A 56,502-nucleotide genomic window follows, 5' to 3' on the forward strand; every position below is an offset into this window, starting at 1 on the left:
GGAGGTGTTGTGCGGGCAGCCGGAGCAGTAATGCGACACGCGCGGGAACTGCGCACGTGGTAGCGCCATTTCCGCTTCCTTGGCGTCCATCCAGCGCAGCCGCTGCTGGATCGAATCGGTATTGATCGTGCTCGATGGCAGCAGGCGCAGGATGCGTCTGCCGATCACCGCCGCGATGGTGGCCGGCGTCAGTTCGCCGGTGGACGGCAGGATCCACGCGCCCTGCTCATCGTACTTGCCGACAATGCTCGGCCGCGCACCGGCGCTGGCCGGCCAGTTGTAGAACAGCTCCTTCATCTGGCGCTCGATGAAGGCCTTCTTCTCCTCCACCACCACGATGTCTTCAAGCCCCTGCGCGAACGCGCTGATCCCCACCGGCTCCAGCGGCCAGGTCATGCCGACCTTGTACACGCGGATGCCGATCTGCGCGCAGGCCTGCGCATCCAGGCCCAGGTATTCCAGCGCCTGCAGCACGTCCAGGTAGCTCTTGCCGGTGGTGACGATGCCCAAGCGTGCGTGCGGCGCATCCAGCACCACCTTGTCGATGCGGTTTGCGCGCGCAAAGGCTTGCGCGGCGGCAATCGCATAGCGATGCAAGCGCATCTCCTGGTCCACCGGCGGGTCTGGCCAGCGGATGCTCAAACCGCCCGGCGGCAGCTCGAAATCCTCCGGCAGCACGATGGTGCGGGCGAACGGGTCCACGTCCACCGAGGCGGACGATTCCACCGTTTCGGCAATCGTCTTGAAGCCGATCCAGCGCCCGGTGCAGCGGCTCATCGCCCAGCCGAGCAGGCCCATGTCCAGGATGTCCTGTACCCCGGCCGGGTTGAGGATGGGCATCATCGCGCTGACGAATTCGTCTTCCGACCCGTGCGGCAGGGTCGAGCTGCGGCAGGCATGGTCGTCGGCGGCCAGCGCCAGCACGCCGCCAAACGGCGAGGTACCGGCGGCATTGCCGTGCTTGAACACGTCGCCGCTGCGGTCCACGCCCGGCCCTTTGCCGTACCACATGCCGTAAACGCCCTGCACGTTCGCGCCGGGGAAGAGGTTGGTCTGCTGGGTGCCCCACACCATGGTGGCGGCAAGGTCCTCGTTCAGGCCTGGAGTGAAGGTGACCTTGGCCGCGTCCAGGTGCTTGCGCGCCCGCCACAGTTCCAGGTCCAGCCCGCCTAGCGGGCTGCCGCGGTAGCCGCTGATGAAGCCGGCGGTCTGCAGCCCGGCGTCGTCATCGCGCAGGCGCTGCAGCAGCGGTAGCCGCACCAGCGCCTGCACACCGGACAGGTAGATGCGCCCATCGGTGCGCGTGTACTTGTGGTCCAGCGTGTAGTCCGCATCCACCCGGCCGAGCTCCGGCGTGTTGGCAGAGTCGGGAGAAGAAAGCGCAGCGGTACTGGTCATGGCGTGCCCGGAAAGGGTGGCTGGGCCCCGGTGCATGTCATCTGAAACTATCTGACGCACCCGACGGATTCCAAAACGGCGGCGCAAAGTGTAACAGTCAGCTTTTCCGCACCTATCCCTGTGCGGATGCGCAGCCGACGCGCTGCGGGTAGGATGGGGATGGGAAGGGGTCGTTTGCTGTCAGGGGAAAACACAGTGAAAAGGAAATACGCGTGGGCCGCTCTGGCCCTGCTCGGAGGGGTGTGGTCGTTGGCGCAGGCGCAGAGCTTGCCCAAGCCCAAGGAGTTCTATTTCGACGAAGACCGCGGTACCACCAAGGCCGTGGTGGCCGTACAGGGCCAGGGCGATGCAGTCGTCGACCGGCTGGCGGCGATGGTGCAACGCGACGCCCGTGCGGCCGATCCGCGCGCGCAATTGGCGGCGCTGGCTTATGCGGGCGGGCGCACCCAGTTGGGCGATGAGTTGTATCAGGGCGCGCTGGCGCTGGTCTCCAACGGCAGCCAGCAGTACCGGGCCATCACCTGGAACTATGGGTGGGACCTGCTGCGTGCCGACCAGCCCGACAAGGCGCTGCAGCAATGGGCCAACTTGGCCAATGGCCGTCCGGCCACGCCAGAATGGCTGCCAACCACGGCTGCACTGGCGCTCTGGCGTGCCGGGCGCAAGCAGGAGGCGGTCGAGTGGTATGCCGCAGCCGTGCGCACCTGGCCGGACCGTTGGAGCAGCACCGCCAACTACGCCAGCCTGTTGCCGGAATGGCGCGAAGCCGACCGTGCCAGCCTGGCCGAGGTCTTCGCAGCCTGGCAGGCCAACCCGCCAGCGTTTCGGTAATGCCTCGCCGCGCTGCGGGAGTTCCTGCAGCGCGGGTCGTGCAGTGGATCGACGGGCTGCCGCCGTTTGCCGATAAACCAGGCGCCATCTGGTGCGCCGGCCCGCCGCTTACCTGAAACCAAGACGTCTGACCTTGATGCCGTTCGCTCGGCGAAAGGCTGATCGGGTCTGCCTGTCGCAAGCACCGGCTTGGCACCTTGGCTTGCTGACGTTGCGGGGTCGATGCGGGAGAGCAGAGCATGGGTCTGCGGCGTGGCTGCAGGGCCCTTGCCCGCCCAACCATCGCAGGACACGCCTGCAAGGACGTCCCTGTAGGCTCCGTGGGGGCCTCCATGCCGCCAAGGGTCCTGTGACGGTGAGCGCGCAAGGACCGGTTGAGGTGGTCGATGCGCAGAGTTAAAGAAACAGCCGGTCGAATGGCTGACGCTGCGTCCTTGCTCTTCAATCAAGTCACCAACGCGCTGTCTAGTGCGGTGTCCTGGCCGATTGCGGGGCCGTCGGTGGCATCGAGGCCGCCATCGAACTCCCAGGGACGGGTTCACGGCGTGTCCCGCGCGCGGTGAGCGTACCGCGCAGCCGACGCTGCGAATTTGCTGCAGGGTTTGTCCGCGCACCATCAAACACGGTGCAATGCCGTGTTTGTCCGACGCATCGTCTGGAACAGCGCAGGCGCCGCGTCTTAGCTACGCTGGCTTCGGCATAGGGAAACCATGCGGTAGTGGGAATTGCGCAGTGACCGAAGCTCGGGTGGCGTGCGCCTCGGATCAGCCAGGCCAACGCATCGTCCGATGCGCGTACCGTGCGCTATGCGATCCTGTGCATCGCATTCCAACGGACACGATCGCGCATGGCGGTAGATGCATTTGCCTTGATTCTGGCCATGTTGGGGCTGGGCCTGCTGTTCGCCCGCCTGCGGGTGTTGCCGGACAACAGTGCCGATGTGCTCAACCGCATCGTGCTGTACATCTGCCTGCCGGCATCGGTGCTGACCTATGTCCCGCGCCTGCATCTGGATGCTTCGCTCGGTGGGGTGATTGCCACGCCATGGCTGCTGACCGCCATCATCGTGCCGTTGCTGTGGGGCTGCAGCCGCCTGTTGCGCTTCGGCCGCGCCGAATACGCCGCGCTGCTGATGTGTGTGGTGTTTACCAATTCCAGCTTCATCGGCTTTCCGATGGTGCGCGCGCTGATCGGCGATCACGCACTGCCGTATGCAGTGGTCTACGACCAGTTTGGCACCTTCGTGTTGCTGTCCACGTTCGGGCTGTACGTACTGGCCCGGTACAGCGGCGATACCCCGCCGACCGCACGGCTGATCGTGATGCGCGTGCTGCAGTTCCCGCCGTTGTGGGCGCTGCTGTTCGCCTTGACCCTGATGCCCGAGCAACCGCCGGCCTGGATCGGCGCGGGCCTGAAGAACCTGGCCGATGCGATGTTGCCGCTGGTAATGCTCTCGGTGGGCTTTTCGCTGCAGTTGCGCCTGCCTGCCGACGAACTCAGGCCATTGGCAGTGGGCCTGGTGTTCAAGCTGCTGTTGATGCCGGTGCTGGCCTTGCCATTGTCCTGGGTGCTGGGCCTGCACGGGCAGATGTTGCAGACCAATGTGCTCGAATCGGCCATGCCCACCATGATCACCGCCGCCGCGCTGGCCATTTCGCACCGGCTGGCGCCACGCCTGGCTGCAGCGATGGTCGGCTACAGCATCCTGCTGTCGTTGCTGACGCTGCCTGCGTGGGCCTGGCTGCTGGCGCGGCTGGTGGCATAAGGCGGTAACGCTGGCGGCAGCCAGAGCCCACTCGTACCGCGCGTACGCACGCACGCGCTTGCGCTTGTCCGAGCCGTGGTACGCCAACAGCTGCACCATTGGCGCCATGCTGCAGTGCGACGGCGCGGCTGAGCCAGACGCGTGGACGATCCTGCGCCGTGCCAGGCTCCCATCGTTGCCACGCACAGCGGCGGCACCAGGCCTTGCGCTCATCGGCTGACGGTCTGTGCTGTCGTTGCCTGCCCCGCAGCAGTGCGTTTAACGCGTTTCGACTACTTCCTCACCTTGTCGCGGTGTACGCTGCCGGCCTGCTCCCGGAAGCGAGGCGTGCATGAAGACAGTCCTGGTGGCCGCCTCCAAAGGCGGCGTCGGCAAGACCACGATCGCCACCAACCTGGCCGCACATGCGGCGTTGCAAGGCCAGCGCACCGTGCTGGCGGATGCCGATCCGCAAGGCTCGTCCACCCGCTGGGCAGAGCGCCGCGCCAGCCTGGAAAGTGCGGTCTTGCCGATCGACGCCACCAAGCGCCGCAGCTGGCAGAGCGCTGTGCCGGACGGCACCGATACCCTGATCGTCGATGCGCCGGCCGGTGCCATGGCCGATGACTTGAGCGGATTTCTCGACCACGTCGATGCCATCGTGGTGCCGGTGTTGTCCTCGGCGCTGGATATCGAAGCGGTGGTCGGCTTTCTCAACACGCTGGCCAAGGTGCCGCGCGTGCATCAGCGCAAGCTGCCGGTGGGCCTGGTGCTCAATCGTGCCCGTCCCTGGACCCAGACCTCGCAACAGGCCGCCGACATGATCGGCAGCTGGCCGTATCCGCTGGTGACCCAACTGCGCGACACCCAGGCCTATGTGGTGATGGCCGGCCTGGGCCGCAGCTTGTTCGACTACCGCTCGGCGCAGGTGCGCGACCATCAACAGGACTGGGAGCCGCTGTTCAAGTGGCTCAAGAAGTCCTAGAACCGGAAAGTTCCCATGCGCGAATTGATCTTGTTGCGACACGCCCACGCCGAACCGGCCGACACCGGCCAGGCCGATTTCGATCGCCCGCTGTCGCCGCACGGCATCGCCGAGGCCGAAGCGGCCGGGCGTTGGCTGCGCGAGCAGCGGCTGGTGCCCGACCGGGTGCTGTGTTCCCCGGCCCGCCGCGCCCGCGAAACCCTGGAGGCGGTACTCGAGCTCACCGGCTACATCGAACAACGGCTGGACGAACGCATCTATGAGGCCACGCCCGGCACCCTGGCCAGCCTGGTGGACGAACATCGCGAGGCCGAGCGCCTGCTGCTGGTGGGCCACAACCCTGGCCTGGAACGGCTGGCAGCGCTGATGCACAGCGGCCAGACCGGCGATTACCGCGGCATGCCCACCGCCTCGATCGCGTTGCTGGCCTTGCCGCTGGACGCCACCATCGAGCCGGGCATCGCCCGCCTGACCGCCTTCTGGTGGCCTTGATCCGTGTCATCGTCGCTGCGCTGGTACGCCTGGCTCGCGCTCTGGGTCGTTTTCCCCTGCATGGCGCAGCAGAAGGTGCAGTCGATCGACCCGGCGCAATCGCGTTTCGGGTTCGAGATCAAGACACGCTTCGGGATGAAGATCGAGGGGTTCTTCCCGCGTTTTCGCGGTGACGTGGTGACGTTGGCCGATGGGCGGCAACAGGTGCGCTTCCGGCTGGACGCCACTCAGGTGGAGATCCCCGGCAAGGACCGGTACACCAGCTGGATGCGCGGGGAAGATTTTTTCGACGTTGCGCAGTACCCGGTGGTCGAATTCGAATCGCTGCCGTATGTCGAGGAAGTGGTGAAGCAGGGCGGCGACATCGTCGGCAACCTGACCATCCGCGGAATCACGCATCTGGAAACGCTGCATGTGGTGCCGGCCGAATGCACGCGGCCGGGCTATGATTGCGACGTGATCAGTCGAGGGACGGTCCTGCGTGGACGTTACGGAATGAATGCGTGGCAGATGGCCCTGGGCGACAGGGTGACGTTCATTCTGCGTGGGCGCCTGCAGGAGGCGCGGCGCCCGTGACGTATCTGTTGAGGGTTTGCGTGCTGGCAACGTTGTTGCTCGGCACCGGATGCGCCAGCCTGTCACAAACCGAACGCAACCGTGCCGCCGGTGTCGCCGCTGCGGCACGCAGCACCGTGGTCAATTGCAGCCAGGCCAATCGCTGTGCGCAACCCTCGCCGTTGCGCGCGCTGGGCGGCGAGGCGATCACCGCCTCCACACCGGCGGCGCCGCGGCATTACGCCACCATCGTCGACCACGGCGAAGAATCGCTGGTGGCCCGGCTCAACCTGATCCGCAGCGCCACCCGCAGCATCGATCTGCAAACCTACATCTTCGATAAGGACGACAGCGCCCGCATGGTGCTGGATGCACTGGTGGACGCCGCCCAGCGCGGGGTCAAGGTGCGCATCCTGATCGACCAGTTGTCGGCGATCGCCGATCTGCAGATTCTCGGCGCGCTGGCCAGCAGCCATGAAAACCTGCAGCTGCGCATCTACAACCCCACCTTCGGCAAGGTCAAACTCAATTACTTCGACTACGCCGGCAGCGTGCTGTGTTGCTTCCGCCGCTTCAACCAGCGCATGCACAACAAGCTGCTGGTGGTGGACGACGTGCTGGGCGTGGTCGGGGGGCGCAATTACCAGGACGACTATTACGACTGGGATAGCGAGTACAACTTCCGCGACCGCGACGTGATTCTGGCCGGGCCGGAAGTGCGCGCCATGGCCGCCAATTTCGATGCGTTCTGGCGCGCCCGGCGCAGCGTCCCGGCCGAACGTCTGAACGATGTCGGGCGCCTGCTGCTGGAGCAGGGCGTGCCGACGATGCCGCCGGCACAGTTCCGCCGGCCCGACCGGGTGGCGCGGGTGGACCATGAAGCGCGCGACCCGCAATTCGTGCGCGATGCCTTCGTGACCCCGGCCATGCCGGTGCAGCGTGTGCTGTACGTGGCCGATCTGCCGCAAAAACACCGCCGGGAGCATGCGGCCAAGGCGGTGTCCACCGCGCCGGAACTGGATGGCCTGATTGCCGGCGCGCAGCAGGAAGTGCTGTTGCAGACCCCGTACCTGGTGTTGTCCGACCAGGCGCAGGCGATCTTCCGCACGTTGCGCAAACACCCGCAGCCGCCGCGCATCGTGGTGTCGACCAATAGCCTGGCCGCCACCGACAACCCCATCGTGTATGCGCTGTCGTACAAGTTCAAACGCCGCAACATGCGCGAGCTGGGCTTCAACGTGTACGAGTTCAAGCCATTTCCGCTGGATGCCCCGGTGGATTACGCCAACCTGGTGCCGGACCCGCTCAACCCCGCGTCCGACGTCAATCAGGACAGCCGCGCCAATCGCCTGATCGGCGGCAGCGCAGCGGGCAATGCGATGCGCGGCAGCAGCGGCCCGGAGGGCAACGCCAGCGCGAGTGCCGGCAGCGTGCTGCGCGGCAGTGGTGGCGGCCGTGCGCCGGGCGGGAGCGAGGTCGATCGGCGCGTGTTGCGTACCGAAACGCGGCCATCGTTCCTGGGCACGCGCGCGGTCAACAAGCCGCTGCCGGTGACCCGCGCCGGTGCGCGCATGGGCTTGCATGCCAAGTCGTTGGTGGTGGATCGCCGCATCGGCGTGATCGGTACGCACAACTTCGACCCGCGCAGCGAGAACTACAACACCGAAGCGGCCGTGGTGATCGACGATGCGCGCTTTGCGCAGGCGTTGGCCGCCAGCATCGAGCGCGATATCGCCCCGGAAAATGCCTGGACGGTGGCGCCGCGCGAAAAGCCGCCGGTGTTGGGCGGGTTGAACTACAGCGTGGGCAAGGTCTCCGAAGCCTTGCCGGTGCTGGACTTCTGGCCATGGCGCTACGCCACCAACTACGAGTTCCAGCCCGGCCCGGAGTGTCCGTTCCCGCTGAAGCGGCAGGACCCGCGGTTTCGCCAGTGCTATGTGGCGGTGGGCGATTTCCCGGAGGTCAATGTCGGCCCGAAGTGGCTGCTGGTGCGCATGCTGACCGCCTTCGGCGCCGGGCTGGTGCCGATCCTCTGATCGGCTGGCGTGCCGCACGGGTGGCAGCAGCGGATGCCTGGTGATTGCACGTTGTGGCTGGATGGGCACAGTTGGCTACAGATCGACTCTAAATACACCGGAAATCGCCGAAGCGGCTGCAGTTGCCGCGGGCGGGGGGAGCGCAATGCATCGGCGCCGCCAGCGCATGCTGTCGGCCGCCAGCACTCCTGCCCAGTTGCATCGCACCCCAGGCGCCTGGATGCTCTTGCGCTTCCCGCTTCCCGCTTCCCGCTTCCCGCTTCCCGCTTCCCGCTTCCCGCTTCCCCATTCCCCATTCCCCATTCCCCATTCCCCATTCCCCATTCCCCATTCCCCATTCCCCATTCCCCATTCCCCATTCCCCGCCCATGACCTTCCGCGAACCTGTCGATCTAGCCGCCCTCAATGCCGCCAGCCGCGATACCTTGATCGCGCATCTGGGCATCGTCTTTACCGAAGCCGGTGACGACTGGCTGCGCGCCACCATGCCGGTGGATGCGCGCACCAAGCAGCCCTATGGCCTGCTGCACGGTGGCGCCTCGGTGGTGCTGGCCGAAACCCTGGGCAGCAGCGCCGGCAACCTGTGCGTGGATATGTCGACCCAGATCTGCGTGGGGCTGGAGATCAATGCCAATCACCTGCGCGCGGCCACCCAGGGGCTGGTGACCGGCACTGCGCGGGCGGTCCATGTGGGGCGCAGCACGCAGGTCTGGGACATCACCATCGAAAACCCGGCCGGCAAGCGCGTCTGTGTGTCGCGGTTGACCCTGGCGGTGATCGCGCGCAGCGATGGCTGAGTTCGCCCGGCAGCGGCATGCATGGAACAGCGTCATCCGCTGCCGGCACTGCGCGGCGGCCACGCTGCTGTCACAATGGTCGCGCCTCCTTCCCCCGTTACCGGTTCCGTTCGTCGAATGAGCGAGTCATCCCTGGACGCCACGCGCGACGCTGGCGGCGCGTTGCGTTGGTTCCGGTACCTCTACCGGGTGCCACTGTTGTTGCTGCATCTGTGCCTGGGCCTGCCGGTCACCATGCTGTGCGTGGTGGTACCGGCGCTGGCGCGGATCCGCATCGGGCACGACGACACCCTGGAGGAGCGGATGATCCGCTGGTGGCAGGGCACCTTGATGCGGGTGTTCGGCTTTCGGCTGCGCCGCTTCGGGACGCCGCTACCGGGCGCGACCCTGTTCGTGGCCAACCACGTCAGCTGGGTGGATATCTCCATCCTGCACAGCCAGCGGGTGATGGGGTTTGTGGCCAAGCGCGAAATCGCCGGCTGGCCGCTGGTGGGCTGGCTGGCGACCAAGGGCCAGACCATCTTCCACCAGCGCGGCAATACCGAATCGCTGGGCGGGGTGCTGCAGGAAATGCTGTTGCGCCTGCAAAGCGGCAAGCCGGTGGGGGTCTTTCCGGAAGGGCGTACCCGTGGCGGTACCGAAGTGGGCCCGTTCCATGCGCGCATCTTCCAGGCAGCGGTGGAAGCCGGCGTGCCGGTACAGCCGGTGGCGCTGCGTTACGGGCTGCGCGGCAATGCACAGGCGGTGGTGGCCTTCGGCGAGCGCGAGAGTTTCTTCGCCAATATCGTGCGCCTGCTGGGCGAGCCGTCGCGGCTGGCCGAAGTGCATTTTCTCGAGCCGATTCGCGCGCTGGACATCGAAGGCCGCCGTCGCATGGCCGAGACCTCGCGCCAGCGCATCGTCGCAGCGATGGAGTCCTAGCCGACGATGCGCACGCGCCTCTCCCCTGCGGCCAGCCGCAACGCCGGTGCGATGCGCGCATGAATGCCTCCGATTACTTGCCGCCGCGCTGGCTGCGCAACCCGCACGTGCAATCGGTGCTGGGCAGCAGTGCCTTGCGGCGCATCCGCAGCCGCCAGTTGCTGGCCGCCAGCGGCGCGGTCACCAGCGAACACATCCTCGATGGCGGCGACGGTGTGCGCCTGCAGGGCTGGATGAGCGTCCCGCCCGGCGATGCACCGCCACGCGGCACCGTGCTGTTGCTGCATGGCTGGGAGGGCAGCGCCGATTCCAATTACATGCGCCTGACCGCCGCGCGCCTGCTCGGTCTGGGCTACCAGGTGTTCCGGCTGAACTTCCGCGACCACGGCGGTACCCACCATCTCAATGTGGACCTGTTCCACTCCGACCGCATCGAAGAAGTGGTCAATGCCGCCGGCGATCTGTGGCGGCGTTTTCCTGCGCCGCAGTTGCTGGCTGCAGGGTATTCGCTGGGCGGGAATTTCGCGCTGCGGCTGGCGCTGCGTGCGCCCGCCGCCGGCCTGCCGCTGGCGCGCGTGGCGGCGGTGTGCCCGTTGCTGGACCCGGCCGCCACCATGACCCAGCTGGAAAAGGGCCCGCAGTTCTACGACTGGTACTTCCGCCGTAAATGGCGCGAATCGCTGCTGCGCAAGCGCAAGCTGTTCCCCGAGCAGCACGGGTACGACGACGCCACCCTGGCGCTGGACATGCGCGGGCTGATGGCCTGGCTGGCGGTGAAACATACCGGGCACGGCTCGCTGGAAGCGTATTTCGATAGCTACTCGATTGCCGGCCAACGCCTGGCCAACCTGCAGGTGCCGGTCGACATCCTGATGGCCGAAGACGACCCGGTGATTCCGTTCGCCGATTTCGCCGCTTGGCAGTTGCCGGCGCATGCGCAGCTGGAAATCGCGCGCTGGGGCGGGCATTGCGGCTTTCTGGAAAACGCCCGCGGCGACGGTTTTGCCGAACGCTGGGTGGCTGAGCGGCTGGCCGCTGCCCGGTAGCTCGGCGCCGCAGCGCGCATCGTTACAATAGCGGTTTGTCCGGGACCCGCCACCGCCATGCAAGACGCCATTCTTCAAGCCCTGCGCCGCAATGCGGCCGACGATGCGGTGGCGCTGGCCCGCGAGTGGGTCACCAACGCGCCCGATCACGCCGCCGCCCACCGCTGGCTGGCGCTTGCGCTGCAGCAGCAGGGGCAGCCGGCGCTAGCGCTGGATAGCATCGATACCGCGCTGACGCTGACGCCCGAAGATGCCGACCTGCACCTGCTGCGCGCCGGCGCCTTGCTGGCCACGCGCGATCTGTCCGCCGCCGATGCCGCGCTGTCGCGCAGTACCGCGCTGGATCCGAATCAGTTCAATGCCTACGTGATGCAGGCGCATCTGGCGGTGGCCCGCGGCGATCTGGACGAGGCCGAGCGGCTCAGCCGCACCGCCGCGCGCCTGGCGCCGGAACACCCGCAATTGCTGGCGGTCGATGGCGTGGTGGAAATGCGCCGGGGCCACAGCGACCGCGCGCTGGCGCTGCTGACCCGCGCCGCCGAGCAGCTGCCCGACGATGCACGCGTGCTGTTTTCGCTGGGCTTTGCGTATCTGCAGAAGGAGCATTTTGCGTTCGCCGAGCGTGCCTTCGAGCGCGTGATCGAGCTCAATCCCCCCGGCACCGCGCTGCGCGCCTTCATTGCGCAACTGGCCCAACGCCAGGGCCGCCTGGACGATGCACTGGCGGCGATGCAGGGCGTGCTCGAGCAGCCCGGCGGCGATCTGCCGGCCATGCGCCGGCTGGCCGGCGAGATGGAGCTGCAGGCCGGGCGTCCCGACCAGGCCGCCGCGCACCTGCGCCTGGCGCTGGCGCACTGGCCGGCCGACCGCCGCACGTTGCACGCGCTGCTCACCGCCTGGGAGCGGCTGGGCGCGGTGGACGATGCGCGCGACACCCTGGATGCGGCACTGGCCACCTCGGCCACTGCGCACGACCTGTGGCTGGCCCGCCTGGCGGTCGAGCCGGTCGGTGGGCCGCAGGCGCAGGCCGTGATCGAGCGCTGGCTGCTGGCCATGCCCGAACACCTGCCGGCCCTGGAAGCGCTGATGCGCGTGCACGACATGCAGGGCCAGGCCGACGCAGCGGAGATGGTGGCGCGTCAGATCGTGGCGGTGGAGCCGGGCCGCATCAGCGGCGAGCAGCGCATTGTCGAAGCCTTGCTGCAACGCGACCCACCGGCGGCGATCGCCTGCGTCGAATCGTTGATCGAATCGCTGCCTGCACCGCAGCAGACCGTGCTGCGGCCATGGTTGGGCAATGTGCAGGACCGCGCCGGCCAGCCCGATGCCGCCGTGGGTACCTGGATGCAGTTCCACCGCGAACAGGCCCAGCATCGGTTGCCGTTGCCGCCGCAGGCAGCCAAGCAGCCCACGCAGTGGCCTGCGCTGGGCAGCATTCCCGACACCGTCACCGCACGCCCGCTGTTCGTGTGGGGCACGCCCGGCTCGCATGTCGAACGCCTGGTCGCGGTGATGGGCGCGGCCACCCCGCTGGTGCGCGGCGACCGCTATGGCACCACGCCGCCGTCGGATGCGCTGCAGAGCTACCGCACCCTCGAACAGCTGGCCTCCGGCGAACTGGCACCGACGGCGCTGGTGGAAGGCTGGAAGGCGCAACTGCCGCGCCGCGGCATCGACGATGGCAATGTCATCGACTGGTTGCTGTGGTGGGACAACACCTTGCTGACCGCGCTGCGCCCGCACCTGCCCGAGGGCCGGCTGGCGATTGCGCTGCGTGACCCGCGCGACATGTTGCTGGACTGGCTCTCGGCCGGTGCGTCGGCGCCCCTGGCGCTGCAATCGCCGCAGCAGGCCACCGACTGGTTGCTGATCGCACTGGAACAGCTGGCCACGCTGCACGAGCGCGACCTGTACCCCCACCGCATCATTCGGCTGGACGGGATCGAAAACGACCCGCAAGGTATTTCGACGGCCCTGGAACAGGCGTTCGGGCTGAGCTTCCCACTGGTCGAACCGCGTGGCCCGGCGCGGTTGGCCTCCGGCCGCTGGCGCGATTACCGCGGCGTGCTCGGCGCGCAGTTCGATCTGCTCACCCTGATCGCGGTGCGCTTCGGCTACCCGCAGGACTGAGGCGCCATCAACGCGGTCGCGCCCACGGCAGGTGGGCGTGGCCGCAGTCGCGTCGTCGCATCGTGTGCAGGCGCGGCACGTACGCGGCGGTAAACCCGGCCGAGCGCATCAGAAGGTTCCATGGCGGCGTCTTCCGCTGTGGCGCAGACCCAGGCACCCTGATCCGTATCGCTTCCCTCGGAGATCCGCCATGCGTCTGACCAGCAACAGCATCGAAAACGGCAAGCCCATCGCGGTGGAATTTGCCGCCGGCACGCCGGAGGGCTTTGCGCCCAACCGCAATCCGCACCTGGCCTGGAGCGAGGCGCCGGCAGGTACGCAGTCGTTTGCGCTGCTGTGCCTGGACCCGGACGTGCCGACCGTGCCCGACACCGTCGGCCGCGACGACCTGCAGATTCCCGTCGAGCAGCCACGCACCGATTTCGTGCATTGGGCCATGGCCGATATCCCCGCCGATGTGCATGAGATTGCGGCAGGCAGCTGCAGCGACGGCTTCGTGGTCAAGGGCAAGCAGCAGCCAGCCGGCCCGGCCGGTGCCCGGCAGGGCCTGAATTCCTACACCCGGTGGTTCGCCGGCAATGCCGACATGGCCGGCGACTACCGCGGCTACGACGGCCCGTACCCGCCGTTCAACGACCTGCGCGTGCACCGGTATTTCTTCCGCGTGTTCGCGCTGGACGTGGCCCAGCTCAGCCTGCCCAACAGCTTCACCGCCGCCGACGTGCTGTCGGCGATGCAGGGGCATGTGCTGGCCGAAGCGGCGTTGCACGGCACCTACACCTTGAACCCGTCGCTGCGCTGAGTGATCGCGCCGATGGCGGCGCTCGCTCCATCCCCCATGACGCCAGCCACGTTCGGCCGGCGTCGCAGCACAGGCAATCCCCCTTGAACGCATTCCAGATTGGCAATCAAACCGGCCTCGAGAGCCTGGTTGCGGTCGAGATGCCCGAACCAGTTGCAGGGGCTGGTGAGGTCATCGTCGCTCCGCGACTGGTGGGCTTGATCAACCGCGACCTGCAGATCCTGAAGGGCACCTACGGCGGCAAGCTTGCGCCCGCGCGCGTTCCGGTTGCCGAGGGTGTGGGCATCGTGACCTGCGTCGGCGCAGGCGTCAGCCAGGTCGCGCCAGGCGACCGTGTCGTCTGTGGGCACTTTCCCACCTGGCTGGATGGCAGGTTCCGCGCCGAGATGTTCGCCCACGACCTGGGCGTGACCCACGACGGCTGGCTGGCCGAAAAGGTGTCGCTGCCCGCCAGTGCCCTGATCAAGGTGCCTGCGTCGCTGGAGGACGAGGATGTCGCTGCGCTGGCATCGGCCGCGGTGACCGCCTGGCACGCCCTGGTGGAAGTGGCCAGGATCAAGGCCGGCGACCTGGTGCTGTGCCTGGGAACCGGTGGCGTCTCGATGGCTGCGCTCCAACTGGCCAAGCTCCACGGTGCCCGCGTCGCCATCACCTCGTCCAGCGACGACAAGCTCGAGCTCGCACGCCGCCTGGGCGCCGACATCACCGTCAACTACCGCACCCACCCCGACTGGGCCGAGGCGGTGATGCAGCTGTCCGGCGGCGGCGCGGACGTCGTCATCGAGACGGGCGGGCAGGACACCTTGGGCCAGTCGATCAAGGTGGCGGCCGCGAATGCGACCATCGTGGTGATCGGCGTGACCCCCGGCGCGGCCTCGCCGATTCCCGACTACGTGGCGTTGATCCGCAAGAACGTGACCATTCGCGGGATCGCCAACGGAAGCCGGGCGATGTTCGTGGACCTGCTGCAGGCGATCGAGCAGCACCGCATCAAAACCCTGCACAGCAAGACGTTCCGGTTCGACCAGGCGCCCCAGGCCTTGGACTATTTCGCCAAGGCGCAACACGTGGGCAAGGTCCTCATCCGGTTCTGATGCGGGTAGCGGCGTCGCAGGGTGCGCGGCCCAATGCTGCAGCCGCGCTAGCTGCCGGCCTCGATCATCTGGTCGAGCACGTACACCGGTTTGGTACCAGGCTCGCTGCCGGCCGGGTAGCGGGTCACGCGTAGCAGGGTGCGTATGCCGTCTTCATGGTCGAAACCCTCGATCGTGCCCTCGTAGGGCTACCATGATGTTGCGGCCTGTACGGTGGCAGGTGCGTCCGGGTCGTGCTCGCGCACTTGCAGGCAGCGCCGCGCGGGGTCGGAAACGCAGGGCATGGTCTCTGCGGCGACTTCGATCAACAGCGTCTGCCCCGGCCCGCCATAACCGGTGTCCGCAGTGGGCGTGCCGCCGAAGATCAGCACGGTGCCGTCGCTGCGGGTCAGGGTCAGGCGGGGCGCGGCTGCTGCGTTGTCCATGATCACTGCGAAGCGCCCGGACAACAGGTCGCTGGCCGCGCGCTCCTGCGCCATCCGGCGTGCATCGGCGCACATTCGCTTGCTCGAGACCACCCGGCCAATCTGCACGTGCGCCTCGGCCACGCGGTAGGTGGCGCCCAGCGCGTTGCAGGTCTGGCTGACCTGGATGCGCTGATCGCTGAAATCCAGTTGCACTGGCGGCACGCCGTCGACGAACAGGCTGCGCAAGGCCGTGCCATGCGCATCGCTGGCCGCTGCAGGTGCCAGTGCTGCGCGCGCAGGGCGGCGCGTAACGGGACATTGTCCGTGTCAGAGGGAGCGGCGACCGGCGCCCGCGCAGCAGCGTGGCTGGAGCCGGGCGGCTCCGGCGATGCACCCGACCCGCAGGCCGTCACGCCCGCCGCCAGCAATGCTGGGGCCAAGAACACGGCACGCATGCGCAGCTCCCGGTGATCGATGCGTCAGTGATACCGCCAGCGTGCGCCCGCGGCAATGACCGGCGTCACGACGTGGACGCCCCGGAGCGCCAACCAACGACCGCGCGCACTGCCAGGCGGGCGCGGGCGCTGCCCGGAATCGGCTGCTGTCGCCGGTCCGCTGCAGTGCCCAGCGTGCCGTCCACAATCTCTCGGGGGCGGCGCTTTGCGTTCCTGGCGCCTGGCCCGCATGGCGCAACCATCGCGACCTGCAGGCCAGGTAGGGGCGGTCGGGTGTCAGCCCGCAGCCGCCGGCAGCCACAGCAGCAGGGCGGCGCCCAGCAGCATGCGGTACACCGCAAACACCGTGAACCGGTGCTTCTTGATATAGCCCAGCAGCCACTTGACCACCACAAAGCCGGTGATGGTCGCCGCCACGAAGGCCACCGCCACGTCAGTCCAGTTTTCGGTGCCGAAACCGCCTTCCTTGTACATCTCCAGCAGCGCGTAACCGCTGGCCGCAAACATGGTCGGAATGCCCACCATGAACACGAAATCCGCCGCTGCCGAGCGCTTGCTCAGGCCCAGCAGCATGGCGATGAAGATTGTCGAGGCCGAGCGCGACGTACCGGGAAAGACACCGGCCACGACCTGCGCCAGGCCCACTGCAATGGCCACCTTCCAGGTCACCACATCGCGCTCGGGCAGCTTGCCGGCGAAGTGTTCGGCCACCAGCATCCATACCCCGCCGATCAACAATGCCCAGGCGACCGGTTGGAGCGTTTCGGGCAATTGCCAGCCGGCCTTGCGCACGACCAGTCCGACCACCGCGGTGACCAGGAAGGCCACGCCGACCTTGAGCACGTAGTCGCGGTTGGCGCGCTCGCCCAGGCCGGTGGCCAGGCCCCACAGGCGCTGCCGCAGCGCCAGGCAGATGGCCAGGATCGCGCCGGCCTGGATGACGATATTGAAGAAGTCAGAACGGCGTCCGAGCCATTGTTCGGCAATCAGCAGGTGGCCGGTGCTGGAGATCGGCAGAAATTCGGTGAGGCCTTCGAGAATGCCCAACAACAGGGCGGAAATCAGATCGGACATCGGACTGGGCAGGGGTGAGGGAGGCGCCAGGATAGTGCATTGCGGCATGCACCACATTGGTGCGTTCGGTTTTGCGTTTTGCACTTAGATGGTGCGGTACAGGTGCTACGGTCGCGAGCGATGTCAGCAAAATCAAGGGCTTGTGAAGCGCGATCGCTTGGCACGGTCCCTGCTGTAGTACCGCCCACGAGCCACTTAACTCCTGCTGAGGTTTCTTCCGATGTCCGTGGAAAATGTTGAAAAGCTGATCAAGGACAACAAGGTCGAGTTCGTCGACCTGCGCTTCGTCGATATGCGTGGTGTACAGCAGCACATCACCTTCCCGGTCAATATCATCGAGCCGGCGCTGTTTGAAGAAGGCAAGATGTTCGACGGCAGTTCGATCGCGGGCTGGAAGGGCATCAACGAGTCGGACATGGTGTTGCTGCCGGACGCGGGCACCGCGTACCTGGATCCGTTCTTCGCCGATCCGACCCTCGTGCTGACCTGCGACATCCTCGACCCGGCCACCATGCAGAGCTATGAGCGCGATCCGCGCGGCATCGCCAAGCGCGCCGAGGCCTATCTGAAATCCTCCGGCACCGCCGACCAGGCGTTCTTCGGCCCGGAGCCGGAATTCTTCATCTTCGATTCGGTGCGCTTTGCCAACGACATGGGCCACACCTTCTTCCAGGTGGGTTCGGAAGAGGCGGCCTGGAACACCGGCGAAAAATACGACGGCGGCAACAGCGGTTACCGCCCGGGCGTGAAGGGCGGCTACTTCCCGGTCCCGCCGACCGACAGCCTGCACGACCTGCGCGCGGAAATGATCAAGACGCTGGAGCAGGTCGGCATCGAAACCGAAGTGCACCACCACGAAGTGGCCACCGCCGGCCAGTGCGAGATCGGCACCAAGTTCAGCTCGCTGGTGCAGAAGGCCGACGAACTGCTGACGATGAAGTACATCATCAAGAACGTCGCCTACCGCAACGGCAAGACCGCCACCTTCATGCCCAAGCCCATCGTGGGCGACAACGGCTCGGGCATGCACGTGCACCAGTCGCTGGCCAAGGGCGGCGTCAACCTGTTCACCGGCGACGGCTACGGCGGCCTGTCGCAGCTGGCGCTGTGGTACATCGGCGGCATCTTCAAGCATGCCCGCGCGATCAACGCCTTCGCCAACTCCGGCACCAACAGCTACAAGCGCCTGGTCCCGGGCTTCGAGGCGCCGGTGATGCTGGCCTATTCGGCGCGTAACCGTTCGGCCTCGTGCCGCATTCCGTGGGTCACCAACCCGAAGGCGCGCCGTATCGAAATGCGTTTCCCCGATCCGTTGCAGTCCGGCTACCTGACCTTCACCGCGCTGATGATGGCCGGCCTGGACGGCATCAAGAACCAGATCGACCCGGGCGCCCCGAGCGACAAGGACCTGTACGACCTGCCGCCGGAAGAAGAGAAGCTGATCCCGCAGGTGTGCTCCAGCCTGGACCAGGCCCTGGAAGCGCTGGACAAGGACCGCGAGTTCCTCAAGGCCGGCGGCGTGATGAGCGACGACTTCATCGACGGCTATATCGCGCTGAAGATGCAGGAAGTCACCAAGTTCCGCGCTGCGACCCACCCGTTGGAGTACCAGCTGTACTACGGCAACTGAGTTCCACCGCGGTGATGGCGGAGGCCCCCCTCCCACCTCCGCCATCGCCGCACATGTTCGATCGATCCAGGGCTCCGGCCGTGGATCGCAGGGGTAACGAGAGAACACATCGTTCGCGGCGCGCGGGCCTGACCTCTCCCACGAGGCGGATGCATGGCATCTGCTGGGGTCCGCGCAATCGCGAACGATCGGATGCCGGGGTAGGCATCCAGGTGACTGACACCGCCGGGCGGCGCAATGCCGGCCGGTTCTTTCCACCATTCGGGGTATGCGCATGAAATTGATCACCGCCATCATCCGGCCGTTCAAGCTCGACGAGGTCCGCGAGGCCTTGTCTGCAGCTGGCGTGTCGGGCATCACCGTGACCGAGGTCAAGGGCTTCGGGCGCCAGAAAGGCCACACCGAGCTGTACCGCGGCGCCGAGTACGTCGTCGACTTCCTGCCCAAGATCAAGATCGAAACGGTGGTCACCGACGACCGTCTGGACGCGGTGGTCGAAGCGATCCAGAACGCCGCCGGCACCGGCAAGATCGGCGACGGCAAGATCTTCGTCACCGCGATCGAGCAGGTGGTGCGCATCCGCACCGGCGAGATCGGCGCCGATGCGCTCTGACCCCACCAGCCCCGGAGTTCGTATGAAGACAGCTCTTTTTGCCGGGTGGAAAGCCCGGTTCTACAGCGTGTGCATGCTGATGCTGTTCAGCGCGCTGATGGTGGGCGGCATGGGCAGTGCGCATGCGCAGTCCACCCCGCAGGTCACCCCGCTGCCGACCGAGCCGGTCACCACCGAACCGCTGCCGTCGGCGCAGCCGGCCACCCCGCCGGCCGCCGCCGCCGAAGCCGCACCGGTGGTGGAAAAGGGCGATGTCGCCTGGATGCTGACCTCCACCCTGCTGGTGCTGATGATGGTGGTGCCGGGCCTGGCGCTGTTCTACGGCGGCATGGTGCGCGCCAAGAACGTGTTGTCGGTGCTGATCCAGGTCGCCACAGTCTTTTCGCTGCTGACCATCCTGTGGGTGTTGTATGGCTATAGCCTGGCGTTCTCCGGCGAAGGCGCGTGGATCGGCAACCTGGACAAGGCGCTGCTCAAGGGCGTCACCATCGAAACCCTGGCGGCCACCTTCACCAAGGGCGTGAGCCTGCCGGAATACGTGTTCGTCGCGTTCCAGGCGACCTTCGCCGGCATCACCGGTGCGCTGATCGTGGGCGCCTTTGCCGAACGCGCCAAGTTCGCCGCGGTACTGCTGTTCTCGGTGATCTGGTTCACCTTCGGCTACCTGCCGCTGGCGCACATGGTCTGGGCCACCGGCGGGTACCTGTTCGGACTGGGCGCGCTGGATTTTGCCGGCGGCACCGTGGTGCATATCAATGCCGGTGTTGCCGGCCTGGTCGGCGCCTATTTCGTCGGCAAGCGCGCCGGGTTGGGGCGTGAGGCGATCAAGCCGCACAACGTGACCCTGACCTTCGTCGGCGCCTCGCTGCTGTGGGTGGGCTGGTTCGGCTTCAACGCCGGTTCCAACCTGGAAGCCAATGCCGGTGCGGCGCTGGCCTTCCTCAACACCTTGCTGGCCACCGCCGCCGCCATCCTGGGCTGGTCGCTGACCGAGAAGATCATCAAGGGCAAGTCGTCCGCGCTGGGCGTGGCCTCGGGCATGGTCGCCGGCCTGGTCGGTATCACTCCGGCCTGCGGCACCGTGGGTCCGTTCGGTGCGATCGTGATTGGTCTTGCCGCCGGCGTGCTGTGCGTGTGGGGCGTCACCGGTCTGAAGCGCCTGCTCGGTGCCGACGACAGCCTGGACGTGTTCGGCGTGCATGGCCTGGGCGGCATCATCGGCGCCATCCTCACTGGCGTGTTCTCGGCGGCCTCGTTGGGCGGCCAGAAGGGCGGCGATTACGACATCGTCCACCAGGTCGGCATCCAGGCGCTGGGCGTCGGGATCACGGTCGGCTGGATCGGCGTGGTGTCGGTGGTGGGCTTTCTGGTCGCCAAGCTGGTGTTCGGCCTGCGCGTCAGCGAAGAAGCCGAGCGCGAGGGCCTGGACATCACCTCGCACGGCGAAGCCGCGTACGAGTCCTGAGCATGCACACCCGCGGCCGCGCTGCCGCGGGTGGCGCCACGACCCGGCCGGGATCGCCCAGCCGGGTCCGTTTTTTCCCGCCGCCCGTTGGGCGCGGAACCACTGCCGAGGTGCCTGCATGACCAGCCCCACGCCCATGACTGCCGGCGCGGATGCACGCTGGATCGGTGCGACCCGCCTCCGTCCGGCCTACATGGTGTCTCCGTACGCTTCGCTTTGCGCGACATCGATGCATGGCGCTGCCGTTTGCACTAAATTGATGCAATGGTGACGTCCTCTTCCATGCCATCGCTGGACAGCCTGGGCACACCGGTCGCCTGGGCCGACCGCGAGGGCCGCGTGCTGGGGGTTAACCCGGCGTTTGCCCGCTGGCTCGGGGTCAGCGCACGGCGGTTGGTCGAACAGCCCCTGGCCGCGCTGGAAGTGCAGGGCGACGCGCTGGCGCGCTTTCTGCTCAACGACGAGCGCGACGTCTTGCGTCTGCACCGGCTGGCGCTGGGCCTGCCCAACGACGCGCCGCGCTTTGCCGAGGGCTGGCTGTCGCGGCTGGACGATGGCGGCTGGCTGCTGGAAACCCACCCGGTCGACGAATTCCCCGCGCTCGATCCCACCCACGCCCTGCCCAACGCCTTGAGCGCTGCGCTCAAGGGGCTGGCGCACGAGCTGCGTAACCCGCTGGCCGGGCTCAAGGGCGCCGCGCAGTTGCTGGCGCGCCGCGCGGCCGGGCGCGATGAAGACGAACGCGAACTGATCGAGCTGATCGGCACCGAGATCGAGCGCCTCAACACCCTGCTCGAACGGCTGCTCTCGCCCACTCCGGCGCGCCCGCACGATCGCCTCAACATTCATGTGGTGCTCGAACGGGTGTTACGCCTGGCCGAAGCCGAAGGCGGCTGGTCGGTGCAGGTGCAGCGCGATTACGACCCCAGCATTCCGGACATTCTGGGCGATGGCGACCGTTTGACCCAGGCGGTCTGGAACCTGGTGCGCAACGCCTTCCAGGCCGGCGCCACGCGCGTGACGCTGCGCACCCGCGTGGAGCACGGCCAGCGCATCCGCGACCGCGTGCATGCGATGTCGCTGCGGCTGGAGATCATCGACGACGGCGGCGGCGTGCCGGAAGAACTGGCCGAGCACCTGTTTCTGCCATTGGTCAGCGGCCGTGCCGAAGGCAGCGGGCTGGGCCTGGCGCTGGCCCAGCAGGTCTCGCGCGAACACCACGGCACGCTGACCTATCGCTCGCGTCCGGGCCATACCGTTTTCACCCTGCTGCTGCCCGAGCTGGCCGGCGATCACGACAAGGAGCATCCACATGGCTGAGGCCGCCGGCGTATCCCACATCTGGGTGGTCGACGACGACCGGTCGGTCCGGTTCGTGCTGTCCACCGCCTTGCGCGATGCAGGCTACGCCGTGGACGGCTTCGACAGCGCCGCGGCCGCGCTGCAGGCGCTGGCCATGCGGCCCACGCCGGATCTGCTGTTCACCGACGTGCGCATGCCCGGCGAAGACGGCCTGACCCTGCTCGACAAACTCAAATCCAAGCACCCGCAGTTGCCGGTGATCGTGATGTCGGCCTACACCGATGTTGCCAGCACCGCTGGCGCCTTTCGCGGCGGCGCGCACGAGTTCCTGTCCAAGCCGTTCGACCTGGACGATGCGGTGGCACTGGCCGCGCGCGCATTGCCGGACGCCGATGCCGGCGTCGAAGAGATCCTCGCCACGCGGCTGGCCGAAGGCTCGGCCTCGTTGATCGGCGACACGCCCGCGATGCAGGCCTTGTTCCGCGCGATCGGCCGCCTGGCGCAGGCGCCGCTGTCGGTGCTGATCAATGGCGAAACCGGTACCGGCAAGGAGTTGGTGGCGCGCGCGCTGCACAACGAATCCCCGCGTGCGCGCAAACCCTTCGTCGCGCTCAACACCGCCGCCATCCCGGCCGAATTGCTGGAAAGCGAGTTGTTCGGCCACGAAACCGGCGCGTTTACCGGGGCGACCAAACGGCATATCGGCCGCTTCGAACAGGCCGATGGCGGCACGCTGTTTCTGGACGAAATCGGCGACATGCCATTGCCGCTGCAGACCCGGCTGCTGCGCGTGTTGGCAGAGAACGAATTCTTCCGCGTCGGTGGGCGCGAATTGATCCGCGTCGATGTGCGCGTGATCGCCGCCACCCACCAGGACCTGGAAGCGCTGGTCGAACAAGGCCGCTTCCGCGCCGATCTGCTGCACCGCCTGGATGTGGTGCGCCTGCAATTGCCGCCGCTGCGCGAACGGCGCGGCGACATCGCGCAACTGGCCGAAAATTTCCTGGCCATGGCCGGGCGCAAGCTCGACATGCTGCCCAAGCGGCTCTCGTCGGCCGCGCTGGAAGACCTGCGCCAGTACGACTGGCCGGGCAATGTGCGCGAACTGGAAAACGTGTGCTGGCGCCTGGCGGCGCTGGCGACGTCGGACATCATCGACGTGGTCGACGTGGACGCCGCACTGGCGCGCGGCGGCCGTCGTCACCGCAGCGGTCGCAGCGACGGGCAGTGGGACGACATGCTTTCCAGCTGGGCCGCGCAACGCCTGAGCGAAGGTGCCCAGGGCCTGCACGCCGAAGCGCGCGAGCGCCTGGACAGAACCTTGCTGGAAGCGGCGCTGCAACTCACCCAGGGCCGCCGTGCCGAAGCCGCCGCCCGCCTGGGACTGGGCCGCAACACCGTCACCCGCAAGCTGGGGCCGGGCCGCAAGCGCCGCTGATCAGCCCGCACGCGGAGGTGAGCCCTCTCCCACCTGCGTGAGAGGGCGTGAGGGGCACCTGCAAAAAGCCGGACTACGCGCAGGTGTTTGAGCCACACAGCGAAACAGGCGAGCTTGACGAGCATCGCGGCACGCGTGCATGAACTCTTCGTTGTTTGCTCGCACGCGCCACTGCCTCGAGTCAGGCGGCGCGCGACGCCGCCATCCGTCCTTCGAGCAGCTTCCCTCGCACGCGGGAGAAGGCAAGACGGTCGGGCAGGGCGGGCATCGCGCTTTGCAGTCGAGTTCCTCTCCCGGCTGCGGGACAGGGGCGGTGCGAGCACGTTTGCGCATCTCCGGCCAGCGACACCTAGCCCGTAAACTCGTGGGCTGTCCCAAGTGCATTTCATGACACGTGAACATGCACCCGCATAGGTTTCCAGCCTGATCAGGAGAACTGCTCGATGCGTTACCGGTCGCCCACGATCGTTGCCCTCACCGCGCTGGCGCTGGCCGCCTGCAGCAGCACGCCGCCGCCGCCCAAGGCGCCTCCGCCGCCAGCAGCGCGGGTAGTGCCTGCGCGCCCGGTGCAGCAAGCCGAGGCGGCGCTGGCATCTGCCTCGGGCAGCCTGGTCAGCGGTCGGGTAGTGCTGGTGCCGGCGCTGCAAGGCATTCGCCTCACCGGCACCATCGGCGGCTTGCGTCCGGGCGCCGTGTCCGGATTCCATGTGCACGAACGCGGCGATTGCAGCGCAGCCGACGCCAGCAGCGCCGGCGCGCATTTCAACCCGGCCGGTTCGCCGCACGGGCGTGCCGGTGGCGGCGCGCATCATCTGGGCGACATGGACAATCTGCGTGCAGACGCCGAAGGCGTGGCGCATCTGGACATGATTCTGTCCGGCATCAGTCTGGGCGATGGCGCCCCGACCGACGTGATCGGCAAGTCGCTGATCGTGCATGCCGACCCCGACGACTATCGCAGCCAGCCCAGCGGCAATGCCGGTGCGCGCCTGGCCTGTGGCGTCATTCGCGTCACCCAATGGGGCACGCCCCCTTCGCAGCCCTGAGTCGGGGCATCAACGGCTGCAGTTGCGGCCTTTCTTCAGGAGTACTCCATGCGCATTGTTCCGACCACCTTGTTTCTGGCCACCGCCCTGGTGCTGACTGCGTGCAAGCGCGATGAACCAGCGCCGGCCGAGCCGGCACCCGCACCGCAGGCCAGCACGCCGGCCGCAGCGGCGCACGGTGGCGAACACGCCGCCTCCATGGTCACCGAAGCGGCAGCCACCACCACCGCGACCGCCGAGCTCAAGCCGACCAAGGGCAATGACGTCAAAGGCACGGTGACGTTCAAGACCGTCGACGGCGCGCTGCGCGTCACCGGCCAGCTCAGCGGCCTCAAGCCCAATACCGAGCATGGCTTCCATATCCACGAAAAGGGCGATTGCAGCGCACCGGACGGCAGCAGCGCCGGCGGCCATTTCAACCCGTCCCAGTCCGATCACGGCAATATCAGCGCCGACCCGCACCACGGCGGCGACATGCCCAACATCACCGCCGACGCGCAGGGTAACGCCACCATCGACGGCCCGGTCTCCAGCAACGTCAATCTGGGCAAGGCCGACCAGTTCGATATCGCCGGCCACGCGGTGATCGTGCATGCCGACGCAGACGACTACAAAACCCAGCCCACCGGCAACGCGGGCGGCCGCCTGGCCTGCGGCGTGATCACCACCGACAACGCGCAGGCGGCGACCAAGTAAGCGCGCTGCGTTGCGCCATGGTCCAGGCTGCGGCGCAACGCTTCAATCGCAGATCAAATTTGTTGAATGCTCACCCGGCGCTGAGTCACGTCAGCGCGATGAGGTAAGGCAGGGGGGCGATTAACTCGCCCTAGGGAAGGTCTGAACAACGCGATCGGAGGATGTGGTAAGCCATATCGGTCGCGGTGACCGCGCTCAGATCCTCGGTTTTTCGCCGTTTTTGGCGCTTTTTCGGGGTATCGTCCCGATTACGGGCGCACCTACCCCGCGGCGGTAATGAACTCTTTGCGCTTCAGCCACAGATTCGACAGCGCAAACAGCATCAGCATCTGTGCGGTGTTCTTCGCCAAACCGCGATAGCGCACCTGACGTAGCCAAACTGGCGCTTGATCACCCGAAACGGGTGTTCCACCTTTGCACGCAGGCTGGCTTTTGTGTGCTCCCAGCGCTTGGCCAACTTCAGTTCGCGCTTGTTCTTAATCTGCTTCAGCTTCGAGGGCTTCTCCGCGATCAGGTAGCGCAGTTTGCGCTTGCGCTTCATCTCCTCGCGTTTCTCAAGCCCGGTGTAGCCGCTGTCCGCGCACAGCGTGTCCTCCTTGCCGTGCAGCAGCTTGTGCGCTTGTGTGATATCGGCCACGTTGGCCGCCGTGCACTCCACGTGGTGCACCAGCCCGGAGTCATCGTCCACCCCGATGTGCGCCTTCATCCCGAAGTAGTACTGGTTGCCCTTCTTGGTTTGGTGCATCTCCGGATCGCGCTCGCCATCCTTGTTCTTGGTCGAGCTGGGCGCAGCGATGATCGTGGCGTCCACGATCGTCCCGCCGCGCAAGCTCTGCCCCTTGCGCGACAGGTGCGCGTTGACCCGATTGAACAGCTTGCGCGCCAAATCGTGCTGCTCCAACAGATGGCGGAAGTTGAGAATCGTCGTCTCGTCCGGCACCTCATCCAGCCCGCCGATCTTGGCGAAACGGCGCATCGACACCGTGTCGTACAGCGCTTCTTCCGCCGATGGATCGCTCAGTGCATACCACTGCTGCAAAAAGTGGATGCGCAGCATGGTCTCCAGCCGATACGGCTGTCGCCCCGGCTGCCCCGACTTCGGGTAGTGCGGCTCGATCAGCGCCAGCAGGTCCTTCCACGGCACGACCTGGTCCATCTCGGCCAAGAACACCTCACGCCGCGTCCGCTTGCGCTTGCCGTTGTACTCCGCGTCGCCGAAGGTCAGCTGCATCGAAATCGTCTACTCGGGTCGTTGATCGATTGTGGCAGATCACGATGGATTGTTCAGAGTTTCCCTAAGTTTCTTTAGCTCGGCGATTTCCTGGCGCAGCACCTTGATGGTTGATGAACTTGGAGCTGCCTTTTTTGCCTTTAGAACTGCCATGCGAATCGCAGGGTACTGACAGCCGTCGTAACCAATAAGGGTGCGGCTTACTCCCGCTTCGAGTGCGACATTGGCGATGGAGACTAAGTTGTAAGTTTTACCGGCACCAAGCTTCGAATCTAGACTTGCGCGAAGTTTTGGGTGGGCTGGCTCACCCTCGCGCAGCCTCTTCAGGGCATCTTCTAATTGCCGTTGAGTTGAATCTTTCATCGACCGCTCCGCTTTCCAGAAACGCTGTCCCAGGATGATCTAGACCGAGTTCGGCTACGGCCCCGTCATTCGTCGTGTCGAAGAACATGGACCGGTACTGGTCATAGGCGATCGCCCAAGGCGCAACCGCCACGTCGGACCGCGTCCCTTGAGCGAGCCTTGGGCGGTCTCGGAAACGGCCCGTGATCGCCCATATCGGTAAAGCAGCGAACAGTGCGTACGGATGGCCTGAGACCAACGCTTTTTTTTTAACGCTCCCATCTGTATCCCAAAGCTTTCATCGTTCGAGCCATCTGAAGGATAAGTAATCAAAATGTGTCAGTGACCTCCTCCCTGCATTAGATACTAACAGAACTGAAAAATTCGGTTTTTGGTGGGCAGGTAAATCGGGCGGCAAACTCGGCCGGCGGGACATTGCCAACCAAGCAGTGCGTCCGAATCAGCCTTCCCGCCGCAACAGCACGAATATCCACCAAAAGTCATAGCGTACTAGCACGGCAGCGATCTCCTCGATCCGCCAAAGCAGTGGCGCATCCCCATTGTCCCGAGGCTGGTTGTATCACCCCGGTCGGTTTTAGTTGATGAAGGTACAATCCCAGCGAATTCCGACGCGATAACGATCGACCAGGTTGCCCACGAGCATCTTTCGCTGCGTGGGCCTGAGAAATTTTTGACAGCACGTCCTGTAACATCACCTTTTCCAGGCTCAAATCGCCGATCAGCTGCTTGAGCTTCTGGTCATCTTTGGGGGCCCTTTCCCAGTTGGGCGATGCCGGCTTGGAAGTTCGAATACGAAAGCAAGACGCTAAACCTTGATCCCAAGGGACAACTTGTCGTTGGACTGGGAGGCGCGGCGGACTTGCTGATTGATGCAGCACTGGCGGGACTAGGGATTGTCTACCTCTTTGAGGACTAGTTAAAAGCATGTCTGACCAGCGAGAGCTCGAAGGCATTCTCGATCCTTGGTGGCAGAGTTTTCCAGGACCGCTCCTGTACTATTCTGGCCGATCCTTCATGCCCACTCCGCTGAAAGTGTTCATCGAATTCATCCGGTCCACGGAGGTATCTGCGCCAATACACCTAGCTTGAAAGCCCCTTTTGAAGCCAGCTTTATCGCTTATAGCAGTTAGGGAAACTCTGAACAATCCATCGTGATCTGCCACAATCGATCAACGACCCGAGTAGACGATTTCGATGCAGCTGACCTTCGGCGACGCGGAGTACAACGGCAAGCGCAAGCGGACGCGGCGTGAGGTGTTCTTGGCCGAGATGGACCAGGTCGTGCCGTGGAAGGACCTGCTGGCGCTGATCGAGCCGCACTACCCGAAGTCGGGGCAGCCGGGGCGACAGCCGTATCGGCTGGAGACCATGCTGCGCATCCACTTTTTGCAGCAGTGGTATGCACTGAGCGATCCATCGGCGGAAGAAGCGCTGTACGACACGGTGTCGATGCGCCGTTTCGCCAAGATCGGCGGGCTGGATGAGGTGCCGGACGAGACGACGATTCTCAACTTCCGCCATCTGTTGGAGCAGCACGATTTGGCGCGCAAGCTGTTCAATCGGGTCAACGCGCACCTGTCGCGCAAGGGGCAGAGCTTGCGCGGCGGGACGATCGTGGACGCCACGATCATCGCTGCGCCCAGCTCGACCAAGAACAAGGATGGCGAGCGCGATCCGGAGATGCACCAAACCAAGAAGGGCAACCAGTACTACTTCGGGATGAAGGCGCACATCGGGGTGGACGATGACTCCGGGCTGGTGCACCACGTGGAGTGCACGGCGGCCAACGTGGCCGATATCACACAAGCGCACAAGCTGCTGCACGGCAAGGAGGACACGCTGTGCGCGGACAGCGGCTACACCGGGCTTGAGAAACGCGAGGAGATGAAGCGCAAGCGCAAACTGCGCTACCTGATCGCGGAGAAGCCCTCGAAGCTGAAGCAGATTAAGAACAAGCGCGAACTGAAGTTGGCCAAGCGCTGGGAGCACACAAAAGCCAGCCTGCGTGCAAAGGTGGAACACCCGTTTCGGGTGATCAAGCGCCAGTTTGGCTACGTCAAGGTGCGCTATCGCGGTTTGGCGAAGAACACCGCACAGATGCTGATGCTGTTTGCGCTGTCGAATCTGTGGCTGAAGCGCAAAGAGTTCATTACCGCCGCGGGGTAGGTGCGCCCGTAATCGGGACGATACCCCGAAAAAGCGCCAAAAACGGCGAAAAACCGAGGATCTGAGCGCGGTCACCGCGACCGATATGGCTTACCACATCCTCCGATCGCGTTGTTCAGACCTTCCTTAGGCATTGATAGTGTGCATTGATGGAAAATTGTTTCGCAATATAGAATCGTGCCTGTGCATAAATTCGACTCAACGAATGCGTGGCTCTTTTCAGCTCTATTTCGCGCCGTGCAAGATTCTCATCAAGCTGCGCTTTCTCATAAAGCGGGATTACAGTCATCTTGATCGTTATTAGGGTTGTTATTAGAAGCATCGGTTGAGTGATTAAGCTTATTCTTTGAAGCCAGAGGTCGAATCTAGAGGCCCCGGAGGATGATTCCAGTGGACGGCGGGAACGTACGAGTGATGTGCGACGGCTCATATCGGCTCTTGCTAGAAATTGCAGGCATTCTTCCACGGGACGACCTCTATGAAATTCGGCACAGAGGCACAGCGAAGAAAACGGGGTCAGGTTGAAGAAAACGGGTCGAAGACGGGGGGCAGGTTCACTTACGAGGTTCCTCTGCACTTCGGAAACTGGCTGCAACCTAGAAAGTTCTCGCCGGTGCGCCGGTTTCTTCTCTGCACAAGCGTGCTGCCGCAACGTGGGCAGCTTGGAACGACAACGGCCGCGGGGGCAGTGGAATCAGCTGGAGTAAAGACAGGCTCGATGCGCGCGGGTGTCACCGCCGGCTGCGCTGTGGCTTGCTGCTGCACCGCTTGGATCATGTCCAACAACTGTTCGCCGCCGATCAATTCGATCGGCTTGCCTTCGGCAAAGCGCTCAGCGTCTTTCGTATAACTACCGATGCAAGCGATCTTCACCGCGTGGGCCTGGTGATGAGCGAGCAGGCCATACATTTCGCGCACGACACTGACGCCGACCTGCTGGCGCTTCCATTGCTTGCATTGCACCAGCGTGCGGCGGCCGTCCTTGCGCAGGATCAGGTCGATGCCGCCGTCTGGGCCGCCCAGGCCGGTTTCTTCGACGTGGTAGCCCTGGCGGCGGAAGGCGTCGGCGACCAATTGTTCGAACTGGCGCCAGCCGCGTGCTGCCAGGCTTTCCAGAGTGGTACGGGTGTCGAGGAAGCGGCGGCGGCGGCGAGCGCCGAGGTAGGAGACCAGCGCGGCGAGCCAGCAAACGCCGAGCAACATACAGGCCAGCGGGGCGAACAGCGCGTCTGATTGCTGGGCGAAGCCCTGCGCGAGTAGTCCGCCATGCTGCGATAGCCACCAGGCGATGCCATAGCGCACCGTGAGATAGCCAACGAGGCCGACGACGAGCGCCAGTGGCCACGGCAATGCGGCCAGTGCGTCGAATGTGCTGCCTCTGTGTCTGCGTCCCATGCAAGAACCCCCGTTCCAGTCCCGACCATAGCCGCTGGCAGCGGGTTTGTCAGCAGCACATGCGCGCGCTTGCGAACCAGGTCGCATCGCGTGCGTCCTTCACTGCTATGCAATAGGTCAGTGTCGAAAGATTGAGTTCGCTTGCCCCGCGCAGAGTGCACGTGCGTGGGACTGCGATGGGATCGACGGGCATCAATCCGTTTCGATCTAGCGGGCATCGCCGTGGAGAGGCTGCACCGTCTGGTTGGCACCCGGTCTTCGGATGGTGTCGCGATCGTCGCGATGCTCGGCATGTGCCGCACGAAAAGAGCGCAGCCTAGCGCGCCATCTAACCGGCATCCTGTGCCCGAGAGATTCCTGGCTCAGCGGACGACGATCGACGCCGGCCCTGCACCGTGATGCGACGAGCCTTTGATCGCGCGACCGAGCGACATCGCCCGCCCGGTCACGCGGCGCGTCCTCGTCAGAGGGCAAGGACGCGCGAGCAAGGCTTACTTGATTTCCACCGCCCCCGCATCGCACACCGCGGTATCACGCGCAACACCACGCTGGTCGATAGTGCGGCAGTTGCTGCCGAGATTGCGTACCGGGCGGCCGCCGGCAATTGGGTCAGCGTGGGGCCGCCGTTGGCGGCCGGTGCGCCCAGCAGCGGGTCGGCGGCGCGTGCCAGGCCGGCGGTGAGGCAGCTGTAGAACAGGCCGCCCGCAGCCGAGTACTCGATCAGGTTGTTGCCGGTGCTGCTCTGGTCGCTGCAGAAAGTGCGCTCGGTTTTGGAGTAGAAGATGCTGTTGCGGATGTCGAAGCCGCTGCCGAACAACGTCGACCCTGGCGTGTTCTCGGCAAAGGTGACGTTGTTGAAGCGCACCGTGGTCTTGCCCTGGTCGCCATTGGACGGCTGCCAGCCCACATGCTGGATCGCCGCGCCCACGCCCTTGGCGTAGTTGCCGTAGAAGGTGCTGTTGCTGACATTGCAGGACGGGCCGTAGCAGTCCATGTACAAGGCGCCGGCATTGCTCTTTTCGGCGCGGTTGGAGATGAAGCTGGTCTCTTCGACGTTGATGATGCCCGGCGTGGTGATGGTGGTGCCGGAATGGGTGGTATCGCCGAAGCCCAGGCTGATGCGCGCACCGCCGGCCGGGCCGCCATAGGCGATGTTGTTGGCGAAGGTGGAGTAGCGCACGTCGATGGTGTCGGGCGCATACGCCCACAACGTGGCGCCGCCGCCGCTATTGGCCGCGGTGTTGTTGCGCACCACCGTGCCGCACACCGAAAGCGTGGCGCCACCGGCAGCGGCATTGAGGTAGCCGGCAAGCGAGGCGCCGTCGGTGTCGATCGCGCCGCTGTTGCCGAACTGGTCGGCATCCGGGAAGCCGGCCGGCGCATTGATGGCCTGGTTGCCGACAAACTCGGAATTGACGATGGTCAGACGGCTGAGCTGCGTGTAGAGCGCGCCACCCAGCCAGGAGGTGTTCTTGGAGAACGCGCTCTTGACGATGGTCACGTCGGTATCGCTGCCGGCGAAAATGGCACCACCGCCGATGCTGCTGCGGTTGCTCAGGAACTGGCTGTTGATCACTTCCAGCTTGCCGCGGTAGCTGACCTTGATGGCGCCGCCGCCCCAGGTGCCGGGCGCGTACTGGGTGTTGGATGCCGGCTGCACGGAGCTGCCGTTCTGCAGTTTGAGATTGCGCACCGACAGCGCATTGCCGTTCTGTACCTGGAAGATGCGCGCGGCCTGTCGGCCATCCAGGGTGATCTTGCCCTGGCCGTCGATCACCGTGGGCGTGCTGGCAGTGATGTTGATGGTCTGGTTGATGGCGATGCTGGCCGCACGCGTGCCGCAGTTGAAGGTGACATAGCCACCTTGCGCCACGGCGGTAGCGAGTGCGCTGGCGGTACAACTGGCGGCCGTGCCGTTGCCGACCACCGCGCCGACATTGGCGTGCGCCCACGGCTGCGGCGTGGTGCATTGCGCCACCGATGGCACGGCGGCGATAGCGCCACTGGCGGTGACCAGCGCAAGAAGCCCCGCCGTCACGACGGTGGCGTGAGGTGTTGAACGTATGGTGATGTTCCTGCTTGAGAAAGGGGTCGAAGGAAGCGCAGAGCCAGTTGCACGTACGCAACGTCAACGGAATCGATGACAGGTGTATTGCAAGCCGCAGCGTCGCGATCGAGGCGTGGCATGGGTGCGATCACACGCATCGTGATTCCAACCTAAGTTCCAGAGCGCCACGCGTCGATGCGGCGCCATCGCGCGGGCGCACATCGCTTCGCGCATGCGGAAGCTGGCGACTGCAGCGATCGACCGATGTTGCAGCGCTGCATGCAATCGCTACATGCAATCGCTGCATGCAGTGCGCCGCCGCATCGCGCGTTACCATGCTGCACTCTCGATCCTGCTGGTATCTCGGCAATGCCCGATGCACCCCGCACCCACAACGGCACGCCGGCCAGCCGCTTCCAGCTGCCTGCCGGCCCGTGGGAGTCGGTCTTCGAGGCGCTGTGCGCGTGTTTTCCGTCGATTAGGGCCGAGCGTTGGCGCGATCGCTTCGCACGCGGCCTGGTGCGCGATGCCAATGACCAGGCCTTGGCGCTGTCAGCGCCGTATCGCCTGGGTGCGGAGATCCGCTATTTCCGTGAGGTCGCCGATGAGCCGGTGATTCCGTACGTCGAGACAGTGGTGCACGCCGACGCGCAGTTGGTGGTGGCCTGCAAGCCGCACTTCTTGCCGGTCGCACCGGCCGGCGCTTACGTGCGCGAGACGTTGCTGACGCGACTGGTGCAGCGGCTGGACAATCCGGCGCTGGAGCCGTTGCACCGCATCGATCGCGAGACCGCGGGGCTGGTGCTGTTCTCGGCCAACCCTGCCACGCGCGGGGTCTACCAGGCGCTGTTTCGTGAGCGACGCATCCGCAAGCATTATCTGGCGGTGGCACCACCGCTGCCTGGGCTGACGTTTCCGTCCTGCACGACCGGTTTTATCCCGAGCTGGAAGACCAGCGGCCCGATGATCCGGAGCGGCCGCTGCAACTCTTCGCACAGACGCTGGCATTCGATGATCCGATGACCGGTGAGCCAAGGCACTTCACCGCCACGGTGGGGCCGATGCACTCTAAGGCGGGCTGACCGAAGGAGCCGGGCATGCAAGTTGATCCGATGCGCGATGGTGTTGCGGTCTCTCGTGACCGGCGGTCGGTCAGCGTGCTGCGGGCCCTGCTCTGGCTTGCGCTGGCCGTATTCGCCGGTGAGTTCGTGCACCATGTGTATCTGAAATATGCCGCGCTGGATTCGCCGGCATATGGCATGTTCCTGACACGCCGCGGTTGGTTGTGGTGTCACCTCGGCGGCGGTGCGGTGGGCATTGCGCTTGGCACGTTGCAGTTCGCCACGCAACGCTTGCGCAATCAGCTATGGGTGCATCGCTGGGTTGGGCGGGCGTATGTCGCCGGCATGCTGGTGGCAATGATCGGCGCAACCGTACTGATTGCCACTTCGCCCGCGCCGACGGTGATTCGCGTTGCCTTCGCGGCGACGGAAGTGGCATGGGTGGGGGTGGCATGTGCCGGCCTGCTGGCCATCGGCCGCGGGCAGCTCGACCGGCATAGGCGCTGGATGGTGCGGGCCTACTTGGTGACCCTGGCGCCGGTGGTGTTCCGCATCGCGCTCTACGCAGCGGTCGGGGCTGGGGTCGTGCCTTCGCCCGGCACGATCGCCGCGCTGCTCTGGGCGAGCTGGGCAGTGCCGGTGCTGATCCACGTGGCCGCCACCAGCGTGGCACGGACCAGGCCCTGGCGCAGGCGCATCGCTGCGCCCCGCCAGGTGCCGCGCTCGTCATCGACGCGCGGCTGAAACGCGCTCGGTATGCCTCAACGCACCTTGTACAACACCGCCGCACCCGGCCGGGGCTCGAACATCGGCACGGTCTGCTGCTTGAGCGCGGTGCCCTTGGCGTCCCACACCAGGGTCTCGGTGGGGTATTCGTCCTTGCGGGTCATGCTGTCGATCTGTTTGGCGATGACGGTGGATCCGGCTTTCACTTCCGGGTTCCAGGCGAACACGCCCAGGCGGCCGTAGAACACGGCCGGTGCTGCGGCGTCCAGGCGACGGTCGGGGCACATCACCAGGCCGCGTTCCAGCATCACGCGCAGCGCGCCGACCGGGACGGCCTTGACGGTGGGCGTGGTGCGTTCGGTGCTGTGGCCGGGGCAGACATTGGCCGAGCGGGTGAGCATGTCTTCGACCACCTGACGGTCGGACTGCGCCAGCGCCGGCAGCGCAGCGGTGGACAAGGCAAGCATGGCAAGGGCGGATTTCCAGGGCATCTGACAACTCCTCATGAGATGAGACTCCAACACGGCAGCCCATGCACGCGCGGGCTGCTGCCAATGACACGCCCGGATGCTAGCAACCGCTGCGTTAAGCACTGCGAAGGCAGGCAGCGGGGGCGACGCCGTGCAGGCAATACGCTGGCCCTGCGCGTGTTCCATGCCGGGCGGCCGCGCCGCGCTGCAGAACGCAACGGCCGCTGACGCGCCTGGCGGCTGTCAGGAGTCTCCCGATTGAGCGGCAGCAGCGGCCCGGGTAGCGTGCGCGCACGTACTCAGACGGACACCCCATGGAACGCGCCGACCTTATCGCAGCAGTGCTGACCGGCATGCGGCGCGCCGAAGATTTTCGCGCGCAGGGCGCGCTCTACAGCACCGCGCACAGTGAGCAGATGCAGGTGGACCACGGCAAGGCGGCCGACGCCGAGCTGGTGCTGTCGATGTTTGCGTTCACCCCCGAACACCTGAAGTTGCTTGGCACCGCCGGCATCGAAAACCTGGGCGAAATCGTCTGCCACGCATGGGCCTTGAACGGTGGCAACAACGAGGCGCTGATCCGCTGGTTTCGCCAGCCCGTGAATGCCCTCGATGGCCAGACGCCTGCGGCAATGGTGCGCGACGGGCGCATCCAGGTGCTGTTGCTGGTGCTGCGCCAGCAGGTGGAATGGGAATTGCCGCGCTCAGCCTGATGCCCGATGGACACCACCGCGCATGCGATGTGGCAGGCGCGGTGCGGTTGCATCAGGCGGTGCACGCGCGCAGCGCTGCGTGCACCGCAGTGATCTCAGCCGCTCACCGCCTTGGTCGCGCCACTGCGTACATTTCTGCGGCGATCTTCTTCATCAGCGCGTCGTTGTCGTCGCCCTCGGCGTAGAGATCGAAGTGGGTGCGGCCTTCCAGATAGCGGAAATCGCTCTTGGCGCCCAGGCCATCCAGCACCGCCTGGAATTTACGCGCCGCGCCATCCAGATAGAACGTGTCGGCGGTGCCGACGATCAGGTGAATCTTGCCGTCCAGGTCGGGCTTGAGCGTGGGCCACTGCGCGGCCACGCGCGCGGAAATGTCGTAGTGGGTACGCCAATAGGCCACCACGGCCGGGTCCACCTTGCCGGTGTCGCGGTCGAACAGCGGCAGCGGCCGGCCGTCGGCGCCGCGCGGCGAAAAGACCCACTCGAACGAGGTGAGCTGGCCGCCGTACGGACCGAGCACGCGTTCGAGCTTGGCGAAGGTTTCCAGATCGGCCAGCACCTTGCCGTGATCGCGGATCAGCGGGAACTGGCTGCCATCGGCGCGGCGGTAGACGTTGGCGTTGGGCGCGTACAAATCCGGACCGGTGAAGTCGCGGAAATCGCTGGAATCCGGCGAGGTGGACCAGGTGCCGCCGAAGAGTTTGGGGTAGCGCGTCTGCAACCACAGCGTGGCCCAGCCGCCGGACGAATGCCCGTTCAAGAAGCGGCCACTGGCCTTGCCGTCCATCTTGTACTGGCGCTCGAGCGCGGGAATCAACTCTTCGGTGAGCGCGGTGCCCCACGGGCCGTTGTTGACCGAATCGGCGAACTCGTGGGTGCCGGTGGGCGTGGACTGATCCAGGAAGACCCAGATCATCGGCGGTATCTGATTGGCCGCCATCAGGCGCCAGGTGGAGGCAATGCTGCCGGCGAAGCGGTTGTAGTTACCGCTGAAGCCATGCGTGACATACACGGTGGGATAGCGCGTGGCGGCCTTGGCGTTGTAGCCGGGCGGCGTCAGCACACGGGCGCGCAGCGACACCGGCCGGCCCCAGAACGCGCTGAGCGATGGGCTCACCATCGAGGCATCGGCGCTATGCAGCCTGGCTTCGGGCACGGCGTCGCGTACCGCCTGCGGCGCGCGCGGCGAGACCTGCCACGGATCGTCCGAAACCGGCACCTGCTTGCTCAAGGTCAGCGCCGGCAGCGGCTTGCCCTGGGCAAGGGTCACGGCGGTGACCTCGCTCAGCAGGTCGCCGCCATCGCGGCCGCTGTAGCCGTAGCTGTGGTCCGGGTCCAGCACGGCCTGGAACAGATAATCGCCGGCCGGCAGCGCAGAAAAGCCACGCGGGAAGGCGATGTTGTCCAGATCGATCTGCACGCTGCCGCCCGGCGCAAGCGCGGTGACATCCTGCGCGGCCACCGCGGTGGCGGTGGGACGGAACGGGTTGGTATCCACGTCTTCGACCTTGCCGTCCTTGGCCTGCGCCTGCGCGTCCTTGGCCAGGGTGGCGAACACCAGCAGGCGCCCGGACGTGGCCTGGTCGGTCGCCCCGCCCAGGGTGACGCGCAGCAGGCGATGCGCCGCCAGCGGCTCGGCGGCGTGTACGGCATAGGCACACAACAGGCCGACGGCCAGGCCCAGGCGTGGGGCAAGACGATGCAGGGACATGCAGATCCTTTGAGACGCAGATGGATGGAGTGGGCGCAATGGCCCTGCGCAAACTGTAGCCAGTTCCAGGCTGGACGCGTACTGCAATCGCGAGGTCTGGTCTCCGTATCCGACCTGCATGGCGTGGAGGGCTCCTCAGGCGGAGCGAGCAACGGGAGTGGTCGCGAATCAGCAAGTCCGGTGCGGGGTGGGCATCCAGAGCTGCCGACACCGGCCGCCACGCAGCCCAAATGAGCAACGCCGACGCGCCAAACAGCCTGGACCTATGGCTGGACGCGTACGGCGTCTGTGAGCTACGGGAGCAAGGCCATACAATTGCTCCCCCACCTGCTGCTCACCGCATTCCAAGCGCGCCATGACTTGGTTGATCCACTGCGCGCGATGCCTCTTGCGTAGAGGCCTGCACGACCCGCTGATTTGCAACGTCGGGTTTCTGCAGGCTTTCGGCCAAGGGGTGCTCGACGGCCTCGGCTTTGTCACATGTGTGCGCAATACATCCAGGTCGTTCCCGGGGTTTTTGTACGCCGCAAAAACATTGCCGTTCGTTTGACTGGGAATGATGTCCTGGATCTCGGGTAGAAGTGGGCGATTGAATTTGGCCTGGACCGCGAGGGCACCGGCAATGCGTTGCTTGTCTTGCTGGTTGGTGTAGACGCCCGCCTCCGGGCCGAGCTTGTCGAGCCCCGCCAATGCGTGCTTGAACAATGGGTCATCGCGCAGCCGCGCTTCCTGCTGCGGATCAAGGGGATTCCACCTGCGCTCTACAACTCCTGATGGGTGATCAATAGCTGAGCTGGATCGTCAGGGCTGCCCTGGCGAGATTGATTCTTCGCCACATTCAAATACGCGCATCGGGATATTCCTGCAATCCAAGCCTCTCCAATGGGCCATCAAACTTCACTGGAATCACCGGCAATTGCAGGCCCCCAAGCGCTTCAAGTAGTGCGTCGACTGAGGTTCGATGTGAGCATCGCCGTATTCGCGTCCAAACTCCACACTGCATCACGCAACGACGTCGTTGAGACGATTTGCCGGGTTTGCGATGGGATGGTCTTCAACGATGACTACACCAGCGACGTGGCGAGCTGGTGGCGTAAGTGTGGTGTTCCCGCACACACGCATGTCGTCATCGAACGCAATCGATCATCTGCCGCGTGGCGTTATGCACAGGTGCCGTTGCGACTGTCCATCCAAGGCGCAAGCGGCAGCCGGCGAACGGCCGCTGTCGGTCCCTTGCATCACACATGAAGGAGCGATCGAAATGACACACAAAACCAACTCTCGCGGTGCCTTTGCGGCAGGCGGCCTCTCCCTCGTGGTGGCCGCGTTGTGTATGGATGCTGCCATCGCAGCACCGGTCATCGGGAAGGAAACGGTCACGCTGAACCATGTCTTTGCCACCTTGCAGACCGGCCAGGAAGACAGGAAACCCGAAGACATTGCGGCGTGTCGCAAGCAGGTTGCGGCAGCCAGTTCCAGATATCTGGGAATCGCGGTCACCAGCAAATACTCCATCGACGCACAAACGCTGATCATGAGCGCCTCGTCGTCGCTTCCCTCACCCGTCGCGACACAGCCGCTGATGTTGACGGTGCCGTTGTCCCCGTTGGGTTTGTCTGGCGAGTATGCCTTCGGTGCATTTCGACCGAGCGTTTTGCCGAATACGTATGTGCTGTTTTCGGTCGGGCTGAATTTCAAGGGCCCCAAGTCTTCGGTGCTCGTCCTCAACAGCGACAAACCCTATAACTGCCTGGTCACCAGCGATCCGGCACCTTTCAATGGAACACTGAGCACGCAGCTGGGCAAAGACCAAGGGCGCTGATCTCTGCCAGATGCCGATTGCCGCCGAACGCGCTGGTTAAATAGTCGACGCGTTCGGTGGCGGTGCGCGCGATGGGCAAGGTGACAGCGATTTTCGGTAATGGTTTCTGCAGGACAGCCGGATTACTTGCAGTGCTGTGTGGCAGACACAGATCCACGCATCAGCGATACGGCCCCGGCCCACGCCAGACCGGTTCGCCCTGGCGGTAGACCTCCATCATGTTGATGACTTCGCGCGCGTCGCCGATGGACTTCAGTTCCGGCGAATCCGGGGGCAGCAGGCGGCATTTGCTGGAGCCGCGTTTGAGCGCGACATCCAGCGGGCAGATCATGCGTTGCTGGGTGCCGGGCAGGATGATGGCGATCTCCTGCATGCCTTGTTCTTTCCAGGCGCGCAGCTGGGTTTCGCTGCGCACGTCGTAATAGACCTGGAATCCGCCGATGTCCAGGCTGGGCTGGGCGTTGTTGCGGTCGTTGCGGCGGCCCTGGCTGATGGTGGGGGTATTGGCCATGCCGTCTTCGGCGCCGTCGGCGGGTTCGTCGAGCATGCCTGGCGGGCGGCCGGTCCAGGTGTCCGGGCGGCGCTGGGCAGATGCCGCCGGCGGTGCGGGCGGTTGCGGCGGGGTGGGCCGTTGCTGGCGACGCGGCTGGCGGCGTTCGACCAGGCTGCCCTGTGCGGTATCGCCCTGCGGCGGCACCGGATTTTTGGCTTGCTGCACCAGCGTGGACTGCACCGGCGAGGCCGCCGGTGGCGGCTGCACGGGCGTGGCTGTCGGAGGGACCGGGGTGGGCGAGGGCACCGGCTGATCGGGCTGGGAGGTGTCGCCGACAAAATCCACCTTGATGCGTCCGCCGCTGGCCGAGCCCTGCGGTGGCGTCATGGTGGGGGTGGAGGCCGACAGCAGGATCAGCAACATCAGCACGTGCAGCAGCGCGCTGATCAGCGCGGCAATCCACGGTTCGATGCGTTCGATCAGCGGTTCGGTGCGGGGCAGCCAGTCGCTGGCATCCAGATGGACGTGCAGCACCTGCAGGGCGCCGTCGCGTACGCGGTAGACCAGCACGTACGGGGTTTGCTTGACCACCCATTCGCGGGTGCCGGGCACGCGGCCAGCGCGACCACGGCCCGGTTGCTCGGCCAGGGTGCGCGTGGCGTCCAGCACCTGTCGCGCCATTGCGGCAGCGACGGTCGGGTTGAGCGCGTGGTAGTGATCCTGGGCGTGTGCAAGCTGCGTGGCGGCCGGGACGGTCCAGTCACGCCGTAACATCAACGCCCCATCTGGCGAACAGTGCGCTCACCTGTGCCGGAGCCGTCAACGCGCCCTGATCTGCAGCGGCAATGCCGTCCTGCACCGCGGCCTGGAAGCTGGCATCGGCCACGACGCGGACCACGTCACTCCATCCAGCCGTCTCGGGCAGCGTGTCGATCAGCATGTGGGCGTCTTGCTTGATGGCGGACATGGCACGGCGATGGGGGAGCACTGCGCAAGTCTACCCGGGCCGCTCCTGTTCGCGTGTGGCAGGCGCAGGCGCCGGCGTGCGGCGTTCACCGGCCAGGCGGCAAGCGCCTGCGCGGCAGCGGCCTGGGTGACGTACAGCCGTTACCGCAGGCTCGGTGCCAGGCGACCGGCGGGGCCGCCGCCTGCAGAAAGTGACACTTGGCACCTTGTTCGTGCCCGCGGCGGGTTTCATTCTGCGTGGGTCGCTTCACTCATCCGCAAAGGACTCGCCATGCCCGCCGCTGCCATCGCACCCCTGACGCCGTATCTCTCGATGGCCGCCATCGGCTACCTCTACTACCGCCGCATCCGGCGCAGCTTCGGCCGGCAGCAATGGAAGCCGGTGGCCACGGCGGTGCGCAGCGCGGTGCTGCTGATCGCACTGGCAGCACTGGCGTTCGCGGTGTACGGGTTGCCGCAGGTGCGGCTCGGCATTGCCGCAGGCGCGCTGGTGGGCATCGGCCTGGGTGCGCTGTCGCTGCGCTACACGCATGCCGAATGGGTGGAAGGCCAAGGCTGGTACACGCCCAATCCCTGGATCGGCGGCGGTTTGACGCTGGTGCTGCTGGGGCGCCTGGCCTGGCGCTGGGCCGATGGCGCGTTCACTGCCGGTGCGGCGGCGGCCGGTTCGCAGGCCAGCCCGCTGACCCTGGGAATTGCCGCCGCACTGGTGCTGTATTCGCTGGTGCACGTCAGCGGGCTGTGGTGGCGGCTGCGGCAGCTGCGCACTCGTGCAGTCCTGGCAAGGCCGGCGCTCTAGGCGCGGCCACCGGCACGCGCGCTCACACCTGCGAGCGGAACGGGAATACCAGTTTCTCGCCAAGCTTCTGCCGCAACGGCCGCGCGCGCCAGCGCTCCAGCGAATACTGCTCGGCACGTTGCAGATCGCGTTCGAACACCTCGGTCATGCGTGCGGCCAGCGTGCGGTCGTAGACGTTCAGGCTGGCCTCGTCGTTGAGGCGGAACGAGCGGATGTCGAAGTTGGTCGAGCCCACCGACACCAGCAGGCCGTCGATGATCAACAGCTTGGTGTGCAGCATGGTGGGCTGGTATTCGTGGATTTCGATGCCGGCCTGCAGCAGCGGCTCCCAGCTGGCCTTGGATGCCAACCGCACCGACACCGCATCGATATGCTTGCCGGGCAGCAGCACGCGAATGTGCACGCCGCGTGTGCGTGCTTGGAGCAGCGAGCGGGTGATCAGGGCGTCGGGTACGAAATACGCTGCCGCCAGGTCGATGGTGCTGCGTGCGGCGGCGATGGCGATCAGATACATCAGGTGCATGCTTTCGCTGCCGCCGGCCGGCGAGGCCACGAACAATTGCGCATCGCTGTCGCCGGCAGACTCCAGCGCCGGGTAATACTGCGCGCCGTTGACCACACGGCCGGTGGTCTTGATCCAGTTGTCGTTGAAGGCGGTCTGCACCTGCGCCACCACCGGGCCCTCAATGCGGTAATGGGTGTCGCGCCAATGGTCCGGGTCCTGCGCATCGCCCATCCACTGGTCGGCCACGCCGACCCCGCCGGTGAAGCCGATGCGGCCATCGATCACCAGCAACTTGCGGTGGGTGCGGTTATTGACGCGGTGCAGGTTGTACCAGGCCAGGGGGCGGTAGCGATGCACCTCCACACCGGCCTCGGTCATGGTGTCCACCAACGCATGGTCCATCTTCAGGCTGCCGCCCCAGTCGATGGTGACCCGCACCTCCACGCCCGCACGCGCGCGCTCGGACAAGGCGTCGCTGAACTCGCGGCCGATCTCGCCCGACCAATAGATATAGGTTTCGAAGGTGATGGTGTGCTGCGCGCTGCGGATGGCCTCGAGCATGGCCGGAAAGATCTCGCGGCCGTTATTGAGCACGTCGATCCTGTTGCCGGGCAGGATGGCCGGTCCCAGCAACACCGACATCTCGCGTTTGAACTGCGGATCGGCAACGTCGTACAGGTGCTTGGGGATGTGCTCGAGCTTTTTCTCCGGCGTGGCGAAGTTGAGCAGCAGCAGCCCTACCAGCAAGGTGACCGCCACGGCGGCCACGATGATCCATGTCATGCATCCCACTCCGAAGTCCCGCCACTGCGGGCGCAAGCGGCCGGCATTTTGGCAAGGCCGGTGGCATGGGGTTTGTGAAGGGGCAGCAGTGCAGCAGCTGGCGTGTACGCGATCTGCTGCTTGTCACTCCACCACATGCAAATAGGTAGGCGGTACATGCGGCGTCAGCCAGACGCCGTTGTCGGCCTGGTAAAACACCCAGCCGTCTTCGTGCATCTGCAGGCTGTGCACACACAGCACAGTGGGTACGCCATGACGTGCGCCGACCGTGGTGGCGGTCTTGGGATCAGCGGACAGATGCACATGATGGCGTTGCCCGGGCTGCAGGCCTTGGGCAAGGATCGCCTCGAGAAAGCGGGTCGCGGTGCCGTGGTACAGCATTGACGGCGGTGTGCGCGCCACATGCGTCAGGGCGACGGCCGCAGTGGAGTGGCCTTGGACTGCGCGGATTTGCCGACCATCGGCAGACAGCGCAAAGCGCTGCTTGTCGCTGCTGGAGACCACTGCACGGATCAGGCCTGCATCCAGCGCCGTCCCAGCGGCAGTGGCGGCAGTGATCAGGGCATCGATGTCGGCCCATCCTTCGCGATCCAGTGCCAGCCCGATGGACTGCGGCGCATGGCGAAGGACATAGCTGAGGAACTTGCTGGTTTCGGTGTGCAGCGAACGCATATGCAGTGCTGGGGTATGGTGCGTGGATGCGAGTCTACTGCCGCGCGCTGCGGCAGGGCGCACTCGCTGCACGATGCGCGACATGCGACATGCGACACGTGGCTGCGGGCGGCGCCCGCGCAGGCGCACATCCTCATCCACTTCCGCGTCTGCCGCATCACGGTGGCGGGCTGTCGGTCGACAGGGCAATGCCGCGTTGCGCCTCGAGTTCGGCCAAGCGGGCGCCCAGGGCCTGCCGGATGGAATGGTAGGCGCTGGCACCCATCACCAGGCGCCGCGGTGGCGGGGCGTGTTCGGTGCTGGCGATCATCGCGTCGACCATGCGTTGCGGGTCGCCCGCAATGACCCAGCTGCCATCGTCCAGTGCGCGGCTGAGCGCCCCGACCGGCGTGTCGGCGTAGTTGGCAGGGATGTCGGTACGCACCAAGGCGGCACCGAAATTGGTGCGGGCCGGGCCGGGCCGGGTTCGGCCAGGGTGAAGTGGATACCGAAGCCGGCCACTTCCTGCTGCACAGCCTCGACGAAGCCTTCGATGCCCCACTTGCTGGCGTGGTACAGGCTGAAGCCGGGATAGGCGATCTGCCCACCTTCCGATGACACCTGCACCACGTGCCCGCCGCCCTGCTGGCGCAGCCGCGGCAACACTGCCTGGATCAATGCGATGGAGCCGATGAGGTTGGTGTCGATGATCGCGCGGACCTGCGCCTCGGTGGCGGCCTCGGCCGCGCCCAACGTGCCGTATCCTGCATTGCTGACCACCACATCGATGCGGCCCAGTGCTGCGAATGCCTGCGCCATCGCTGCGTGCACGGCTGCAAAGTCGCGTACGTCCAGCTGCAGCACCGTCGCTGCATCGCCATACCGGGCCTGCAGATCGGCCAGCGCCTGTGGTGTGCGGACGGTGGCAACGATCCGATCGCCGCGCGCCAGCACGGTCTCTGCCAGCAGGCGGCCGAAGCCGGACGATGCGCCGGTGATGAGCCAGGTCTTGGACATGGGAGTGGCCTTGTTCGCTGAAGGAAGGCGCACTCTAGGAAACGGGCATTGCTGGGTCTATGCCATAAAATTCGAATGACTTGATGCGGTTTTGCCACCAATGTCCAAGCCCAGCTTCAACGATCTGGTCGCCTTCACTGCGGTGGCCACGCACCGCAGCTTTCGGCGCGCCGCCGCCGAGGTGGGCTTGGCGCCGTCCTCGCTCAGCCATGTGATCAGCGCACTGGAGCGCAATCTCGGCGTGCGCCTGTTGCACCGAACCACCCGCAGCGTGTCGTTGACCGAAGCCGGCGAGCGCCTGTACGCAAGGCTGGTGCCGGCGCTGCAGGAGATGGACCACGCGTTGCTGGCGCTGGACGATTTCCGTGGCGGGCCCACCGGCACGGTACGCATCAACGCACCGGAAGTGGTGGTGCAGGTATTGCTGCAGCAGGTGGTGCCGCACGTGCTGGCGCGCCACCCGGCGCTATCGGTGGATCTGGTGAGCGAAGGCCGGCTGGTGGATATCGTGGCTGCAGGATGCGATGCCGGCATTCGCTTCAGCGAGTCGGTGCCGCAGGACATGGTGGCGGTACCGTTCGGTGGGCCCACGCGTTTCCTCGCCGTCGCGGCGCCGGCCTATCTCGCGCGCGCCGGGATTCCACCAACGCCCGATGCCTTGCACCGGCATGCCTGTATCCGCCATCGCATGCCCAGCGGCAGGCTGTACCACTGGGAGTTCGAGCGCCGTGGCGAGGAAGTGGTGATCGATGTGCCCGGGCGGCTCACCCTGGACCAGATCGCGCCGATGCGCGAGGCGGCCGAAGCCGGTCTGGGCATCGCCTACGTGCCCGAGTATGCGGTCAGCGTGGCCCTGCAACGCGGCACGTTGGTGCCTGTGCTGGAAGCATGGTGTCCGACCATTCCGGGGCTGGTGCTGTACTACCCGGGGCATCGGCATCTTCCGCCGGGTCTGCGCGCCTTTATCGAGACGCTCAAGGAGCTGCTGCCGCAGCACGGCTGAAGCGCACGGCACGGCTTACGACCATGGCGCTGCCTGCGCTACCTGCGCGATCACGCGTGCGCCAACGCGCGGCAGCCAACGGCAGAGCGCGGGTGTGTGCAGTGCTATGGTTCGCGCATGCGTGCGGCCGCCGCCATCCGGTTCACTGCCACCTTGCTGCAACCGGCAACCCCGGCCGATGCCACCTGGCTGTTTCTGCTACTGCCTGCAGCAGCGAGCGACGCGTTGCCCACGCGCAGCATGGCGAGCGTCACCGGCACGCTGGCCGGGCACCCACTGCAGGCGACGCTGCAGCCGGACGGGCGGGGCGGGCACTGGCTGACGATCGAACGTGCCCTGCAGCAGGCAGCCGGTGTTGCCGCCGGCCAGACGGTGGCGCTCGTGTTGACGCCGGTTGCCGAAGAGCCCGAGCCGGTCGTGCCGGACGATCTGCACGCAGCGCTAGCCGCGCATCCGGCCGCGCGTGCGACCTGGAACGACATCACCGCGGTGGCGCGGCGCGATTGGATCTTCTGGGTCGTGTCCGGCAAACAGGCCCAGACGCGGGGCAAGCGCATCGCCACCGCTTGCGCCATGCTGGCTTCGGGCAAGCGACGTGCGTGCTGTTTCGATCGCTCCGGCAAGTACAGCCACGCGCTGGCGGCACCCACGCCAAAAGCGGGCTGAAGCAGGCGGTCAGGTGGGCGATTTGCCGCCACCCATAAGCCAAAATGCTTACATGCGTCACACAAGCGCGCACCTATACTCCGGGGCTGTCCCACCGAAGAGGTTCTGACCGCATGAGCGCACCCCCATCGTCTCCGATCGCTGCCGGTTCTGGCACGGCTGCCGGCAGCCTTCGCCGCTCGGTGTCCAACACGCTCAAGGGCTCGGCCGGCAACCTCGTCGAGTGGTACGACGTCTACGTCTATTCGGTGTTCGCCACCTACTTCGAGTCGCAGTTCTTTTCCAAGGAAGACAAGAACGCCACCATGTTCGTGTGGGCGATCTTTGCGATGACGTTCTTGATGCGCCCGATTGGCGCCTGGTATTTCGGCCGCTTCGCCGACCGTTATGGCCGCCGGCTGGCATTGACCATTTCGGTGTCGGTGATGGCGCTGTGCTCGTTCGTCATTGCGATCACGCCCACGGTGGCCACGATCGGCATCGCTGCGCCGATCATCTTGTTGGTGGCGCGCCTGCTGCAGGGCTTTGCGACCGGTGGCGAATACGGCACCAGCGCCACGTACATGTCCGAGGCGGCGATTCCCGGCCGGCGCGGCTTCCTGTCGTCGTTCCATTACGTGACGCTGGTGGGCGGGCACGTGCTGGCACAGACCACCTTGCTGATCATGTTGCATTTCTTCGATGCCTCGCAGGTCTCCGAATGGGGCTGGCGCGTGGCGTTCGGGCTGGGTGGCATCGGCGCGTTGGTGGTGTTCTGGCTGCGCCGCACGATGGACGAGTCGCTGAGCTCCGAATCCATCGCCGATTCGCGGACCGGCAAGGCCAAGGCTTCCGGTTCGATGCGCGAATTGTTCGTCAATCAGTGGCGCCCGCTGCTGTTGTGCTTCCTGATCACCGCCGGCGGTACGATCGCGTTCTACACCTATTCGGTCACCGGGCCGAAGATGATCCAGACCGCGTTCGCCGGTGGCGACGTGATGGCCGGCACCATCATCAACCTGGTGGCCCTGACCGTGCTGATGCTGATGCAGCCGGTCGGCGGCTGGTTGTCGGACATCGTCGGGCGCAAGACCTTGCTGGTGTTCTTCGGCATCGGCGGCGTGCTCTACACCTGGTTCCTGGTGATGGAACTGCCCAAGCAGACCGATTGGCTGACCGCGTTCGCGATCCTCACCGTGGGCTTTGTGATCCTGACCGGCTACACCTCGATCAATGCAGTGGTGAAGGCGGAATTGTTCCCCACCCACGTGCGCGCGCTGGGTGTCGGCCTTGGCTACGCGTTGGCCAATTCGGCCTTCGGCGGAACCGCGCCGTTGCTGTACCAGGCCTCGTTGAAGACCAACCATGTGACCGAGTTCGTGATCTATGCGACGGCGGTGATCGCGGTGTCGTTGGTGGTCTACATGTTCTTCCTGACCAACAAGGGCAGCAACTGGCTGGACGACGAAGCAGCGATGCATCAGCGCAAGCGGTGATGCGTGCGCGCGGGCAGAGCCCTTCCCTTCTCCCTGCGGGACATTGTCCCCCTTCATGGGGGAGAAGGTGCCCCGAAGGGGCGGATGAGGGGCGCCTCAGGTGATTGGCATACCGAGCGTGGTAAACGCGTCGCCACGCGCCGCCAAAGTGAAGCATCGATGCTGCGGTCGTGCATTGGTAGCCAAACCCTCAGCTCAACCCCCGCTCCGCGCCCCGGTCCGCACTAGCAGCGCGGGCGCTGCAAGACACGCGCGCCAATGGCGCGCAAGCAGTGCCTTATCGTCCCGGCGGGAGAGGGGCTAACGCGGGCGGCTGTTCTGCGCCGTCCTGATGCTGCGCTGTTGTCTTCGCAAACATGCTGTAACGCAGCCCAACCAACCCCAACAACGCTTCATCGCGATGCGCGCCTGCCGGCACCTTGCCCACGCGCGTCAGTGATGCATCCAGACGGTCACGCAAAGAGTCGGGACCCGGCAACGGACGCTTCCGTGCAACCTGCTGCCGGTAGTACGCGGCCACATCGCGCAAAATCGCGTCCACCGCATCGCGACTGGACGCCGGCAAGCCATGCCGTGCACGGCGCAGCTGCAGGATGTTCAAGCCCACGCGCACTTCGTTGAGCATATCCACCGAAGCCAGGTCGCTACCTTCCGGCGTCAACGCCAGCCGTGGCGCAAGCAGACCAAGCAGATCCAGCATGCGTGCGGCAAAGTGCTGGCGATCCTGCGCACCGTGTCCGTCGGCGGCATCGGCCAGCGTGCGCCAGCCCTGGCGCACCAGCCGGCGCGCGCTCCATTCGGCACCGACCGAACGAAACAGACGCGTGAGCACCACGGCAAACCCGATCCCCAGCACCATCGCCACTGCCGCATTGACAAAGCTCTGCAGGTTGGCGCTGTAGGTGTTCTGCAGGCTCAGCAGCGCGGTGAGGTTCACCACCAGCGGCAAGGCGATCAGCATGCTCCTGGGGCGATGCAGCAGCGCCCCCAATGGCAGGAACACCGCCGCCAGCACCAACACCAGCATCGAAAAATCGTGGATGGCCGGGAAGATGCCGAACTGATAGATGCCGGCAACCACGCTGGCCACCACCGCCCAGGTCAGGAACGACAGCATGCTCGGCGCGGGGTCGTCTTGCGCGGCGAAAAACGCAGCAGTGACTGCGGCCATCATCGCGCCGTTGCCGCCACCTTCCCAGCCGATGCCGATCCACAGCACGCAATACGCCATCAGCGCGAAGCCGGCGCTCAGCGCGGAAAACGCGGCCATGCCGAAATCGATGTGGCGCGTGGCGTGTGCCGCAACCGGAGTGTCAGCAATCTCTGCAGACGGCTGGCCCGATGGTTGCGTCGATGCCCCAGGCGTTGACGAGGGCAACGCGCCGGCGTGCGGCGCCGCGTCGTCCCGCGCGGGCAAGGCCTGCTGCGCAGCGCGACGGCGCGAGAAGCCCAGGCGCTGCAGCAACGCGCCGGGCGTTGCCGAGTGCGCCGTGGCATCACGCGCTGCAGCGTCGGTTGGCATGGATGCAGCAGGCGCTGCAGCAGACAGCGTACGCAGCGCGCCGGGCGCGGTGCCTTGCACCAGCGCCTGCTGCAACGCGCGGCAGTCCTGCCACAGGTCGAGCAGCTCCTTGAGGCGCAGCAGCAGGCTGTCCAGCAGCAGGCGATCGATGTCCTGATCCACCACTGGGCGCACTGCCTCGATGCGCGCACGCAGTGCCTCAGCCTGACGGGCGGCATCGGCATCGGCACTGCCGGTGCCAGCGACATGATCCACCCACGCAGCGACATCCTCCAGCAATGTCGCTACCTCCGAGCCGGGCGCAGCATCGCCGCGCCGCAGGGCGTCCAGGCGGTCGGCAATCGACGACAGCACCGGCAACAGCATCAGCATGCGTGCGCGCAACTGTTCCAGCGCAGGCGCGGCGCCGGCATGGCGTGGGTCGTCGTGGCGCACGAAGGCAATCAAGGCCTCGAACTGCACCAGATCGGCCGCCAGCCGATTGCGCGGCGCCTGCGACGGGCCGCGCTGCAGCACCTGGCGGCACCACTGGGCCGCATCCTGCATCCAGTTGCCGATCCGCGCGGTCACCATCGGTTTGACCGAGGCCGGGAACAGCAGCGACGCGAACAGCACCGCCATCACCGTGCCCAGGATGATCTCTTCGCTGCGGGCCACCACGGTGTCGAAGATGCCTTCCGGCGAGGTGACCGCCGGGAAGCCGATGAAGGCGGTGGTGTAGCCGGCCAGCAGGAATGCATAGCCGCGCGGGCCGCGATTGAGCAGCGCCAGGAACAGGCAGGCCGAGAGCCACAGTGCCATCGCCGCGCTCAGCAGCAACGGCGTTTCCACCAGATTCGGCAGCATCACCAAGGTGGCCACACCGGCCAGCAAGGTGCCGAGCACGCGGTACACGCCCTTGGCACGGGTGGGGCCGAGCAGCGGTTGCGAAACGATGTAGACCGTGGCCATTGCCCAGTACGGTCGCGACAGATTGCCGGCAAGCGCGACATACAGCGCCGCGATCGAGGCGGCAAAGGTCTTGGCCGAAAACAGCCAGGCCTGGCGATCGCGCAACAACGGGCTCATCGTGCAGCGGTCGCGTCGGTGCGCCCGGCGTCGGCCTCCCAACCGCCGCCCAGCGCCAGAAACAGCTGGATCTGGTCCTGCGACACCTGGGCCTGTGCGTTGGCCAGGGTCATGTCGGCGCTGGCCAGGGTGCGCTCGGCGTCCAGGCTGGACAGGTACGGCGTGCGTCCGCCCTGATACAGGCGCCGGTTTTGCGAGGACGCCAGCTCGGCCTGTTGCTGCGCCTGTTCCAGCAGATGCAGGCGGTCCAGATCCTGCGCATAGCGCGACAAGGTGGTCTGCACTTCGCGCAGGGCCTGCAGCACGGTGTTGTCGAACTGCGCCAGCGCCGCGTCGGCACCGGCTTCGGTGGCGCGCACCCGCGCACGCGCACCGCTGGAGGGCAGCGTCCAGGAAATCAGCGGACCCAACGACCACGCGTGCGTGGCCGGCTCGCCGAAATCCGCCAGCAGGCCGGTGGCGCCGATCGAACCACCCAGGCGGATGTCCGGGTACAACTCGGCAGTGGCCACGCCGATGCGTGCGGTGGCAGCGGCGAGCCGGCGCTCGGCCTGGCGCACATCCGGACGGCGCGCCAGCAGCGCGCGGCCATCGCCGATCGGGATCGGCTGCTGCACTGCCGGCGCGTGCGCGCAGCTGTCCACGCCGGCCGGCACCTGGCCGGGCGTCTTGCCGAGCAGCGCGGCCAGTTGGTAACCGGCGGCCTGGCGGCGCGCGCGTAGCGGCGGCAGCGCCGCTTCCAGCATCGCGACCTGTGCGGTGGCGCGCGCCAGGTCCGGTGGCGTACCGCGACCGGCCGCGATCAGGCGCTGGGTGATCTGGCGGCTGTGTTGCTGCAACTGCAGCGAATGCTCGGCCACCTGCAGCTCATGGTTGGCGTGGCAAATCTCCACGTAGCTGCCGGCCACCTGCGCGGCCACGCTGACGCGCGCCAGATCGATCGCCGCTTGCGCCACTTGGGTATCGGCATGTGCGGCTTCGGCGCCGCGTTGCAGCTTGCCGAACAGATCGAACTGGTACGACACGCCGAACTTGCCATCGGCCAGGTTGAACACCGGCAGCTTTTCTTCCTGCAAAAACGCCTCAGCCGACACCTGCGCGCGGCTGACGCCGGCTTCCACCTCGTAATCGAAACCGCCGGCATCCATGGCCTGTTCGTAGAGCGCAGCGGCGCGGCGCAGATTGGCACCGGCGACCTTGAGCTCGATGTTGTCGCGCAGGGCCTGCTCGATCAGGCCATCCAGCACCGGGTCCTGATACAGCGCCCACCAGCGCGCCGGCAACGCGGCGCCGGGTCGTACCTGGTCGTTGCCGGTATCGAGAAATGCGGCATTGGCGGCCGGCCGCCGGTACGCCGCATCGTCGGGCACGGCGTAGTTCGGGCCGACCGTGCTGCAGGCACCGAGCATGCTCAGCAGTGCGGCCAATCCCAGCGGACGCAACATCGCGCGGTTCATGGCGCCGCCTTGGCCTGCACACGGGCAGGCGCGGTCACCGGGGTTGCGTGCGTTGTGTCGGGCAGGATGCTCACCGTGGCAGTGCGCCCTGCGATCAACTGCACATGCGCAGGCACGTGGTCCAGCACGATGCGCACCGGAATGCGCTGCGCCAGCCGCACCCAGTCGAACGCAGGCGTGACATTGGGCAATGCGCCGGCGCTGCCGCTGCGGTAACGGTCTTCGATACCGGCGGCGATGCTCTGCACATGCCCATGCAGCGTGAGCGGCTCGCCCATCAGCTGCACGTCCACGCGCTGGCCGGGGTGCACGCCCTGCAGGCGGGTTTCTTCGAAGTAGCCATCGACACGGAACGAGCCGGTGTCCAGCACCGCCACCACCGGGCACCCGGCGGTGACGTAGTCGCCCACGCGCACGGTGCGGTCGCTGACGCGGCCCTCGGCCGGGCTGCGCACCTGGGTGCGGTCCAGGTTGAGCTGGGCCAGATCAACCGCCGATTGCGCGGTGGCCACTGCGGCCTGCGCCTTTTGTACGTTGGAGCGGCGCACTTCGGCATCTTCGGCGGCGACCAGATCCTGCAGGCTGCGGTCACGCGCGATCTCGCGGCGCAGCTGGGTCAGCGTGGCCTGGCGTTCGGCCAGTGCGGCGCGCGCCTGTTCCAGGGCGATTTCGTAGCGCGCGCGGTCCACCACCAACAGCAATTGCCCGCGCCTGACCGGCTGGTTGTCTGCCACGGCCACCGATTCCACCAGCCCGGAGACATCCGGCGCCACCTGCACCACATCGGCGCCCACGTGCGCATCGCGCGTCCACGGCGCCTGCATGTAATAACGCCACAGGTGCTGCAACACCAACGCGGCCACCATCACCATCGCCAGGGTCAGCAGTGCCGGCCCCGCGGTCTTGATTAGCTTTTTCACGATTGCATCCAACGGGTAAGGAAGAACAGGCCGCCCAGCAGTGCGATGTACAGCGCCAGGTTGAACAGCGCCGGGTGCCAGATGTAGCGGTAGGCGCCGGCGCGGGTCAGCAGCGCGGCGATGCCGCTGTTGAGCAGGTAGGCCAGCGTCATCAACGCCAGCAAGGTGGGTACGAACACACCGTAGAGACTGAATTCGCCGTACATCGGGCACATCCTGGAGAAGGAACCACAACGCCCGGCGCAGCGCGCAGAGCATCGGAAAAGGCACAACGGGCGTCGCGCGCGACGCCGGCAGCCGACTCAGTCGGCCTGGCTCAGCCGCGCATGCGCCTGCGCGATCTGCTCCCACAAGGTCAGCACCACCTGCACGTCGGCGTCGCTGAGTGCGCCGAATACCTGCGCACGCAGTGCATCCAGGCGGATCTCGATCTGGCCGACCAGCGCCTGGCCTGCATCGGTGAGCCAGAGCTGGTTGGCGCGGCGGTCGCTGCTGTCCGCCTGGCGGCGCAGCAGGCCCTGCGCGGCCAACTTGTCCAGCAAGCGCACCAGCGAGGGGCCTTCCATGCCCAGTTGCTGGGCCAGCGCCACCTGGCGGATGCCGCCGCCGGAGCGCCCGATCATCAGCAATGGTCCGGTGCAGGCGCTGGACAGGTCGAACTCGGCGAACGCCTGATCGGCCAGGCGTTGCCACTGACGGGCAGCCACCAACAGGCCGGAACTGAGCCGGGCGCGTGGAGAAAGAACAGGCTTCATAATAGATAGGATGCTATCAATTCATAAATGAATCAATAGTCACTGAATATTTGCAAGCTGGCGCAACCGCCACTGGGGCGGCCGGGCCGTCCTCAGGTACCATGCTCGCCCCTTTTGGGTGCATCCGCGCATGAGCCAGTCCAACCAGCCCGATTCCTCCGTCACCCAGACCCAGGCCGAAGAGGCCGTGCGCACCCTGTTGCGCTGGGCGGGCGAAGATCCCACGCGTGAGGGTCTGCTGGACACCCCGCGCCGGGTGGCCGAAGCCTACGGCGACTGGTTCAGCGGCTATCGCGAAGAACCGCGCGAATACCTGGAACGCACCTTCGAGGAAGTGGCCGGCTACGATGAGTTGATCGTGCTGCGCGACATTTCCTATGAAAGCCATTGCGAGCACCACATGGCGCCGATCATCGGCAAGGTGCACGTGGGCTATCTGCCGCGTGGCAAGGTCGTCGGCATCAGCAAGCTGGCGCGCGTGGTGGAAAGCTACGCGCGCCGCTTCCAGGTGCAGGAAAAGATGACCGCGCAGATCGCCCAATGCATCCAGGACGTGCTGCAGCCGCTTGGCGTGGGCGTGGTGGTGGAAGGCGCGCACGAGTGCATGACAACCCGCGGCATCCACAAGCGCGGCGTCAGCATGGTGACCTCCAAGATGCTGGGCAGCTTCCGCGAAGACGCGCGCACCCGCGCCGAATTCCTGCAGTTCATCGCCGTGGGCGGCAAGCGTTGAGGCAGTCGCGGCAGCGCCCATGAAGCACCAGGCACGTATCTCCGGCTACCGGCAACTGCGCGAGCAGCCGGTATGGAAACTGCTCGCCGCCGACCACGCCCCCGAACTGATCGGCCTGCTGCAGACGGTGCTGATGGATGGCGAACGCCGCCTGCCGTCGGCCGTGTTGCACGAGCGTTTGCAGCGCCAGCTCGACGCCTTGCGCGCCGACGAGCTGTCGCGCGAACTGCCGCGCACCGCACAGGCGTATCTGGCGCATTGGCTGGCACAGGGCTGGCTGGAACGCCGCCTGCCCGAAGGCGCAACCGAAGAAGAATACGAACTCTCGCGTGCCACGACCCAGGCCATCCGCTTCATCGCCGGCCTGCGCGAAAGCAGCAGCAGCGCCACCGAAAGCCGCCTGTCGTTAGTGATCCAGCAACTGGTGCAGCTGGCCGGGCAGACCGAAGCCGATCCGGAGCTCCGGCTGGCCGCGCTGCGCGACGAACGCGCGCGCATCGATGCCGAGATCGAACGCGTGGCTTCCGGCCGCGTGGCCGCGCTGGACGGCAAACGCGCGCTGGAACGCGCGCGCGACCTGATCCATCTCTCCGACGAGCTGGCCGAAGATTTCCATCGCGTGCGCGACGACTTCGAGCAGCTCAACCGCCAATTCCGCGAGCGCATCATCGACGACGAAGGCGCGCGCGGCGACGTGCTCGAACAATTGTTCGACGGCGTGGATGTGATTGCAGACAGCGAGGCCGGGCGCACCTTCGAGGCGTTCTGGAGTCTGCTCAACGACACCCAGCAAAGCAGCCAGCTCGACCAGGCGCTGGATGCGCTGCTTGCCCGTGGCTTTGCCCGCAAGCTCGATCGCCGCGAACGCGCCTTCCTGCGCGGGCTGACCGGCACGCTGCTGGAGCGCGGCGGCGAGGTGCACACGGTGATGCAGCATTTCGCGCGCAGCCTGCGCGGTTTCGTGCAAAGCCGTGGGTATCTGGAACAGCGCCGGCTCAATCAATTGCTCAAGCAGGCGCAGGGCGAAGCCCTGCAATTGCGCGAGAGCCTGCACGCCACCACCGCCACCGGCTATACGCAGGCGCTCAGCAGCAGCCGTCTGCGTTCGTTGTCGCAATGGCGGCTGCACGACCCGCGGCTTACCCAGGTCGATGGACGCGTACAGGCCGCCGATGCGGCCGAGATCTCGCTGGACAGCGTGGGCGACCTGGTCGCGCAGTCGGAGATCGATGTGCGCAGCCTGCGCCGCGACCTGCATGATCTGCTCGGCCAACGCCCGCGGCTGACGATCGGCGACGCCCTGCAACAACGCCCGGCCGTGCAGGGCCTGGGCAGCGTGATCGGCTACCTGTCGCTGGGCACGCGCCACGGCATGGTGATCGAAGGACAGATGGAAACGGTGCAATGGGAAGGCAGCGACGGCGCCGTGCGGCGCGCGCGCATTCCCTTGGTGTGGTTTACCCGGGAGAAACGCAATGAACTGGTCTGAGGACACCGGCCTGGACGCCGACGAGAGCACCGGGGCGGCGTCCATCGACGAGCGCATGCCGATGACCCACATCTCCAGTGCCGAGCCGCGCGGCGAACTGTTCTTGGGCGATACCGGCACGCTGCCGTTCGACGCGCGGCGCGCACTGTGCCAGTTGCTGGCAGGGCCCAGCATCGACGCGCAACGGCACGGCGCGCTGTGGCCGGCGTTATTGCGCAACGAGGTGGCGATCCGCCAGGTGCTGTGCGAGCTGTTTCTGGAGTTGGTGCTCGACCGCGAGGGCGGGGTGGCCTTCACCCGCCAGGCCGACACCGCCGAGCTGGAATCGCCCACCTTGCTACGCAGCGCGCCGCTGACGTTTATCGAGTCGGTGTTGCTGCTGTTCCTGCGCCAGCAACTGGCCGAGGCCGATACGCGCGGCGAGCGCGCGGTGGTGGACGAGGCGCAGTTGGTGGAGGCGTTGTCGGTCTACGAGAAGAACGTGTCCACCGATCGGGCGGGCTTCGCGCGGCGGGTGATGACGGCCATCGGCAAGATGCGCGACAACCAGTTGCTGTCGCGCTTGCGCGGCAGCGAGGAGCGCTATGAAGTGTCGCCGGTGTTGAAGCTGTTGTTCTCGGCAGAGGATGTGCAGGCGTTGGTGGTGGCGTATCGGGAGCTGCGTGAGGGGGAGGTTGCGTTGGATTGATGTCTCTTGCATCTCCCTTCTCCCCTCGGGACATTGTCCTCCTTCATGGGGGAGAAGGTGCCCGAAGGGCGGATGAGGGTGCGGTGTCAGGCGGTGTGTGGTGCGTGCTGAGTGATCTGGGTTTGCTTGGTCGCGGGGTAGAGCTTTCACGCCCTGTCGGGCGCGAGTCACTTTTCTTTGCTTGTGCAAAGAAAAGTAACCAAAAGAAAGCACACCCCGTCCTCGCGCCCTACGCGCCTTCGGCGCTGCGGGTGCGCAAGTCCGGCAGAAATTTTTGTAAGGGACATCCCTGTCCCTTACAAAAACGTCGCGCATCCATGCGCGCCGCCCTGCGGGTTGTATCTGCCGGCCTTGCCGCTGCGGTATGGGGCCGCGAAGTGCAAACTGCTTACGCAACAGCAACAGCAACAGCAACAGCAACAGCAACAGCAACAGCAACAGCAACAGCAACAGCAACAGCAACAGCAACAGCAACAGCAACAGCAACAGCAACAGCAACAGCAACAGCAACAACAACAACAGCAGCAACAACAGCAGCAACAGCAACAGCAACAGCAACAGCAACAGCAACAGCAACAGCAACAGCAACAGCAACAGCAACAGCAACAGCAAGGGTCTGCATCAGCAACACGATGTTGAAAGCAGCAAAGCAGCAAAGCAGCAAAGCAGCAAAGCAGCAAAGCAGCAAAGCAGCAAAGCAGCAAAGCAGCAAAGCAGCAAAGCAGGGATGTCGTGATGCAGTGACTAGGAAGGAGTGATGGTGGTCGTGATCGGCCGATGTGGACAGGGTTAGTGCTGCAGGTGCTCGAAAACCCGTAGCTTTCGTCGCACTGGTGCGACCTCCACGCCA

General features: G+C 65.9%; 48 protein-coding genes and 4 pseudogenes (2 of these 52 running past the window's edge). 31 read left to right on the forward strand and 21 right to left on the reverse strand.

The annotated features are described in order from the left end of the window. Window positions 1-1,434, reverse strand: the beginning of a protein-coding gene (locus ACCQ03_RS00445) for an indolepyruvate ferredoxin oxidoreductase family protein (RefSeq protein WP_209227439.1). 2,310 nt of this gene lie to the left of the window's left edge; 1,434 of the gene's 3,744 nt are visible here — the first part of the coding sequence; its start codon is at window positions 1,432-1,434; its stop codon lies beyond the left edge, outside the window. 159 nt (window positions 1,435-1,593) lie between these two features. On the opposite strand from ACCQ03_RS00445, the gene ACCQ03_RS00450 reads away from it, so the two are divergent. The 12 genes from ACCQ03_RS00450 to ACCQ03_RS00505 all read left to right on the forward strand — a co-directional run bounded on the left by ACCQ03_RS00450 (window position 1,594) and on the right by ACCQ03_RS00505 (window position 14,831). Further along, on the forward strand, window positions 1,594-2,229 hold the full coding sequence (locus ACCQ03_RS00450) for a hypothetical protein (protein ID WP_039584125.1): 636 nt from the start codon (window positions 1,594-1,596) through the stop codon (window positions 2,227-2,229). Between the two features lie 847 nt (window positions 2,230-3,076). After that, window positions 3,077-3,994 carry an AEC family transporter gene (locus ACCQ03_RS00455; protein ID WP_017157356.1) on the forward strand — a complete coding sequence of 306 codons (918 nt, stop codon included), beginning with the start codon at window positions 3,077-3,079 and terminating at the stop codon, window positions 3,992-3,994. Window positions 3,995-4,325: 331 nt separating this feature from the next. Continuing rightward, entirely contained in the window at window positions 4,326-4,958 is a 633-nt protein-coding gene (locus ACCQ03_RS00460) for a ParA family protein (protein WP_017159611.1), read from the forward strand. Window positions 4,959-4,973: 15 nt separating this feature from the next. Beyond that, complete coding sequence (locus tag ACCQ03_RS00465) at window positions 4,974-5,450, forward strand: SixA phosphatase family protein (RefSeq protein ID WP_003488452.1); 477 nt, start codon at window positions 4,974-4,976, stop codon at window positions 5,448-5,450. 3 nt (window positions 5,451-5,453) lie between these two features. Then, window positions 5,454-6,026 carry a YceI family protein gene (locus ACCQ03_RS00470; protein WP_017159612.1) on the forward strand — a complete coding sequence of 191 codons (573 nt, stop codon included), beginning with the start codon at window positions 5,454-5,456 and terminating at the stop codon, window positions 6,024-6,026. Beyond that, complete coding sequence (locus ACCQ03_RS00475; RefSeq protein WP_209227440.1) at window positions 6,023-8,041, forward strand: phospholipase D family protein; 2,019 nt, start codon at window positions 6,023-6,025, stop codon at window positions 8,039-8,041. The genes ACCQ03_RS00470 and ACCQ03_RS00475 overlap by 4 nt, the downstream gene beginning before the upstream one ends. 368 nt (window positions 8,042-8,409) lie before the next feature. Next, window positions 8,410-8,838 (forward strand): hotdog fold thioesterase, encoded by a 429-nt coding sequence (locus ACCQ03_RS00480; RefSeq protein ID WP_017157352.1) that lies wholly within the window; start codon window positions 8,410-8,412, stop codon window positions 8,836-8,838. 21 nt (window positions 8,839-8,859) lie between these two features. Beyond that, window positions 8,860-9,759 carry a lysophospholipid acyltransferase family protein gene (locus ACCQ03_RS00485; protein WP_007968095.1) on the forward strand — a complete coding sequence of 300 codons (900 nt, stop codon included), beginning with the start codon at window positions 8,860-8,862 and terminating at the stop codon, window positions 9,757-9,759. A 59-nt stretch (window positions 9,760-9,818) separates the two neighbouring features. Further along, complete coding sequence (locus tag ACCQ03_RS00490) at window positions 9,819-10,805, forward strand: YheT family hydrolase (RefSeq protein WP_017157351.1); 987 nt, start codon at window positions 9,819-9,821, stop codon at window positions 10,803-10,805. Between the two features lie 57 nt (window positions 10,806-10,862). Continuing rightward, window positions 10,863-12,935, forward strand: coding sequence for a tetratricopeptide repeat protein (locus ACCQ03_RS00495; RefSeq protein ID WP_057680069.1), 2,073 nt, complete (start codon window positions 10,863-10,865; stop codon window positions 12,933-12,935). Window positions 12,936-13,125: 190 nt separating this feature from the next. Continuing rightward, window positions 13,126-13,737, forward strand: coding sequence for a YbhB/YbcL family Raf kinase inhibitor-like protein (locus ACCQ03_RS00500; RefSeq protein ID WP_057680070.1), 612 nt, complete (start codon window positions 13,126-13,128; stop codon window positions 13,735-13,737). An 83-nt stretch (window positions 13,738-13,820) separates the two neighbouring features. Beyond that, the gene (locus ACCQ03_RS00505; protein WP_057687044.1) at window positions 13,821-14,831 is read left to right on the forward strand and encodes a zinc-dependent alcohol dehydrogenase family protein; all 1,011 of its coding nucleotides are present in this window, start codon (window positions 13,821-13,823) and stop codon (window positions 14,829-14,831) included. A gap of 47 nt (window positions 14,832-14,878) precedes the next feature. On the opposite strand, the pseudogene ACCQ03_RS00510 reads toward ACCQ03_RS00505, so the two are convergent. Both ACCQ03_RS00510 and ACCQ03_RS00515 read right to left on the reverse strand, forming a co-directional pair. Further along, window positions 14,879-15,693 (reverse strand): annotated as a pseudogene (locus ACCQ03_RS00510) (META domain-containing protein). 276 nt (window positions 15,694-15,969) lie between these two features. Next, window positions 15,970-16,767 carry an undecaprenyl-diphosphate phosphatase gene (locus tag ACCQ03_RS00515; protein WP_017157346.1) on the reverse strand — a complete coding sequence of 266 codons (798 nt, stop codon included), beginning with the start codon at window positions 16,765-16,767 and terminating at the stop codon, window positions 15,970-15,972. 220 nt (window positions 16,768-16,987) lie between these two features. Here ACCQ03_RS00515 and glnA point away from each other — a divergent pair, with 220 nt between their 5' ends. The 7 genes from glnA to ACCQ03_RS00550 all read left to right on the forward strand — a co-directional run bounded on the left by glnA (window position 16,988) and on the right by ACCQ03_RS00550 (window position 24,957). Continuing rightward, window positions 16,988-18,397 (forward strand): type I glutamate--ammonia ligase, encoded by a 1,410-nt coding sequence (gene glnA, locus ACCQ03_RS00520; protein ID WP_017157345.1) that lies wholly within the window; start codon window positions 16,988-16,990, stop codon window positions 18,395-18,397. A 274-nt stretch (window positions 18,398-18,671) separates the two neighbouring features. Beyond that, window positions 18,672-19,010 carry a P-II family nitrogen regulator gene (locus tag ACCQ03_RS00525; RefSeq protein WP_002808480.1) on the forward strand — a complete coding sequence of 113 codons (339 nt, stop codon included), beginning with the start codon at window positions 18,672-18,674 and terminating at the stop codon, window positions 19,008-19,010. A gap of 22 nt (window positions 19,011-19,032) precedes the next feature. Next, window positions 19,033-20,475 carry an ammonium transporter gene (locus tag ACCQ03_RS00530; protein WP_017157344.1) on the forward strand — a complete coding sequence of 481 codons (1,443 nt, stop codon included), beginning with the start codon at window positions 19,033-19,035 and terminating at the stop codon, window positions 20,473-20,475. A gap of 264 nt (window positions 20,476-20,739) precedes the next feature. Continuing rightward, window positions 20,740-21,795, forward strand: coding sequence for a two-component system sensor histidine kinase NtrB (locus ACCQ03_RS00535; protein WP_016850649.1), 1,056 nt, complete (start codon window positions 20,740-20,742; stop codon window positions 21,793-21,795). Then, window positions 21,788-23,215 carry a nitrogen regulation protein NR(I) gene (gene ntrC / locus ACCQ03_RS00540; protein WP_017157343.1) on the forward strand — a complete coding sequence of 476 codons (1,428 nt, stop codon included), beginning with the start codon at window positions 21,788-21,790 and terminating at the stop codon, window positions 23,213-23,215. Before ACCQ03_RS00535 ends, ntrC begins: the two co-directional genes overlap by 8 nt. A 443-nt stretch (window positions 23,216-23,658) precedes the next feature. Further along, on the forward strand, window positions 23,659-24,261 hold the full coding sequence (locus ACCQ03_RS00545; RefSeq protein ID WP_057659326.1) for a superoxide dismutase family protein: 603 nt from the start codon (window positions 23,659-23,661) through the stop codon (window positions 24,259-24,261). Between the two features lie 48 nt (window positions 24,262-24,309). Further along, entirely contained in the window at window positions 24,310-24,957 is a 648-nt protein-coding gene (locus ACCQ03_RS00550; RefSeq protein ID WP_057659324.1) for a superoxide dismutase family protein, read from the forward strand. A 260-nt stretch (window positions 24,958-25,217) separates the two neighbouring features. Here the strand turns inward: ACCQ03_RS00550 and ACCQ03_RS00555 are convergent. Both ACCQ03_RS00555 and ACCQ03_RS00560 read right to left on the reverse strand, forming a co-directional pair. Further along, window positions 25,218-26,188 (reverse strand): IS5 family transposase gene (locus tag ACCQ03_RS00555; RefSeq protein ID WP_412566710.1). Its coding sequence is split into 2 segments (ribosomal slippage): window positions 25,218-25,327 and window positions 25,327-26,188, totalling 972 coding nucleotides; the frame shifts between segments, so codons are not numbered across the junction. Window positions 26,189-26,227: 39 nt separating this feature from the next. After that, window positions 26,228-26,551, reverse strand: a complete 324-nt coding sequence (locus ACCQ03_RS00560) for a hypothetical protein (protein ID WP_209228007.1) — start codon at window positions 26,549-26,551, stop codon at window positions 26,228-26,230. 1,194 nt (window positions 26,552-27,745) lie between these two features. Here ACCQ03_RS00560 and ACCQ03_RS00565 point away from each other — a divergent pair. Continuing rightward, a complete protein-coding gene (locus ACCQ03_RS00565; RefSeq protein ID WP_150147813.1) occupies window positions 27,746-28,717 on the forward strand; it encodes an IS5 family transposase in 972 nt (323 codons plus the stop codon). Between the two features lie 558 nt (window positions 28,718-29,275). On the opposite strand, the gene ACCQ03_RS00570 is transcribed toward ACCQ03_RS00565, so the two are convergent. Continuing rightward, window positions 29,276-30,112, reverse strand: coding sequence for a restriction endonuclease (locus ACCQ03_RS00570; RefSeq protein WP_150147271.1), 837 nt, complete (start codon window positions 30,110-30,112; stop codon window positions 29,276-29,278). Window positions 30,113-30,603: 491 nt separating this feature from the next. Then, window positions 30,604-32,150 (reverse strand): annotated as a pseudogene (locus tag ACCQ03_RS00575) (choice-of-anchor Q domain-containing protein). Window positions 32,151-32,528: 378 nt separating this feature from the next. Here ACCQ03_RS00575 and ACCQ03_RS00580 point away from each other — a divergent pair. Together ACCQ03_RS00580 and ACCQ03_RS00585 are read left to right on the forward strand one after the other, a co-directional pair. Next, window positions 32,529-33,241: pseudogene (locus ACCQ03_RS00580) on the forward strand (pseudouridine synthase). A gap of 30 nt (window positions 33,242-33,271) precedes the next feature. After that, window positions 33,272-33,964: a DUF2306 domain-containing protein gene (locus ACCQ03_RS00585; RefSeq protein ID WP_057678993.1), complete on the forward strand. Its 693-nt coding sequence runs from the start codon at window positions 33,272-33,274 to the stop codon at window positions 33,962-33,964. Window positions 33,965-33,981: 17 nt separating this feature from the next. Here ACCQ03_RS00585 and ACCQ03_RS00590 read toward each other — a convergent pair whose 3' ends face one another. Continuing rightward, window positions 33,982-34,413 carry a hypothetical protein gene (locus ACCQ03_RS00590; RefSeq protein ID WP_170922289.1) on the reverse strand — a complete coding sequence of 144 codons (432 nt, stop codon included), beginning with the start codon at window positions 34,411-34,413 and terminating at the stop codon, window positions 33,982-33,984. A gap of 317 nt (window positions 34,414-34,730) precedes the next feature. Here ACCQ03_RS00590 and ACCQ03_RS00595 point away from each other — a divergent pair, with 317 nt between their 5' ends. Then, window positions 34,731-35,129: an antitoxin Xre/MbcA/ParS toxin-binding domain-containing protein gene (locus ACCQ03_RS00595; RefSeq protein WP_017154772.1), complete on the forward strand. Its 399-nt coding sequence runs from the start codon at window positions 34,731-34,733 to the stop codon at window positions 35,127-35,129. 103 nt (window positions 35,130-35,232) lie between these two features. Here ACCQ03_RS00595 and ACCQ03_RS00600 read toward each other — a convergent pair whose 3' ends face one another. Continuing rightward, window positions 35,233-36,840, reverse strand: a complete 1,608-nt coding sequence (locus ACCQ03_RS00600; RefSeq protein WP_209227419.1) for an alpha/beta hydrolase — start codon at window positions 36,838-36,840, stop codon at window positions 35,233-35,235. A 168-nt stretch (window positions 36,841-37,008) separates the two neighbouring features. Further along, window positions 37,009-37,545: an XVIPCD domain-containing protein gene (locus ACCQ03_RS00605; protein ID WP_342343463.1), complete on the reverse strand. Its 537-nt coding sequence runs from the start codon at window positions 37,543-37,545 to the stop codon at window positions 37,009-37,011. Window positions 37,546-38,101: 556 nt separating this feature from the next. Here ACCQ03_RS00605 and ACCQ03_RS00610 point away from each other — a divergent pair. After that, window positions 38,102-38,662: a hypothetical protein gene (locus ACCQ03_RS00610; protein WP_237377040.1), complete on the forward strand. Its 561-nt coding sequence runs from the start codon at window positions 38,102-38,104 to the stop codon at window positions 38,660-38,662. Between the two features lie 160 nt (window positions 38,663-38,822). Here the strand turns inward: ACCQ03_RS00610 and ACCQ03_RS00615 are convergent, their stop codons facing one another. Together ACCQ03_RS00615 and ACCQ03_RS00620 are read right to left on the reverse strand one after the other, a co-directional pair. Beyond that, the gene (locus ACCQ03_RS00615; RefSeq protein WP_209227421.1) at window positions 38,823-39,929 is read right to left on the reverse strand and encodes a type II toxin-antitoxin system RelE/ParE family toxin; all 1,107 of its coding nucleotides are present in this window, start codon (window positions 39,927-39,929) and stop codon (window positions 38,823-38,825) included. Further along, complete coding sequence (locus ACCQ03_RS00620; protein WP_029820588.1) at window positions 39,916-40,122, reverse strand: hypothetical protein; 207 nt, start codon at window positions 40,120-40,122, stop codon at window positions 39,916-39,918. The genes ACCQ03_RS00615 and ACCQ03_RS00620 overlap by 14 nt, the downstream gene beginning before the upstream one ends. Window positions 40,123-40,392: 270 nt before the next feature. On the opposite strand from ACCQ03_RS00620, the gene ACCQ03_RS00625 reads away from it, so the two are divergent. Further along, window positions 40,393-40,920 (forward strand): CcdC protein domain-containing protein, encoded by a 528-nt coding sequence (locus ACCQ03_RS00625; RefSeq protein WP_041019583.1) that lies wholly within the window; start codon window positions 40,393-40,395, stop codon window positions 40,918-40,920. Window positions 40,921-40,942: 22 nt separating this feature from the next. Here the strand turns inward: ACCQ03_RS00625 and ACCQ03_RS00630 are convergent, their stop codons facing one another. The 3 genes and pseudogenes from ACCQ03_RS00630 to ACCQ03_RS00640 form a co-directional block, all read right to left on the reverse strand. Further along, window positions 40,943-42,208: a phospholipase D-like domain-containing protein gene (locus ACCQ03_RS00630; RefSeq protein WP_057678985.1), complete on the reverse strand. Its 1,266-nt coding sequence runs from the start codon at window positions 42,206-42,208 to the stop codon at window positions 40,943-40,945. A gap of 123 nt (window positions 42,209-42,331) precedes the next feature. Next, entirely contained in the window at window positions 42,332-42,880 is a 549-nt protein-coding gene (locus ACCQ03_RS00635) for an RNA 2'-phosphotransferase (RefSeq protein WP_057678986.1), read from the reverse strand. 157 nt (window positions 42,881-43,037) lie between these two features. Continuing rightward, a pseudogene (locus ACCQ03_RS00640) lies at window positions 43,038-43,876 on the reverse strand (SDR family oxidoreductase). A 100-nt stretch (window positions 43,877-43,976) separates the two neighbouring features. Here ACCQ03_RS00640 and ACCQ03_RS00645 point away from each other — a divergent pair. The 3 genes from ACCQ03_RS00645 to ACCQ03_RS00655 all read left to right on the forward strand — a co-directional run bounded on the left by ACCQ03_RS00645 (window position 43,977) and on the right by ACCQ03_RS00655 (window position 47,020). Then, complete coding sequence (locus tag ACCQ03_RS00645) at window positions 43,977-44,879, forward strand: LysR family transcriptional regulator (protein WP_057678988.1); 903 nt, start codon at window positions 43,977-43,979, stop codon at window positions 44,877-44,879. A gap of 117 nt (window positions 44,880-44,996) precedes the next feature. Further along, window positions 44,997-45,545: a YdeI/OmpD-associated family protein gene (locus ACCQ03_RS00650; RefSeq protein ID WP_057678995.1), complete on the forward strand. Its 549-nt coding sequence runs from the start codon at window positions 44,997-44,999 to the stop codon at window positions 45,543-45,545. Between the two features lie 113 nt (window positions 45,546-45,658). Further along, entirely contained in the window at window positions 45,659-47,020 is a 1,362-nt protein-coding gene (locus tag ACCQ03_RS00655) for an MFS transporter (protein ID WP_011349150.1), read from the forward strand. Window positions 47,021-47,297: 277 nt separating this feature from the next. On the opposite strand, the gene ACCQ03_RS00660 is transcribed toward ACCQ03_RS00655, so the two are convergent. The 5 genes from ACCQ03_RS00660 to ACCQ03_RS00680 all read right to left on the reverse strand — a co-directional run bounded on the left by ACCQ03_RS00660 (window position 47,298) and on the right by ACCQ03_RS00680 (window position 52,742). After that, the gene (locus tag ACCQ03_RS00660; RefSeq protein WP_150147259.1) at window positions 47,298-49,610 is read right to left on the reverse strand and encodes an FUSC family protein; all 2,313 of its coding nucleotides are present in this window, start codon (window positions 49,608-49,610) and stop codon (window positions 47,298-47,300) included. Next, window positions 49,607-51,067, reverse strand: a complete 1,461-nt coding sequence (locus tag ACCQ03_RS00665; RefSeq protein ID WP_057678990.1) for an efflux transporter outer membrane subunit — start codon at window positions 51,065-51,067, stop codon at window positions 49,607-49,609. The genes ACCQ03_RS00660 and ACCQ03_RS00665 overlap by 4 nt, the downstream gene beginning before the upstream one ends. Further along, window positions 51,064-51,987: an efflux RND transporter periplasmic adaptor subunit gene (locus ACCQ03_RS00670; protein ID WP_057678991.1), complete on the reverse strand. Its 924-nt coding sequence runs from the start codon at window positions 51,985-51,987 to the stop codon at window positions 51,064-51,066. The genes ACCQ03_RS00665 and ACCQ03_RS00670 overlap by 4 nt, the downstream gene beginning before the upstream one ends. Then, window positions 51,984-52,202 carry a DUF1656 domain-containing protein gene (locus ACCQ03_RS00675; protein WP_016850515.1) on the reverse strand — a complete coding sequence of 73 codons (219 nt, stop codon included), beginning with the start codon at window positions 52,200-52,202 and terminating at the stop codon, window positions 51,984-51,986. Before ACCQ03_RS00675 ends, ACCQ03_RS00670 begins: the two co-directional genes overlap by 4 nt. 87 nt (window positions 52,203-52,289) lie before the next feature. Further along, window positions 52,290-52,742, reverse strand: coding sequence for a MarR family winged helix-turn-helix transcriptional regulator (locus ACCQ03_RS00680; protein ID WP_039574946.1), 453 nt, complete (start codon window positions 52,740-52,742; stop codon window positions 52,290-52,292). Between the two features lie 130 nt (window positions 52,743-52,872). Between ACCQ03_RS00680 and folE the strand changes: the two genes are divergently transcribed. From folE to ACCQ03_RS00695, 3 genes are read left to right on the forward strand one after another with little or no spacing between them, the layout of a single operon-like run. Continuing rightward, window positions 52,873-53,475, forward strand: a complete 603-nt coding sequence (folE, locus tag ACCQ03_RS00685; RefSeq protein WP_017158364.1) for a GTP cyclohydrolase I FolE — start codon at window positions 52,873-52,875, stop codon at window positions 53,473-53,475. A gap of 19 nt (window positions 53,476-53,494) precedes the next feature. Beyond that, window positions 53,495-54,964, forward strand: a complete 1,470-nt coding sequence (locus ACCQ03_RS00690) for a DUF3375 domain-containing protein (RefSeq protein WP_057678992.1) — start codon at window positions 53,495-53,497, stop codon at window positions 54,962-54,964. After that, window positions 54,951-55,652 carry a DUF4194 domain-containing protein gene (locus ACCQ03_RS00695; RefSeq protein ID WP_057687132.1) on the forward strand — a complete coding sequence of 234 codons (702 nt, stop codon included), beginning with the start codon at window positions 54,951-54,953 and terminating at the stop codon, window positions 55,650-55,652. The genes ACCQ03_RS00690 and ACCQ03_RS00695 overlap by 14 nt, the downstream gene beginning before the upstream one ends. A gap of 388 nt (window positions 55,653-56,040) precedes the next feature. On the opposite strand, the gene ACCQ03_RS00700 is transcribed toward ACCQ03_RS00695, so the two are convergent. After that, window positions 56,041-56,502: the 3' portion of a hypothetical protein gene (locus ACCQ03_RS00700; protein WP_372359851.1), read on the reverse strand. Its footprint extends 90 nt past the window's final position; 462 of the gene's 552 nt are visible here — the last part of the coding sequence; its start codon lies off the right edge, out of view; it ends in the stop codon at window positions 56,041-56,043.

The organism is Xanthomonas sp. NCPPB 3569, from assembly GCF_041475645.2.
Classification (GTDB): Bacteria; Pseudomonadota; Gammaproteobacteria; order Xanthomonadales; family Xanthomonadaceae; genus Xanthomonas; species Xanthomonas phaseoli.

What these genes read in the sequence shown, in the direction of transcription:
- ACCQ03_RS00455 (WP_017157356.1), top strand. Translation starts at nt 3,077, where the DNA reads ATGGCGGTAGATGCATTTGCCTTGATTCTGGCCATGTTGGGGCTGGGC.
- ACCQ03_RS00635 (WP_057678986.1), bottom strand. Translation starts at nt 42,880, where the DNA reads ATGCGTTCGCTGCACACCGAAACCAGCAAGTTCCTCAGCTATGTCCTT.
- ACCQ03_RS00585 (WP_057678993.1), top strand. Translation starts at nt 33,272, where the DNA reads ATGCGCGATGGTGTTGCGGTCTCTCGTGACCGGCGGTCGGTCAGCGTG.
- ACCQ03_RS00570 (WP_150147271.1), bottom strand. Translation starts at nt 30,112, where the DNA reads ATGGGACGCAGACACAGAGGCAGCACATTCGACGCACTGGCCGCATTG.
- ACCQ03_RS00460 (WP_017159611.1), top strand. Translation starts at nt 4,326, where the DNA reads ATGAAGACAGTCCTGGTGGCCGCCTCCAAAGGCGGCGTCGGCAAGACC.
- glnA (WP_017157345.1), top strand. Translation starts at nt 16,988, where the DNA reads ATGTCCGTGGAAAATGTTGAAAAGCTGATCAAGGACAACAAGGTCGAG.
- ACCQ03_RS00485 (WP_007968095.1), top strand. Translation starts at nt 8,860, where the DNA reads ATGGAACAGCGTCATCCGCTGCCGGCACTGCGCGGCGGCCACGCTGCT.
- ACCQ03_RS00645 (WP_057678988.1), top strand. Translation starts at nt 43,977, where the DNA reads ATGTCCAAGCCCAGCTTCAACGATCTGGTCGCCTTCACTGCGGTGGCC.
- ACCQ03_RS00465 (WP_003488452.1), top strand. Translation starts at nt 4,974, where the DNA reads ATGCGCGAATTGATCTTGTTGCGACACGCCCACGCCGAACCGGCCGAC.
- ACCQ03_RS00695 (WP_057687132.1), top strand. Translation starts at nt 54,951, where the DNA reads ATGAACTGGTCTGAGGACACCGGCCTGGACGCCGACGAGAGCACCGGG.
- ACCQ03_RS00525 (WP_002808480.1), top strand. Translation starts at nt 18,672, where the DNA reads ATGAAATTGATCACCGCCATCATCCGGCCGTTCAAGCTCGACGAGGTC.
- ACCQ03_RS00665 (WP_057678990.1), bottom strand. Translation starts at nt 51,067, where the DNA reads ATGAACCGCGCGATGTTGCGTCCGCTGGGATTGGCCGCACTGCTGAGC.
- folE (WP_017158364.1), top strand. Translation starts at nt 52,873, where the DNA reads ATGAGCCAGTCCAACCAGCCCGATTCCTCCGTCACCCAGACCCAGGCC.
- ACCQ03_RS00530 (WP_017157344.1), top strand. Translation starts at nt 19,033, where the DNA reads ATGAAGACAGCTCTTTTTGCCGGGTGGAAAGCCCGGTTCTACAGCGTG.
- ACCQ03_RS00600 (WP_209227419.1), bottom strand. Translation starts at nt 36,840, where the DNA reads ATGTCCCTGCATCGTCTTGCCCCACGCCTGGGCCTGGCCGTCGGCCTG.
- ACCQ03_RS00675 (WP_016850515.1), bottom strand. Translation starts at nt 52,202, where the DNA reads ATGTGCCCGATGTACGGCGAATTCAGTCTCTACGGTGTGTTCGTACCC.
- ACCQ03_RS00620 (WP_029820588.1), bottom strand. Translation starts at nt 40,122, where the DNA reads ATGTCCGCCATCAAGCAAGACGCCCACATGCTGATCGACACGCTGCCC.
- ACCQ03_RS00690 (WP_057678992.1), top strand. Translation starts at nt 53,495, where the DNA reads ATGAAGCACCAGGCACGTATCTCCGGCTACCGGCAACTGCGCGAGCAG.
- ACCQ03_RS00495 (WP_057680069.1), top strand. Translation starts at nt 10,863, where the DNA reads ATGCAAGACGCCATTCTTCAAGCCCTGCGCCGCAATGCGGCCGACGAT.
- ACCQ03_RS00660 (WP_150147259.1), bottom strand. Translation starts at nt 49,610, where the DNA reads ATGAGCCCGTTGTTGCGCGATCGCCAGGCCTGGCTGTTTTCGGCCAAG.
- ACCQ03_RS00630 (WP_057678985.1), bottom strand. Translation starts at nt 42,208, where the DNA reads ATGACATGGATCATCGTGGCCGCCGTGGCGGTCACCTTGCTGGTAGGG.
- ntrC (WP_017157343.1), top strand. Translation starts at nt 21,788, where the DNA reads ATGGCTGAGGCCGCCGGCGTATCCCACATCTGGGTGGTCGACGACGAC.
- ACCQ03_RS00545 (WP_057659326.1), top strand. Translation starts at nt 23,659, where the DNA reads ATGCGTTACCGGTCGCCCACGATCGTTGCCCTCACCGCGCTGGCGCTG.
- ACCQ03_RS00680 (WP_039574946.1), bottom strand. Translation starts at nt 52,742, where the DNA reads ATGAAGCCTGTTCTTTCTCCACGCGCCCGGCTCAGTTCCGGCCTGTTG.
- ACCQ03_RS00610 (WP_237377040.1), top strand. Translation starts at nt 38,102, where the DNA reads ATGACACACAAAACCAACTCTCGCGGTGCCTTTGCGGCAGGCGGCCTC.
- ACCQ03_RS00500 (WP_057680070.1), top strand. Translation starts at nt 13,126, where the DNA reads ATGCGTCTGACCAGCAACAGCATCGAAAACGGCAAGCCCATCGCGGTG.
- ACCQ03_RS00490 (WP_017157351.1), top strand. Translation starts at nt 9,819, where the DNA reads ATGAATGCCTCCGATTACTTGCCGCCGCGCTGGCTGCGCAACCCGCAC.
- ACCQ03_RS00625 (WP_041019583.1), top strand. Translation starts at nt 40,393, where the DNA reads ATGCCCGCCGCTGCCATCGCACCCCTGACGCCGTATCTCTCGATGGCC.
- ACCQ03_RS00650 (WP_057678995.1), top strand. Translation starts at nt 44,997, where the DNA reads ATGCGTGCGGCCGCCGCCATCCGGTTCACTGCCACCTTGCTGCAACCG.
- ACCQ03_RS00550 (WP_057659324.1), top strand. Translation starts at nt 24,310, where the DNA reads ATGCGCATTGTTCCGACCACCTTGTTTCTGGCCACCGCCCTGGTGCTG.
- ACCQ03_RS00565 (WP_150147813.1), top strand. Translation starts at nt 27,746, where the DNA reads ATGCAGCTGACCTTCGGCGACGCGGAGTACAACGGCAAGCGCAAGCGG.
- ACCQ03_RS00590 (WP_170922289.1), bottom strand. Translation starts at nt 34,413, where the DNA reads ATGCTTGCCTTGTCCACCGCTGCGCTGCCGGCGCTGGCGCAGTCCGAC.
- ACCQ03_RS00560 (WP_209228007.1), bottom strand. Translation starts at nt 26,551, where the DNA reads ATGAAAGATTCAACTCAACGGCAATTAGAAGATGCCCTGAAGAGGCTG.
- ACCQ03_RS00535 (WP_016850649.1), top strand. Translation starts at nt 20,740, where the DNA reads ATGGTGACGTCCTCTTCCATGCCATCGCTGGACAGCCTGGGCACACCG.
- ACCQ03_RS00595 (WP_017154772.1), top strand. Translation starts at nt 34,731, where the DNA reads ATGGAACGCGCCGACCTTATCGCAGCAGTGCTGACCGGCATGCGGCGC.
- ACCQ03_RS00655 (WP_011349150.1), top strand. Translation starts at nt 45,659, where the DNA reads ATGAGCGCACCCCCATCGTCTCCGATCGCTGCCGGTTCTGGCACGGCT.
- ACCQ03_RS00615 (WP_209227421.1), bottom strand. Translation starts at nt 39,929, where the DNA reads ATGTTACGGCGTGACTGGACCGTCCCGGCCGCCACGCAGCTTGCACAC.
- ACCQ03_RS00515 (WP_017157346.1), bottom strand. Translation starts at nt 16,767, where the DNA reads ATGTCCGATCTGATTTCCGCCCTGTTGTTGGGCATTCTCGAAGGCCTC.
- ACCQ03_RS00480 (WP_017157352.1), top strand. Translation starts at nt 8,410, where the DNA reads ATGACCTTCCGCGAACCTGTCGATCTAGCCGCCCTCAATGCCGCCAGC.